The sequence below is a fragment of the Bacillus sp. FJAT-27445 genome (assembly GCF_001510665.1).
Taxonomy (GTDB): Bacteria; Bacillota; Bacilli; order Bacillales; family Cytobacillaceae; genus Bacillus_D.
Genome location: NZ_LMTI01000001.1, coordinates 151,793 through 209,463 on the forward strand (window position 1 = coordinate 151,793; position 57,671 = coordinate 209,463).

At 46.9% G+C, this 57,671-nt stretch carries 50 protein-coding genes (1 of these 50 cut by a window edge); all 50 read left to right on the forward strand.

Annotated features, from left to right (window positions below; genetic code table 11):
* The first annotated feature begins 47 nt into the window (after nt 1-47).
* Nucleotides 48-281 carry an acyl carrier protein gene (locus AR337_RS00785; RefSeq protein WP_043933362.1) on the forward strand — a complete coding sequence of 78 codons (234 nt, stop codon included), beginning with the start codon at nt 48-50 and terminating at the stop codon, nt 279-281.
* A gap of 121 nt (nt 282-402) precedes the next feature.
* Nucleotides 403-1,146 (forward strand): ribonuclease III, encoded by a 744-nt coding sequence (gene rnc, locus AR337_RS00790; RefSeq protein ID WP_059170107.1) that lies wholly within the window; start codon nt 403-405, stop codon nt 1,144-1,146.
* A gap of 46 nt (nt 1,147-1,192) precedes the next feature.
* Nucleotides 1,193-4,759: a chromosome segregation protein SMC gene (gene smc, locus AR337_RS00795; RefSeq protein WP_059170108.1), complete on the forward strand. Its 3,567-nt coding sequence runs from the start codon at nt 1,193-1,195 to the stop codon at nt 4,757-4,759.
* Nucleotides 4,760-4,776: 17 nt separating this feature from the next.
* Nucleotides 4,777-5,763 (forward strand): signal recognition particle-docking protein FtsY, encoded by a 987-nt coding sequence (ftsY, locus tag AR337_RS00800; RefSeq protein ID WP_059170109.1) that lies wholly within the window; start codon nt 4,777-4,779, stop codon nt 5,761-5,763.
* Between the two features lie 163 nt (nt 5,764-5,926).
* Nucleotides 5,927-8,302 carry a hypothetical protein gene (locus tag AR337_RS00805; RefSeq protein ID WP_059170110.1) on the forward strand — a complete coding sequence of 792 codons (2,376 nt, stop codon included), beginning with the start codon at nt 5,927-5,929 and terminating at the stop codon, nt 8,300-8,302.
* On the forward strand, nt 8,299-9,234 hold the full coding sequence (locus AR337_RS00810) for an ABC transporter ATP-binding protein (protein ID WP_059170111.1): 936 nt from the start codon (nt 8,299-8,301) through the stop codon (nt 9,232-9,234). The genes AR337_RS00805 and AR337_RS00810 overlap by 4 nt, the downstream gene beginning before the upstream one ends.
* Nucleotides 9,231-10,061, forward strand: coding sequence for an ABC transporter permease (locus AR337_RS00815; RefSeq protein WP_253701429.1), 831 nt, complete (start codon nt 9,231-9,233; stop codon nt 10,059-10,061). The genes AR337_RS00810 and AR337_RS00815 overlap by 4 nt, the downstream gene beginning before the upstream one ends.
* 17 nt (nt 10,062-10,078) lie before the next feature.
* Complete coding sequence (locus AR337_RS00820) at nt 10,079-11,668, forward strand: hypothetical protein (RefSeq protein WP_059170112.1); 1,590 nt, start codon at nt 10,079-10,081, stop codon at nt 11,666-11,668.
* 4 nt (nt 11,669-11,672) lie between these two features.
* Nucleotides 11,673-12,680, forward strand: coding sequence for a MoxR family ATPase (locus AR337_RS00825; protein WP_059170113.1), 1,008 nt, complete (start codon nt 11,673-11,675; stop codon nt 12,678-12,680).
* On the forward strand, nt 12,677-13,546 hold the full coding sequence (locus AR337_RS00830; protein ID WP_059170114.1) for a DUF58 domain-containing protein: 870 nt from the start codon (nt 12,677-12,679) through the stop codon (nt 13,544-13,546). Before AR337_RS00825 ends, AR337_RS00830 begins: the two co-directional genes overlap by 4 nt.
* Before the next feature lie 11 nt (nt 13,547-13,557).
* A complete protein-coding gene (locus tag AR337_RS00835) occupies nt 13,558-15,330 on the forward strand; it encodes a BatA and WFA domain-containing protein (protein WP_059170115.1) in 1,773 nt (590 codons plus the stop codon).
* A complete protein-coding gene (locus AR337_RS00840; RefSeq protein ID WP_059170116.1) occupies nt 15,314-18,121 on the forward strand; it encodes a VWA domain-containing protein in 2,808 nt (935 codons plus the stop codon). The genes AR337_RS00835 and AR337_RS00840 overlap by 17 nt, the downstream gene beginning before the upstream one ends.
* A gap of 128 nt (nt 18,122-18,249) precedes the next feature.
* Complete coding sequence (locus tag AR337_RS00845) at nt 18,250-18,582, forward strand: putative DNA-binding protein (protein WP_059170117.1); 333 nt, start codon at nt 18,250-18,252, stop codon at nt 18,580-18,582.
* An 11-nt stretch (nt 18,583-18,593) separates the two neighbouring features.
* Nucleotides 18,594-19,946, forward strand: coding sequence for a signal recognition particle protein (gene ffh / locus AR337_RS00850; RefSeq protein ID WP_059170118.1), 1,353 nt, complete (start codon nt 18,594-18,596; stop codon nt 19,944-19,946).
* Nucleotides 19,947-20,052: 106 nt separating this feature from the next.
* A complete protein-coding gene (rpsP, locus tag AR337_RS00855; protein WP_059170119.1) occupies nt 20,053-20,325 on the forward strand; it encodes a 30S ribosomal protein S16 in 273 nt (90 codons plus the stop codon).
* A 14-nt stretch (nt 20,326-20,339) separates the two neighbouring features.
* A complete protein-coding gene (locus tag AR337_RS00860; protein WP_059170120.1) occupies nt 20,340-20,570 on the forward strand; it encodes a KH domain-containing protein in 231 nt (76 codons plus the stop codon).
* A gap of 228 nt (nt 20,571-20,798) precedes the next feature.
* Nucleotides 20,799-21,188: a YlqD family protein gene (locus AR337_RS00865; RefSeq protein WP_059170121.1), complete on the forward strand. Its 390-nt coding sequence runs from the start codon at nt 20,799-20,801 to the stop codon at nt 21,186-21,188.
* 5 nt (nt 21,189-21,193) lie between these two features.
* Nucleotides 21,194-21,712 (forward strand): ribosome maturation factor RimM, encoded by a 519-nt coding sequence (rimM, locus tag AR337_RS00870; protein WP_059170122.1) that lies wholly within the window; start codon nt 21,194-21,196, stop codon nt 21,710-21,712.
* Nucleotides 21,712-22,449: a tRNA (guanosine(37)-N1)-methyltransferase TrmD gene (gene trmD / locus AR337_RS00875; RefSeq protein ID WP_156424305.1), complete on the forward strand. Its 738-nt coding sequence runs from the start codon at nt 21,712-21,714 to the stop codon at nt 22,447-22,449. Before rimM ends, trmD begins: the two co-directional genes overlap by 1 nt.
* Nucleotides 22,450-22,585: 136 nt before the next feature.
* On the forward strand, nt 22,586-22,930 hold the full coding sequence (gene rplS, locus AR337_RS00880) for a 50S ribosomal protein L19 (RefSeq protein WP_059170124.1): 345 nt from the start codon (nt 22,586-22,588) through the stop codon (nt 22,928-22,930).
* Between the two features lie 435 nt (nt 22,931-23,365).
* The gene (lepB, locus tag AR337_RS00885) at nt 23,366-23,926 is read left to right on the forward strand and encodes a signal peptidase I (protein WP_059170125.1); all 561 of its coding nucleotides are present in this window, start codon (nt 23,366-23,368) and stop codon (nt 23,924-23,926) included.
* A 29-nt stretch (nt 23,927-23,955) separates the two neighbouring features.
* Entirely contained in the window at nt 23,956-24,834 is an 879-nt protein-coding gene (gene ylqF, locus AR337_RS00890) for a ribosome biogenesis GTPase YlqF (protein ID WP_059170126.1), read from the forward strand.
* Nucleotides 24,835-24,892: 58 nt separating this feature from the next.
* A complete protein-coding gene (locus AR337_RS00895) occupies nt 24,893-25,666 on the forward strand; it encodes a ribonuclease HII (protein WP_059170127.1) in 774 nt (257 codons plus the stop codon).
* Nucleotides 25,667-25,835: 169 nt separating this feature from the next.
* Nucleotides 25,836-26,996, forward strand: coding sequence for an ADP-forming succinate--CoA ligase subunit beta (gene sucC / locus AR337_RS00900; protein WP_059170128.1), 1,161 nt, complete (start codon nt 25,836-25,838; stop codon nt 26,994-26,996).
* A gap of 15 nt (nt 26,997-27,011) precedes the next feature.
* On the forward strand, nt 27,012-27,914 hold the full coding sequence (gene sucD / locus AR337_RS00905; protein WP_059170129.1) for a succinate--CoA ligase subunit alpha: 903 nt from the start codon (nt 27,012-27,014) through the stop codon (nt 27,912-27,914).
* A gap of 104 nt (nt 27,915-28,018) precedes the next feature.
* Nucleotides 28,019-28,891 carry a DNA-processing protein DprA gene (dprA, locus tag AR337_RS00910; RefSeq protein WP_059170810.1) on the forward strand — a complete coding sequence of 291 codons (873 nt, stop codon included), beginning with the start codon at nt 28,019-28,021 and terminating at the stop codon, nt 28,889-28,891.
* A 190-nt stretch (nt 28,892-29,081) separates the two neighbouring features.
* Nucleotides 29,082-31,157 carry a type I DNA topoisomerase gene (gene topA, locus AR337_RS00915; protein ID WP_059170130.1) on the forward strand — a complete coding sequence of 692 codons (2,076 nt, stop codon included), beginning with the start codon at nt 29,082-29,084 and terminating at the stop codon, nt 31,155-31,157.
* 192 nt (nt 31,158-31,349) lie between these two features.
* Nucleotides 31,350-32,657, forward strand: coding sequence for an FADH(2)-oxidizing methylenetetrahydrofolate--tRNA-(uracil(54)-C(5))-methyltransferase TrmFO (trmFO, locus tag AR337_RS00920; RefSeq protein ID WP_059170131.1), 1,308 nt, complete (start codon nt 31,350-31,352; stop codon nt 32,655-32,657).
* Between the two features lie 60 nt (nt 32,658-32,717).
* A complete protein-coding gene (xerC, locus tag AR337_RS00925) occupies nt 32,718-33,617 on the forward strand; it encodes a tyrosine recombinase XerC (RefSeq protein WP_059170132.1) in 900 nt (299 codons plus the stop codon).
* A gap of 37 nt (nt 33,618-33,654) precedes the next feature.
* Nucleotides 33,655-34,197, forward strand: a complete 543-nt coding sequence (gene hslV / locus AR337_RS00930) for an ATP-dependent protease subunit HslV (protein WP_059170133.1) — start codon at nt 33,655-33,657, stop codon at nt 34,195-34,197.
* Nucleotides 34,198-34,216: 19 nt separating this feature from the next.
* Complete coding sequence (hslU, locus tag AR337_RS00935) at nt 34,217-35,623, forward strand: HslU--HslV peptidase ATPase subunit (RefSeq protein ID WP_059170134.1); 1,407 nt, start codon at nt 34,217-34,219, stop codon at nt 35,621-35,623.
* 104 nt (nt 35,624-35,727) lie between these two features.
* Complete coding sequence (gene codY / locus AR337_RS00940) at nt 35,728-36,507, forward strand: GTP-sensing pleiotropic transcriptional regulator CodY (protein WP_059170135.1); 780 nt, start codon at nt 35,728-35,730, stop codon at nt 36,505-36,507.
* A gap of 229 nt (nt 36,508-36,736) precedes the next feature.
* Entirely contained in the window at nt 36,737-37,444 is a 708-nt protein-coding gene (gene rpsB / locus AR337_RS00945; RefSeq protein WP_059170136.1) for a 30S ribosomal protein S2, read from the forward strand.
* 351 nt (nt 37,445-37,795) lie between these two features.
* A complete protein-coding gene (gene tsf, locus AR337_RS00950) occupies nt 37,796-38,680 on the forward strand; it encodes a translation elongation factor Ts (protein WP_059170137.1) in 885 nt (294 codons plus the stop codon).
* A gap of 190 nt (nt 38,681-38,870) precedes the next feature.
* On the forward strand, nt 38,871-39,593 hold the full coding sequence (gene pyrH / locus AR337_RS00955; protein WP_059170138.1) for a UMP kinase: 723 nt from the start codon (nt 38,871-38,873) through the stop codon (nt 39,591-39,593).
* A 2-nt stretch (nt 39,594-39,595) separates the two neighbouring features.
* Nucleotides 39,596-40,153 carry a ribosome recycling factor gene (gene frr, locus AR337_RS00960; protein WP_059170139.1) on the forward strand — a complete coding sequence of 186 codons (558 nt, stop codon included), beginning with the start codon at nt 39,596-39,598 and terminating at the stop codon, nt 40,151-40,153.
* A gap of 483 nt (nt 40,154-40,636) precedes the next feature.
* Nucleotides 40,637-41,422, forward strand: coding sequence for an isoprenyl transferase (locus AR337_RS00970; RefSeq protein WP_059170141.1), 786 nt, complete (start codon nt 40,637-40,639; stop codon nt 41,420-41,422).
* A gap of 138 nt (nt 41,423-41,560) precedes the next feature.
* A complete protein-coding gene (locus AR337_RS00975) occupies nt 41,561-42,352 on the forward strand; it encodes a phosphatidate cytidylyltransferase (protein ID WP_059170142.1) in 792 nt (263 codons plus the stop codon).
* A gap of 59 nt (nt 42,353-42,411) precedes the next feature.
* Complete coding sequence (locus AR337_RS00980; RefSeq protein WP_059170143.1) at nt 42,412-43,557, forward strand: 1-deoxy-D-xylulose-5-phosphate reductoisomerase; 1,146 nt, start codon at nt 42,412-42,414, stop codon at nt 43,555-43,557.
* A gap of 121 nt (nt 43,558-43,678) precedes the next feature.
* Complete coding sequence (gene rseP / locus AR337_RS00985) at nt 43,679-44,938, forward strand: RIP metalloprotease RseP (protein WP_059170144.1); 1,260 nt, start codon at nt 43,679-43,681, stop codon at nt 44,936-44,938.
* Between the two features lie 99 nt (nt 44,939-45,037).
* Nucleotides 45,038-46,735, forward strand: coding sequence for a proline--tRNA ligase (locus AR337_RS00990; protein ID WP_059170811.1), 1,698 nt, complete (start codon nt 45,038-45,040; stop codon nt 46,733-46,735).
* 261 nt (nt 46,736-46,996) lie between these two features.
* Nucleotides 46,997-51,325 carry a PolC-type DNA polymerase III gene (locus AR337_RS00995; protein ID WP_059170145.1) on the forward strand — a complete coding sequence of 1,443 codons (4,329 nt, stop codon included), beginning with the start codon at nt 46,997-46,999 and terminating at the stop codon, nt 51,323-51,325.
* 197 nt (nt 51,326-51,522) lie between these two features.
* A complete protein-coding gene (rimP, locus tag AR337_RS01000) occupies nt 51,523-51,993 on the forward strand; it encodes a ribosome maturation factor RimP (RefSeq protein ID WP_059170146.1) in 471 nt (156 codons plus the stop codon).
* Nucleotides 51,994-52,097: 104 nt separating this feature from the next.
* On the forward strand, nt 52,098-53,231 hold the full coding sequence (gene nusA, locus AR337_RS01005; RefSeq protein ID WP_059170147.1) for a transcription termination factor NusA: 1,134 nt from the start codon (nt 52,098-52,100) through the stop codon (nt 53,229-53,231).
* A gap of 18 nt (nt 53,232-53,249) precedes the next feature.
* The gene (locus tag AR337_RS01010; protein ID WP_059170148.1) at nt 53,250-53,531 is read left to right on the forward strand and encodes a YlxR family protein; all 282 of its coding nucleotides are present in this window, start codon (nt 53,250-53,252) and stop codon (nt 53,529-53,531) included.
* Nucleotides 53,531-53,833, forward strand: coding sequence for a YlxQ family RNA-binding protein (locus tag AR337_RS01015; RefSeq protein ID WP_059170149.1), 303 nt, complete (start codon nt 53,531-53,533; stop codon nt 53,831-53,833). Before AR337_RS01010 ends, AR337_RS01015 begins: the two co-directional genes overlap by 1 nt.
* Before the next feature lie 19 nt (nt 53,834-53,852).
* The gene (gene infB, locus AR337_RS01020; RefSeq protein ID WP_059170150.1) at nt 53,853-56,426 is read left to right on the forward strand and encodes a translation initiation factor IF-2; all 2,574 of its coding nucleotides are present in this window, start codon (nt 53,853-53,855) and stop codon (nt 56,424-56,426) included.
* Nucleotides 56,426-56,704, forward strand: coding sequence for a DUF503 domain-containing protein (locus AR337_RS01025; protein ID WP_053368846.1), 279 nt, complete (start codon nt 56,426-56,428; stop codon nt 56,702-56,704). Before infB ends, AR337_RS01025 begins: the two co-directional genes overlap by 1 nt.
* A gap of 17 nt (nt 56,705-56,721) precedes the next feature.
* Nucleotides 56,722-57,093: a 30S ribosome-binding factor RbfA gene (rbfA, locus tag AR337_RS01030; protein ID WP_059170151.1), complete on the forward strand. Its 372-nt coding sequence runs from the start codon at nt 56,722-56,724 to the stop codon at nt 57,091-57,093.
* Between the two features lie 73 nt (nt 57,094-57,166).
* On the forward strand, nt 57,167-57,671 hold the 5' portion of the coding sequence (gene truB / locus AR337_RS01035) for a tRNA pseudouridine(55) synthase TruB (protein ID WP_059170152.1). The gene runs 419 nt beyond the window's last position; 505 of the gene's 924 nt are visible here — the first part of the coding sequence; its start codon is at nt 57,167-57,169; its stop codon lies beyond the right edge, outside the window.

Sequence of the window (57,671 nt, forward strand, 5' to 3'; positions counted from 1 at the left end):
TTCCTGCGGGGAAATACTCTATAATAGCTTGAGGGGAGGTGACAAGCATGGCAGAAGTATTAGAACGCGTTACAAAGATTATCGTGGATCGCCTTGGTGTTGACGAATCACAGGTTACACTTGAAGCTTCCTTTAAAGATGATCTTGGCGCTGATTCCCTTGATGTAGTTGAACTTGTTATGGAATTGGAAGATGAGTTCGATATGGAGATTTCTGACGATGATGCTGAGAAGATCGGCACAGTAGGAGATGCTGTTAATTACATAAATAGCAAAAATTAATCGCAGGTTTCTCGGGCTCCGTTTTCAAACGGAGCTTTCTTCTGTATTATAGAACTATTGAGGTTTTCCATTTAGGATTAGGATGGCCCAAGACAAGAATTTAGGAGCAAGGTGGAGACTTATGCGCAAGAACAATAAAGAAAGAGAATCTGCGGTGAATCGCGCAAAAGAAAATCTATTTAAAGAGTTTCAGACGAGGATTGGCATCCAGTTTACCAATGAAAAATTGCTGAAACAAGCCTTTACCCATTCATCCTATGTGAATGAACATCGCAGGAAGCCATTCGAGGACAATGAAAGGCTTGAATTCCTGGGTGATGCCGTGCTTGAATTGACCGTGTCAAAGTTCCTTTTTAAAAAATATCCAATGATGAGTGAAGGGGAGCTGACAAAGCTTCGCGCAGCCATTGTCTGTGAGCCATCCTTGGTGTCTTTTGCAAATGAACTTTCATTCGGCAAGCTGATTTTGCTAGGAAAAGGCGAGGAAATGACAGGAGGACGGACCCGGCCCGCATTGCTGGCTGATGTTTTCGAAGCGTTCATCGGCGCCCTTTATCTTGACAATGGTTTAGAGCCCGTTATTGAATTCCTTGAAAAAACGGTATTCCCAAAAATCAATTCCGGGGCTTTTTCCCATCTAATGGATTTTAAAAGCCAGCTTCAGGAGTATGTTCAACGGGACGGGGCCGGAGCAATCGAGTATAAAGTCCTCCTCGAAAAGGGGCCTGCCCATAACAGGGAGTTTGTGTCCCGTGTCTCCTTAAACGGGGAGGAACTTGGCGTAGGAACCGGCCGTTCGAAAAAAGAAGCAGAGCAGCTTGCTGCACAAATGGCTCTTTCAAAGCTTAAGCCGGAACAAATGTAAAAAAAGAAATGAGAAAACCGGCACTCGCTAGAGGAGGAAGTAGGCAATGTATTTAAAACGGCTCGATGTTGTAGGTTTCAAATCCTTTGCCGAACGGATAGGCATCGATTTTGTTCCAGGTGTCACCGCTGTAGTCGGGCCAAATGGAAGTGGAAAAAGCAACGTAATTGATGCAATCAGATGGGTACTGGGCGAACAATCAGCGAAATCGTTAAGGGGCACGAAGATGGAAGACATCATTTTTGCGGGAAGTGATTCCCGCAAATCCCTGAACTTTGCCGAGGTAACGCTGACTCTCGATAATGAAGATCAGCGGCTCGCCATTGATTATAATGAGGTCAGCGTAACGCGACGCGTGTTTCGGTCTGGGGAAAGTGAATTCCTTATTAACAAGCAGGCCTGCAGGCTTAAAGATATTGTTGACCTTTTCATGGATTCAGGGCTTGGGCGTGAGGCATTTTCAATAATTAGCCAGGGTAAAGTAGAGGAAATCCTCAATAGCAAGGCCGAGGAACGAAGGAGCATTTTTGAGGAAGCTGCGGGCGTCCTTAAATATAAACAGCGAAAGAAGAAGGCAGTAACAAAGCTTGCCGAGACCCAGGACAATCTGAATAGGGTACAGGATATTCTCCATGAGCTCGAAAGCCAAGTGGAGCCCCTGAAAATCCAGGCATCAATTGCCCGTGATTACCAGGAGAAAAAGGAAGAACTTGAGAAAATAGAGGTTGCATTGACTGTCTACGAAATTGAGGAACTTCACAGCAAATGGGAGGAGCTTTCAAGTCTTCTGGAGGTACATAAGGGTGAGGAAGGTAAACTATCTGCCTCTCTGCAAAAAAAAGAGGCTGAGATTGAGCATGCCCGGGACCGGATAGCCGCAGTTGATGAATCCATCAGCGACCTGCAAACTGTCCTTCTCCATGCAAGTGAGGAGCTTGAAAAGCTTGAGGGCAGAAAGGAAGTACTGAAGGAGCGGAAAAAAAATGCCGCCCAAAACAGAAAGCAGATTGAAGCAAGTATTGAGGAGCTTTCCGTAAAAAAGGAATTCCTTGAAAAGGAACAGGCAAAGCTATTGGCTCAAGCGAAATCGCTTGGTAAAGATGCTTCAAGCCTCCAGGAAAAGCTAAAATCAAAGCAAAGCGACCTTCTCCTTTTCAGTGAGAATACAGATGACAAAATAGAGTCATTGAAAAGTGAATATATTGAAGAGTTGAATGCCCAGGCTGGCGCGCGGAATGAAACAAAGCTGGTAGCGCAGCAGCTTGAGCAGCTAGAAAGGAAAAGCGCCAGGCTTGATGAAGAGAATGGGCGGTTCTTGGAAGATAGAGCGAATGCCGAACAAAAAGTAGAATCCATTAAAAACGAACTCGAAAAGCTAACCAAAGAGCTCGAAATTCAAGTACAGGATTATTTTACGAATAAGCGGCATCTTGAGAAAGTTTCAGAACAGTATCAAAAACAGGAAAAAATACTGTACCAGGCATACCAGTTCCTTCAACAGGCGAAATCAAGGAAAGATATGCTTGCGGAGATGGAAGAAGGCTACAACGGCTTTTTCCAGGGAGTAAAAGAAGTTTTAAAAGCCCGCGGCAGCCGCCTGAATGGAATTGAAGGTGCTGTTGCCGAGGTAGTCCAGGTTCCAAAGGAGTACCAGTCCGCTATTGAGACAGCCCTTGGGGGAGCGCTCCAAAACGTAATTGTCGATACGGAACAGAGTGCCCGTGAGGCAATTCAATTTCTGAAAAAAACCTCCGCGGGCCGGGCAACCTTCCTGCCTTTAAGCGTCATGAAAAGTAAAATGCCTGTTCCGGCACAGCTGGAATTGGCAAGGCAGCACCCGTCCTTTATCGGAACGGCATCAAGTCTTGTGGCCTTCGAGGAGAAATATCGGAACGTCATAGAAAATCTGCTAGGCAATGTGCTCATAGCCGAAGATTTAAAGGGTGCGAATGAAATTGCCCGTTCCCTCCAATACAGGATGAGGGTGGTTACCCTTGAGGGAGACGTTGTCAACGCGGGTGGTTCCATGTCTGGAGGCGCGGCGAAACAGAATTCAACAAACCTGCTGAGCCGGAAAACGGAACTTGATGAGATCAAGGGAAAGATTGCCGGCATGGAAGAAAAGACGGCCCAGCTTGAAGAAGAAGTAAAATCCCTTAAAATCGGCGTTAAGCAAACAGAAGAACGGCTTGAGGAGCTTAGAAAAACAGGTGAAGAAAAACGCCTGGACGAACAGCGGTTAAAGGGTACGCTAAGGGAAGCAGAGCTGGAATTAAAGAATATAAGTGAGCGCCTTGCCATTTATGATATGGAGAAAGGCCAAATTGAGGATGACAGGGAAAAGCTGCTTTTTAGAAAGGCAGAACTTGAATCTGACCTGGAAAAAACAAAACTTAAGATAGAATCGCTCGATGGCGAAATTACAAGGCTTTCGGAACAAAAGGCAAAATCCCTAACATCGAGGGAAGCTATTTCTGAAGAAATCAGCAGTTTGAAAGTTGAATTTGCCGCGAAAAATGAACAATATTTGAATGCCAGGGAACAGGTTAATCGAGTAAGCGAAGAGCGTGAAAGCATTACGAGTAAGCTTAATATTCAGAAAGAAGACCTTGGCCTCCTCGTTTCCGAAATGGATGGCAGCTTGTCAGGCGAAGAACTCCTGATGGCAGCGGCGGCTGAAAAGCAGAGGGACAAGGAGAGCACCTTGAAACTGATTTCGGTCAGAAGGGAAGAAAGGCTTCAACTATCTACAGAGCTTGAACAATCCGAGGCTGTTGCAAAAGAGTTAAGGCGGCAGCATAAGGGTATGGCCGAAGCGCTCAGGGATGAGGAGGTCAAGCTGAATCGGCTTGATGTAGAGCTGGAGAACAAGCTTGCCCATCTCCGTGAAGAATATTTGCTGACATTCGAAGGTGCGAAGGAAAACCACCCGCTCTTTCTTCCGCCTGATGAAGCCAGGAGAAAGGTTAAGCTGATAAAGCGTGGTATTGATGAATTAGGTAATGTAAACCTTGGAGCCATCGAGGAATATGAGCGTGTCTCGGAACGGTATGAATTTTTGCTAGAGCAAAAAAATGACCTTCAGGAAGCAAAAGACACCCTTTATCTCGTAATCGGCGAAATGGATGAAGAGATGGTAAAGAGGTTTGAGGAAACATTTTCTGCCATTCGAATGCATTTCGAGCCTGTCTTCAAAGCGCTATTTGGAGGAGGGCGCGCCGATTTGCGGCTAACAAACCCTGACGATCTTTTAAATACAGGGGTAGATATTGTCGCCCAGCCGCCAGGAAAAAAACTGCAAAACCTCGGCCTTCTTTCAGGTGGCGAAAGGGCATTGACAGCAATCGCCCTGCTGTTTTCAATCCTGAAGGTCCGCCCAGTGCCATTCTGTATCCTGGATGAGGTAGAAGCGGCGCTGGATGAAGCGAATGTGTACCGCTTCAGCCAATATTTGAAGCGGTACAGCGCGGGTACCCAGTTTATCGTTATCACCCACAGGAAAGGGACGATGGAGGAAGCGGATGTCCTTTATGGCGTCACGATGCAGGAATCGGGAGTTTCCAAGCTGGTTTCAGTAAGGCTGGAGGAAACGAAAGAGCTGGTTGAAACATAAAACAAGGACGTGTTGAAATGAGTTTTTTCAAAAAATTAAAAGAAACATTTACAAAGCAGACCGACAGCGTTACCGACAAATTCAGGGATGGGCTTTCGAAAACGCGAAACAGCTTTTCCGGAAAGGTGAATGACCTCGTCGCCAGGTACCGCAAAGTAGATGAGGACTTTTTTGAAGAGCTGGAAGAAATTCTGATACAGGCGGATGTTGGCTTTGATACAGTAATGGAATTGATCGACCAGTTGAAGCTGGAAGTAAAGCGCAGGAATATAAGCGATCCTGCAGAGGTCCAGAACGTTATTTCCGAGAAGCTTGTTGATATTTACAATGCTGGAGGGAACCAATCAGCCAGCTTGAATATCCAGGATTCCGAGCTGACGGTCATTCTTTTTGTAGGCGTCAATGGGGTTGGCAAGACCACGACAATTGGAAAGCTTGCCCATAAATTCATTTCAGAAGGAAAGACGGTTCTAATGGCGGCGGGCGATACATTCCGCGCTGGGGCAATCGACCAGCTTGAAGTATGGGGTGACCGTGTTGGGGCCACTGTCATCAAGCAGGCGGAGGGTTCTGATCCGGCTGCGGTCATGTTCGATGCCATCCAGGCTGCGAAGTCAAGGAAAGTGGATATCCTTCTCTGTGATACGGCCGGACGGCTGCAGAATAAAGTGAATTTAATGAAAGAGCTTGAAAAGGTGAAACGGGTCATCGAAAGGGAAATTCCCGGCGCGCCCCATGAAGTGCTGCTCGTCCTTGATGCGACGACAGGGCAAAACGCCTTGATTCAGGCAAAAACATTCAAGGAAGCAACGGATGTGAGCGGAATCGTCCTATCGAAACTGGATGGGACCGCAAAGGGAGGCATTGTCCTCGCAATCCGCAATGAATTGAACATCCCGGTAAAGTTTGTCGGTCTTGGTGAGAAGATGGATGACCTACAGGAATTTGATCCCGAAAAATATGTGTATGGCCTGTTTGCCGATCAGGTTGACAGAACTGAATAAATTGTTTTTCGAACAGTATCGCAAAAATGCGGTACTGTTTTTTTACATATTGCTCTTTATTTTCGAAAAGTGTAAAATTACACCAAGTTAGTTAATTAAAAGTGGAGCAAAAAGTGAAGAATATACGTCTAATCTAGTAAGCATTCATTGGGGGGAATTTAGTTTGGCTTTGAACAGAAGAAAATTCGCGCTATTTTTTGCATTCATCCTTTTATTATCATTTTATCCTTTCCCTGTTTCAGCCGCTGGCGAAGGGATTAAGATCTCAACAAAAACAGGTTTTCAAGGTTATGTTAAACAAGGCAGGGGATTCCCTGTTCTCGTCACGGTTGAGAACAGCGGTGCTGATTTTAAAGGCGACCTGCTTATCAATTTTTACCCTTCGTACAGTTCATCCGGCTCAAAGGCGATCCATATCGATGTGCCGAAAGGGAGCAAAAAAACGTACAGCGTTTCCCTTCCAGGCATTTCCGATGAAGGCAAGTATGCACACCCGGGGAGCCAGAACATTTTGCTTTTCGAGGGCAGCTGGAAAAAAGGCAAGGAAGTCACCTTTCAGGGCTCAAAGACACTGGCTTTGAAATATAGTGACCAATCCTGGAAAACGCTAGGTCTCCTGAGCGAGGAACCAGACCGGCTTAAGGAGCTGAAGCCGCTGCCCGCCGACAGTAAGATTGAAGCTGTCGTCCTTGAAGGCTCCGCCATTCCCGAGGAACATTACGGGCTGGATTATTTTGACTTCATTTTGGTTGATGGTTTTCCGCTTGCAAGTTTGGAACCCGCCCAGGAAGCAGCGTTGCTAGCATGGGTGAAAAATGGGGGAATTCTTATCGCAGGCGGAGCGCCGAATGCGGCGCAGGCATATGGTAAGCTTTACGGCGAACTTCCAATGGAAACAGTCATCGAATCAAGGGCCGACCTAACAGGATTGGAAAGCTCCATCAATCCGGGAAGCGATTTCAAATCAGTTCCGGTTTACTTCGGATCAGCTGAAAAAGGCGCAGATGTGGTCCTTAAATCCGGAGATACGCCGATTGTCGCCAAAAGGATATTGGGGAATGGGGAGATTTGGCAAACCGCATTCTCGGCCGGTGAAGAACCTTTATCATCATGGAAGGGCTATGGCGAATGGTTCTCCTCGATCCTGTTGAAGGCACGCCCTTTAAAAGCTGGAAATTTAACCGGATTTTCAAATCCATATGATATGTATTTTTCGAGTTTTGCCGAAGTAAATGAGTACTTTCCATCGGTGCATTTTTCACTCGGGCAAATTGTCATGATGTTGGCATTTTATGTTTTGTTTGCGGGACCTGCCCTTTACTTCCTATTAAAGAGAATTGATAGAAGGGAACATGCCTGGTGGATTGTCCCTTCAATCGCGGTTGTATGCTCTGGTGCCATTTTTGGCATTGGCGCGAAAGACCGGATAGGAAGCCCCCAGGTAAGCCAGATGGGTGTTTATAAAGCTTTTGGCGGCCAGCTGACCGGCATGGAAGCCGTTTCACTTTTATCCAATACCGGTGGAGATTATACGTATTCTTTCAAGGGCGGCGAGTTCAATGGCATCCCCGGATCTTCTTTTGGCCCCGCTCCTGACCCGCAGCGTTTCGCGGTTCTCGAGAAGGGGAGGAGAGAGGATTCCGTCACATTCCGGAATGTAGAATATTGGTCAACGAGGACATTATTTGGGAATGCTTCAATTGAAAAGGCTGGCGGTTTCAAAACAGATCTTCACTATTCAGGAAGGAATATCACCGGAACCATTGAAAACCATTTTCCTTATGATTTCGAAAATATTTATATTTGGTCTGGTTCAAAAAAGGTAAAGCTTGGCGGCCTGAAAAAGGGGGAAACTCTTAAACTGGACCAGGATTTCGGCCAAAAGTATATGACAAGTCCAAGTTTCGCGGGAAATGGCTACCCAGGTCCCGGCAATTTTGGCCAGGAGATAGAGAAAATGAAGAAAAACAAACTTGAAAATGAGGGAATTAGCTTACTGTACAATCAAACCAGAGCCCAAAACAAACCGATTGTTTATGGAATTACAAAAGACCAAATTATGAAAGCCGACCTGGTGAATAAATCAGAAAAAAGAACCAGTATCTCGCTCATCTACCAGGATGCAGAAATTGTTGGGGATTTCAGCGGCACATTCTCAATTAACGAGGATTCACTTTCAATCGAACTGATTCCTGTCAAGGGCGGTAACATTGATTACCAGCCTGGGGGAAAGGCGGCATTCCTTGAAGAAGGTATGTATGATTACATTCTTCACCTTCCCTCGCAGCTTGCCAATGGAACGGGAAAGTATGAGGAAATAACAATTACCCTCCAGCCAGGCCAAGCTGCCTATTCCATTAAAGATGCCCTGGGCGGCGAATTTACGGAACTTAAAAATTCAGTGACCAGTTTTACGGACCGTCCGGAGAGATTTATATCGGCTGATGGAGAAATAACGATACGGCTTGATAAAACAGGACAAGGCGACCCAAGCGTGCATTTGCCATCGGTTACAATCAAGGGGGCAGCGGGAAAATGATCGAAATAATCGAATTGACAAAAAAATATGGCAGGTTTACTGCTCTTGACTCCCTTACGCTCAAAATAGAAAAAGGGACCGTGTTTGGCTTTGTCGGCCAAAACGGCGCGGGCAAATCAACCACCTTCTCAATATTGGCCACGCTCTTGACTCCGACTTCAGGTACAGCTTTTATAAATGGCTGCAGCATTTCCGCAGAACCCGCAGCGGTCAGGAGGCAAATAGGCTATATGCCGGATTTCTTTGGAGTCTATGACCAGCTGAAGGCCGTTGAGTATCTGGATTTTTACGGAGCAAGCTATGGTATCCCATCAGGAGAAAGGGCAAAGCTTATTCCGCAGCTACTTGAACTTGTCAATCTGTCCCATAAGGCAGATTCGTATGTGGATGTTCTCTCTCGCGGGATGAAACAGAGGCTTTGCCTTGCCCGGTCGCTCATCCATGATCCTGAGGTGTTAATCCTCGATGAGCCTGCATCCGGGCTCGATCCGCGAGCTAGGGTTGAAATGAGGGAAATCCTGAAAGAATTGAAGAATATGGGGAAAACGATTCTAATTTCTTCACATATATTGCCCGAGCTTGCCGAGATGTGCGACACCATCGGGATCATAGACCAGGGTAGGCTCGTCGCGCAAGGTTCGGTAGCTGAAATTCAAAGGCGCCTGCAGGGCGAGAAACTGATTACGGCAAAAGTGTGTGGAGACGTGGATAGGGCTGCAACATTCTTCGAGGACCAACATCTTGTCAGCCGCCTCGAAAAGAGCAGCGATGGTGATAGAATCCAATTTGTTTTCAGCGGGACGGATGAGGAACAATTTCTTCTTTTAAAGCAGGCGGTCGGAGCAGATATAAAGATCATCAGCTTTTCGGAGGCCGAGTCCAATCTTGAAGATGTGTTCATGGAAATTACGAAAGGAGTGGAGCTGTCTTGAAGCCATTTTTAAATCCTGTCATGCTCAAGGAATACAAGCTAAGGTTCCGCTCCTTTAAGAGTTTCCTCGGGCTCATGTTTTATTTGCTGGCGGTCTCAATCATCATTGCCGGATTTATGTTCATCAATTCCCAGACGATGGGGGGCTTTTATTTCAGGCCTGATGAGAGCAGGATGATGTTCATGGTCCTTTCCTTTATCCAGCTCGGGCTGATCCTGTTTATTACTCCGGGCTTGACCGCTGGCGTCATCAGCGGGGAAAGGGAGAAGCAGACGCTCAGTATCCTGCTGACAACGACCCAAAGTTCGGCGGCCATTATTACCGGCAAGCTTGTATCTTCAGTCTCGTTCTTGTTGCTGATGATTTTTGCGAGCTTGCCAATCTATAGTATCGTCTTCCTGTTTGGAGGCATTTCACCGCTGCAGCTTTTAACTGTTTTCGGATACTATATTTTTATCATTTTTGTGTTCGGCAGTTTTGGCGTTCTTTATTCTACCTTGATTCGAAAAACGATTGTTTCAATGATTTCAACATATGGAACAGCGCTGTTTTTTACGGCTGGAACAGCTTTCCTGCTACTGGTGTCAATGGAGTTTGGGAATGGCGCCCAGGGATCCAATCCTGTACCCTACTTCCTCGCGATGTTGAATCCCTTCGCCATTTTGCTCGGCATATTTGAGCCTAGTGCGCTGGAGGATCTCGGCAGGCATACAGGAATCGGTTTTCCTTTATGGGGTGCGCAGCTGATTTCGTACACGATCCTCTTTACGGCCGCTATCTTAATCAGCATTCGTAAGCTTCGTCCGAAAACAGCTACAAAACGTTAAAAAAAGGGTGTGCGGAAATGGATGATAAAAAGCAGTTCCTCAAGCTTCTGTCTCCGGTAAGGCGGCAGCTGAGGCTAGCCCGGGTTTTTACTGCGATCCAGTACGGGTTTGCATCAGCTGCGGCTGCCTGTGTGGCTGTGTTTCTAATTGCGAGGATAGTTGTTTTTCCGTACTATAACCAGGCTGCGGCAGTTTGTTCCTTGCTGGCACTCTCTCTCGTGTTTCTATTTTTTATGCGGCGTTTGCCGGGTTGGAAAGATGCGGCAGAGATATATAACGGCTATGTTCCGGAAGACCGCGTTCTTTCCGCTCATTCCTTTCATCACGAGGATGGGGTAATCCAAAAGCTGCTCATTAAGGAAACGGTTTCCTACATGAAAAGGGAACAGGAGCACGTCCTGTCCCGGAAAAAGAAATACCGAATCACAAAATGGTTTGCAGCCGGCATTCTTCTTGCTGCCGCGGCCATGGCATTGGATCAAGTTCCGAATAAAAAAATTGAGCTTGCCGAAAAGAGGCAAACCGAGCTGGCTGTTCTTAAGAAAGCAGAGAAAGAACTTGCCGGGCAAATAAAAAAGGAGAAAAATCCCCTTACCAAAAAAGAGCTTGAAGAATTGAAAAAGGAGCTTGCTATGGCACGCACTCCCGACGAGGCTCTGAAAGCAATTGATCGAAAAAGAAAAGAGCTTGCCCTGAAAGAGCTGAAGGAAAAAGAAAAAACCTCCGGACTTGAATCGCTGGTTACTGAGCTGGAGGAGGCGGGGCTTGAAAAACTCGCTTCGTCCATTGACGAAAAGGACGTTGATAAGGCATTGGAGGAAATCCGGCTACTTTCCAAGAATGGAGAAAAACGATCGCCTGCCCAATCGGCTGCCATGAAAAAACTTACCGGTACGGCAGGCTCAGCCTCGGAAGAAAAGCTCGACAGCCTCCAAAAAAAGCTTGAGGAAACATTCCAGGCAGAAAGCGATTTGAAAGAGCTGGCCGCCGTTCAGGAAGCGATATCAAAACAAGGGGAAAAACTGCAAAACGAAATGTCTTCAAACGGGCTTTCGCCAGGTAGGTTGGCGATGGGGCCTCAGCAGAATTCACCAAATGGCCAGACGCAATCCGGAAACAACCAAGGGAAAACCGCTCCGATAAATAACGGTGCTGCCGGTTCACAGCCCGGAAGTAAACCGCAGAACGGTACATCGCCTGGCACTGGCCTTGGAAAAGACAACGGAAATGGCATCGGCCAAGGGAATGGCACTGGGCAAGGTACTGGCACTGGCCAAGGGAGTGGAACCGGCAGCGGCCTTGGGCAAGGGGGCAGTACTGGCATGGGTGCCGGATTGGGGAATGGAGCGCGTGAGTTCCTTACCGTTCCGGATAAAATTGGCGGAAACGAAGTGGTCGAATCGGATTATGGGAAGCTTGGTGGAGGAAGCCCATCCCAATTCGAAAGCGACGGACCCGTCCAGCGAGGAACGATAAGGGCATATGAAGATGTTTATGGTGAATATGCCGCCTCCTACCGCAACAGCCTTGACAGAATGAAGCTGCCTGGCAGCCTTGAGCATATCGTTAAAAATTACTTTTCCGATATGGACCCCGAGAAGGAGTGATTCCATGGAATTTATGAAAGATAAGGAAAATCAATTTATCAGTGCTGCCGAAAAACTTCAGTCTGCCAGGGAGGAGATTAATAAGTTCATTGTCGGGCAGGACGAAGCTCTCGAACAGGTTCTCTGGAGCATACTATCCGGTGGGCATAGCCTTCTTGAAGGGCTTCCGGGTCTCGGAAAAACAATGCTGATCCGGACGTTTGCGGACTGTATGGACCTTTCCTTCAACCGGATCCAATTTACACCGGATTTGATGCCGTCCGACATAACCGGGACGATGCTCCTCCAGCCTGGCGACAATGGAAGGCAGGAATTCACTTTTCATGAAGGGCCGATTTTCGCAAATATTGTCCTTGCCGATGAAATCAACCGGGCAACCCCTAAAACACAGAGCGCCTTGCTTGAAGCGATGGCGGAACAGACGGTTACCGTGATGGGGAACACAAAAATATTGGCAAGGCCGTTTTTCGTCCTTGCTACCCAGAATCCGATTGATATGGAGGGCACTTACCCTCTGCCCGAGGCTCAAATGGACCGGTTCATTTGCAAAATCCTCGTGGGCTATCCCTCAAAGGATGAGCTGAAGGAAATTGCCCGCAGGACGACAGGGACGGAAACTGCACTACTTAAAAAAGTCGTTTCCGCGGATGAAGTCATTCGGCTCCAGCAGCTCGCGAAGGAAATTCTTGTCTCGGAAGACATCCTGGAATTTGCTGTTTCAATCGTAACTGGCTCCCATCCCGGGCAAGAAGGATCCCCGGAATCGGTCAACAGGTACATCCAGTATGGAATTGGCCCGAGGGGACTCCAAAGCCTTTTGATGCTGGCCAAAGCAAGGGCATTGTGTTCAGGCAGGTATCATGTATCAACCGGAGATTTGAAAAAGGCTGCCCTCCCGGCGCTTCGCCATAGGCTGCTAATGAATTTTGAGGGTGAAGCCTGCGGGCTGGCAACGGATGAAATAATCCTTGATATCCTCGAAAGCGTATCAAAGGAGGCCGCAGCCAAATGAGCGCTGGCCAGGGCGGACTGCTGGCCAGGCTGCAAAGGAAACGGCTTTCCGTCAAGTCCCGCAGGAGGGGTGCCCATAAAGGGGGGCGCCGTTCAGGAAGGCCGGGCCAATCACTTGAGTTTTCCGATTTTCGGGCCTACCAGCCTGGGGATGATATCCGCTTGATAGACTGGAATCTATATGGGAGGACCGGCAAGCACTATATTAAAAGATTCCTTGATGAACAGGAAATTCATGCGGCTATTTTTCTTGATGCTTCACCATCAATGAGGATTATAGAATCGAAATGGCACAGAGCCAAGGATATTGCCGCGGCATTGGCCTATATTGCCTTGATTGGGGAAGACCGCCTGTCCTTCATTCCGGCATCCGCTTCAGCTGAAGGGAAAATCACCCGGAAAGGCGCGGTCTATGCCAAAAGCGTCTACAAAAGCATCCTGGCAACAGACGTAAAGGCAATGACCGGAACGTTTACGGAGACTGCGCTGCTAGAAGGATTGAAAAGTACCCAGGCTGCAATTTTGATAAGCGATGGCCTTGAGGAGCTTGAGGAATTTGACATTCTGTTCAGGAAGCTTGCCGCATCGAAAATCGATGTGAAGTTTATACAAGTACTGGCGAAGGAAGAATTAGATCCTGCTATTACGGGTGATCTGCGGCTGATTGACAGCGAAACAGGAACATCGGTCGATGTCAGCATGCGGGAGCCTGTAATAAAAATGTACCAAAGAAGGCTGGAAACCCATAATGCCTCGCTCGAACAGTTGTGCAAAAACTATGGTTTTTCCTACTTATCCGTGTCCGACGGGCATGATTTTCATGATTTTATCTTTCACATGTGCACCGCCAAAAAAGTGCTGGAATGAGGTGAACCTGAATGCACTTTGCCAACCCTTCCTATTTCTTGCTGGCTGGCTTGATCGGATTTGTCATCCTCCTCTATTTTTTCCGAAAGCAATATAAATCTGTCATCAATCCTTCCAACCTGCTCTGGGCACAGGCAATGAATGAATGGCAGGCATCCCCCTGGCTGAAAAAACTGCAGAACAGCCTGCTTTTGTGGCTTCAGGTTTTCGCGCTGGCCCTGTTGATGATCGCGCTTGCAAAACCAGCCTGGCAAAGCGGAGGCGTATCAGGTAACCATCTGATTGTAATTTTCGACCCTTCCTCGTCCATGTCCGCGGGGGCTGGAGATGAAACAAGGATGGACGTTGCGAAAAAGAAAATGCTTGAGCTTGCGGAAAAACTCGGGAATGAGGAAGTCACAATCATCACTGCGGGGCAAAGGCCCGAAGTGATCCTGAACAGGGAAGCGGGAAAAAAGGCCGCTATTGATGCGATTCAGTCTATTTCCTTGACATACGAACATGAGAATATTGAAGAAGCAACAAATCTTGCTGTATCGATGTCTTTGAATGAAGGTAACGAGATACATATTTTTTCCGATTCCGTCCATAAAGACGAGATAGAACCAATTGCGCGAAACCAATTTGTCCAGGTTCATAACATTGGAGGCAGGATTCAGAATCTGTCGCTGCTATCCTTTGGCGCTGCGAGGGCGGGGAGTGCAATTGTCGCCGCTGCCGTTATTGAAAACCAGGGAGGCGAGGATCGGGATGTCCTCTTTAGGGTGAAGGGGGAAAAAGAGATTCTGTTTGAAAAGAACTTGAAAATCAGCTCTGAAAGCCAGGAAATTGTTGATATCCCTGATTTGCCAGAGCATCCTTATTATCTTGCGGAAATTGTGGCAAAGGATGGCTATCAGGCAGACAATCAATCCGCGGCAGTTCTATCTCCTGCCAATCCGCCAATTTATGCTATCGGGGATGTAAATCCCTTTTTGCTAAAAGGGTTAAAGTCGCTTGGGATCGACAGCATCCAGCCGGATAAAGGAGCTTTAGCATCAATCAAAGAAGGAATCCTGCTTGTTGAGGGGGAGGAGCCGGATAATTTGCCTGATCTACCAGTGTTGCTGATTAATAAGGAGAAGGGGCAAAGGTTGGAATTGAAAGAAAAAATAAAAACCGCCGATTCTCCTGTACTCCAATTCACTGAATTCGGTAAAACCTATGTAAAATATGTGTCACAGCCTTATAGCGGCTCATTCAAAACAATCGCGGAATCGGGCGGCCGCCCCTTGATTCAAACAGGATACCGAAAAGGGCAGCCGGCGATAGCGGTAAATTTTGCGATTGAAGATTCTGATTGGCCGCTTCACCCCGGCTTTCCGATCTTCCTGTACAACAGCTACCAATGGCTGTCGCACCAATCCAAATTTCTTGGGTATTTCCAGCCTGGAGAAGAAAAATGGCTTGCTTTGGATACCCCGGACCGGCAGCTTGCCGTATTTGACCGGAATGGAAAAAACCTGGCAGAGTATGACTTATCAACAGAAAATTTCAAGGCGCCTTTTAAACCGGGCGTATACCAGGCATCTTCCGGGAGCCAAATTCACTATTTTTCTGTGCTTCTTGACGACAGGGAAAAGAAAGCAGCTATTTCAGATTCTTTTATCCTGAATAAAAAGGCGGTTGAACCACGCAAAAAGGACAACCGCGAAAACGAAACAGCCTGGCTTGTGCTTGGCGTACTTGCCTTATTTGCCTTATTGATTGAATGGGAGGTGTACAGGCGTGGGCTTGGACGTTAAATATCCCCTCATGTTTGCCCTCGCACTCCCGGCCGCTTTTCTTCTGTACAGGTTTTTCAGGCGGACAGGTACGTTGGAGCAAAAAATCATCGGCTCGATCCGGGCTGTTGTTTTTTTCACGATTATACTCGCATTGGCTGTTCCCCAGATTGTTTTTCCGGCCAAAACAGAAACCGTTATCTTCCTAGTGGACCGGTCGAAAAGTGTTGAATCCCTTGGTGATGAAGCACTCGACTGGATTCATGAAGCCGTTTCCAAAAAAGGGCCAGGGAAGCAGTTTGCGATTGCTTCTTTTGCAAAAAATCCGCAATCCGAATCATCCATGGCATTCGGCTCGGACATTCCTTCCCAATTTAGCGGGGATCCTGATAAAACCGAAACAGACATCGGCTCTGGCATCCGATTTGCTTCATCGCTCATTCCCGGGGCACAGGCAGGGAGGATTGTCCTTCTTACAGATGGAAACAATACTGCCGGCGAGGCTGCCTCTGCCGCAGGCATGCTAAAGGATAGGAAGATTGAACTCGATTATGTTGCATTTAGGCAGGCCGAGAGAAGTGATGCCGCTGTTACTTCATTTACAGTACCGCCAACACTTTATGAAGGTGAAAATACATCGATCTCGATTAACGTTTCAAGTAATGCGGAAATGGCTGCTACCTTAAGGCTGACTGTTAATAACAGGGAGATTTTAAAAAAGGGAGTGGGGTTGAAGGAAGGGAACAATGCCTTTACATTCACTCACCGCTCCTCAGGTACTGGCCTTGCCGTTTACAAGGCTGAATTGATCAATGTCGGGGATGCGCATATAGAAAATAATTCCCTTTTTGCAGTCGCGGATGTGAAAGGTGTGCCAAAAGTACTTGTTGTTGAAGGAACACCCGGCGGTAATCTGCCCGCGATTTTGAGAGGCTCCGGCCTGGATGTAGACGCCATCATGCCGGAAAGGCTCCCAACGGCGCTTGGCGGGTATCTCCAATACCAAACCATTGTTTTCGAAAATGTCCCCGGCCACAGGGTGTCCCAGGGCCAAATGAACCTGATTGAGAAAGCAGTCCGGGAATTTGGGTCCGGATTCGTCATGACAGGCGGCGAGGACAGCTTTGGGCTGGGAGGATATTTTAAAACACCGATTGAAAAGCTGCTTCCCGTCGACATGGATATTAAAGGAAAGAAGGAAATGCCGTCACTCGGGCTTGTCATTGTGATTGACCGATCGGGTAGCATGGATGGCACAAAGTTTGCCCTTGCGAAAGAAGCGGCGGCAAGGTCGGCCGAATTGCTTCGGGAGGATGATACCCTTGGTTTCATCGCGTTCGATGATAGCCCTTGGGTGGTCGTCGAAACGGCCCCCTTAAAAAATAAACAAGAAGCAATTGATAAAATCCGTTCCGTTGCCATAGGCGGCGGAACGAACATCTATCCTGCCCTGGCAAAAGCATATGGCGAACTTCGTGATTTAAAACTTCAGCGCAAGCATATTATTTTGCTGACGGATGGGCAATCCGCGGCGGACGGAGATTACGCCGCATTGATTGCGGAAGGGAAAAAGCGGAACATTACCCTTTCAACGCTTGCCCTTGGCAGCGACGCGGATAGGCTGCTCCTGGAGGAACTTGCGAAGATGGGGAACGGACGGTTCTATGATGTATCGGATGCTTCGGTCATTCCCAGCGTGTTATCACGGGAAACTGTTATGACAACGAGGACATATATCGAAGACGAACCGTTTTACCCGGTAATAGAGTCATACCCGGAGTGGACCGCGATGTTTGAAAATGGGGTTCCGCAAATGAATGCCTATATCGCTGTCACCCCGAAGCCGCGGGCGCGAGTTCCCGTATTAAGCGAAAAAGATGACCCTGTCCTTTCCCAGTGGCAATATGGGTTGGGTTCAACCCTTGCGTTCACGTCGGGCCTTTCAGGAAAATGGTCCGGAGATTGGGCAAGGTGGCCTGGTTGGCCGGGTTTCCTTAACCAGATGGTCACTGAATCCCTTCCAAAATATGAAAGTGAACCGTTTTCGGTTTCGGTGGATAGTGATAAAGGGAATGCGGTTATTTCGTTGAGCAGCGAGAACCCCGAACCAATACCTGTTGAAGCGACCGTTTTGACACAGGATGGAGAAGCAGTTGATGCGAATACGAAACTTGTTTCGCCCGGGAAGTATGAGCTTGTTATCCCGGGCCGGCCTGGAATGTATTATCTTTCTATCAAGAAAAAGAAAAAAGATGGAACCATCGATGTGTACCGTACCGGCTTCTCCGTTCCCTATTCAGAAGAATTTTTGCTGACGGGGACGAATAAAGCGCTTCTGAATGAACTTGTTTCCATAAGCGGAGGAAGGGAGCTTTCCTCTCCAAAGGATGCATTCAGGCCTTTGGCATCAAAGCCGCTCAGGAAACAGCCTATCAGCGAGTATCTTCTCCTAGCCGCTTTTTTGCTGCTTGTTGCGGAAATCTTTCTTCGCAGATTTGGAATCGGTGTGCTCGGCAGGATAAGCTCGAAACGCAAACCTCCCAAGGAAACAGGAATAAATACCGAAAATGCTGTTTTAGGGAGACTTGCGAAAGCAAAGGGGCTTGCCGGGAATAAAACAGGTCCGAAAAAGCCAGTGACTTCTGCTCAGAAAGGGCATGATCCGATTTTTTATAAAAAGGAGGAGCCGGATATCCAGCCACCTGAATCAGTGGATGCCGCCGGGAAAAAGCCTGCCTCCAAAGAACCCGCTCAGATGGGGAACGAGGATAGGATGAAACGCCTCCTTGATGCAAAAAAAAGGCGTGGATAGGTGGAAAAACACCGCCGCAACTCGCGGTGTTTTTGTTTATTCGCGCCTCTGCCCAGGACCTTGACACAGTCGCGTTCGGGCTGTAAACTAACGATGTAAAGGTTTTTCACTTAACAAGGAGGGATAGCATGCTTGAGAAAACAACGCGAATGAATTATCTTTATGATTTCTACCAGTCGTTGTTAACGGAAAAACAGCAAAGCTATATGTCTCTCTATTACCTGGATGACTATTCGCTCGGGGAGATTGCCGAAGAGTATGATGTGAGCCGCCAGGCGGTTTATGATAATATTAAACGGACCGAGGCAATGCTTGAGGAATATGAAGGGAAACTGCTTCTGCTGCAGAAGTTCCAGGAGCGCAGCGTAATTTTTGGGAAAATGAGAGAATTGATCAATTCCGATCCACTCCCGAAGCAGGTCATGCTAGACGCGGTGGCCGAGCTTGAGAAACTAGATTAGGAGGCGGCACAATGGCATTTGAAGGTTTAGCCGACCGACTGCAGAGTACACTACAGAGAATCCGCGGCAAAGGAAAAGTGAATGAAGCGGATGTCAAGGAAATGATGAGGGAAGTCCGGCTTGCGCTGCTTGAGGCAGACGTAAACTTTAAAGTAGTCAAAGAGTTCGTCAAAAAAGTCAGCGAACGGGCTGTTGGGCAGGAAGTGCTGAAAAGCCTGACGCCTGGGCAACAAGTTATCAAGGTTGTCAAAGAGGAACTGACCGATCTGATGGGCGGCGAACAAAGCAAGATTGCAGTCTCGAACCGTCCGCCGACCGTCATTATGATGGTTGGTTTGCAAGGGGCCGGTAAAACGACCACAACCGGGAAACTGGCCAATCTTTTAAGGAAGAAGTACAATCGCAAACCGCTCCTCGTTGCTGCGGATATTTACAGGCCAGCCGCCATCAAGCAGCTTGAAACGCTTGGGAAGCAGTTGGATATGCCTGTTTTTTCGCTTGGCGACCAAGTCAGCCCCGTTGAAATCGCGAAGCAGGCAATTGCAAAAGCGCGGGAAGACCATAATGACTATGTTCTGATCGATACCGCGGGCCGCCTTCATGTCGATGAAACGCTTATGGATGAATTAAAGGACATTAAGGAATTAGCCAAGCCAAATGAAATTTTCCTCGTTGTCGATGCTATGACGGGGCAGGATGCTGTAAATGTGGCCCAAAGCTTCAATGAACAGCTTGGCCTTACGGGAGTTGTATTGACAAAGCTGGACGGCGATACAAGGGGCGGCGCGGCGCTTTCTATTAGGTCTGTCACGAATACCCCAATCAAGTTTGTCGGCCTTGGAGAAAAGATGGATGCGCTTGAGGCCTTCCACCCGGAACGGATGGCGTCAAGGATTCTCGGCATGGGTGATGTGATGACCCTAATTGAGAAAGCCCAGGCCAACGTGGACGAAGATAAGGCAAAAGAGCTTGAGAAGAAAATGCGGACAGCTACTTTCACCCTTGATGATTTTCTGGACCAGCTTGGCCAGGTGAGAAAGATGGGGCCTCTTGAGGATATTTTGAAAATGCTTCCTGGCGCCAATAAAATCAAAGGCCTGGACAGCGTTTCAATTGATGAAAAGCAAATTGGCCATGTCGAGGCAATCATCCGTTCGATGACAATCAAGGAAAAGCAAAATCCGGAAATCATCAACTCGAAGCGCAAGCAAAGAATTGCCAAAGGAAGCGGCAGGACCGTTCCAGAGGTGAACAGGCTGCTAAAGCAGTTCGAGGACATGAAAAAGATGATGAAGCAAATGGCAGGCATGCAGCAAAAAGGGAAAAAGAAAGGCGGATTCAAGCTTCCGTTCAATCCTTTCTAAGCAAAAAATTACCTGTTTTTAGGTGTTAAGAAAAAAGACTTTACAAACGATTTAACAATTGGTATTATACTATCTTGTGTGAAACTATTCGGAGGTGCAAGTTAAAATGGCAGTAAAAATTCGTTTAAAACGCATGGGAGCAAAAAGATCTCCCTTCTATCGTATTGTTGTAGCAGATTCCCGTTCACCACGTGATGGACGCTTCATTGAGTCAGTAGGCACTTACAATCCAGTTACAGCGCCTGCAGTTGTCGACATCAACGAAGAATTGGTTCTAAAGTGGCTTCAAAATGGCGCAAAGCCATCCGACACTGTCCGCAACCTATTCTCTCAAGCCGGCATCATGGAGAAATACCATAATGCCAAGCTTGGCAAATAAAGCGCGAGATAGCCATGAAACAGTTAATCGAAACGATTGTTAAGCCCCTTGTTGATTTTCCTGAGGATGTTCATGTGAACGTTGTGGAAGAAGATCAACGCGTAACCTATCACCTTTCTGTCAACAAGACCGACATGGGAAAAGTAATCGGAAAGCAGGGGCGCGTTGCGAAAGCAATACGTACCGTCGTTTATGCGGCAGGTGCATCGGAACAGAAGAAACTGTTTTTAGAAATAAGCGAATAAGAAAAGCGAAAGCGGCTGTTCAGAGCCGTATGGGCTGGAGGGCCGCGACATGAGATAAAGGAAACACGAAGAGCCTTAAGCGATTCGATGTTGACTTATCGTAGTGAGTGGACCGAAGTCCACTAGGCTCTAGCCGCTGCAGCTGGACAATCAGTGTTATTTTTTCGAAACTAAAAGGAGGGAGAAATCCCTCCTTTTTTGGTATTTTTACATACGGGAGGTTTTTTCATGAAAATTCTCCGAAATGTTGCTGTCAAGCAAATCCTGACGGAAAGCAGCCGCCAGAAATTGCTTGACGGATATGGCAAAAGGAAGCTTCAGCTTGAAAAAGAGTGCGGACAGCTTAAGTTTGAGCGAAAAAAGCTTGAAAAGGCTGGCAGGCTTCCCGTGGCTGACATAAAAAAGCAATTTGAAAACGAACTTCGCTCACGAAAGGAAAGGATTGCACAGCTTGAGTTTCAAATTAGGCAGTTGCATATGCTACCATTAGGGAGTGAGCTGAAGGAAACAGAAGTTCAGGCAGTTATTGATATAAAACCAGGCGACTCCTGGGATGGCGGCCTTTTCCAGGAGATTATCATTCGCGATGGGATAATTGAAGAGATACGCAAGAGGTGAAAAAAATGGATAAATGGTTCAATGTAGGAAAAATCGTCAATACCCACGGAATTAGGGGCGAGGTCAGGGTAATTTCGAGGACCGATTTCGCAGATGAAAGGTACAAGCCGGGAAGCAGGCTCCACTTATTTTTGCCAAAAGAAAAAGAGCCGATTGAATTGGTTGTATCGGCCCATCGACAGCATAAGAACTTTGACTTGCTGCAGTTTGAAGGCTACGAGAATATCAATGAAGTCGAAAAATTGAGGGATGGTATCCTTAAGGTCCACGAATCACAGCTTGGGGAACTTGAAGATGATGAATACTATTTCCATGAAATTATTGGCTGCACGGTTGTAACAACTGAAGGGGAAGAAATCGGAATGATAACCGAAATCCTTACCCCTGGCGCTAATGACGTATGGGTAGTAAAAGGGAAGGGCGGCAAGGAACAGCTTATTCCTTATATTGCCCAGGTCGTCCTGAAGGTGGACATTAAAGAAAAGACGGTTGTCATCGACCCAATGGAAGGCCTCCTGTCATGATGAAGATCGATGTATTGACTTTATTCCCCGAAATGTTCGAGGGGGTATTCGGAAGTTCGATCTTAAAAAAGGCGGAGGAAAAAGGGGCAGTCAGCTATAATGTTGTAAACTTCCGCGAGTACTCCGATAATAAACATAAAACCGTCGACGATTACCCGTATGGCGGCGGGGCCGGGATGGTACTGAAGCCGCAGCCGATTTTTGACGCTGTCACAGCCCTCTCGGAAAATGGCTCAACTAGGCCGAAGGTAATCCTTCTCTGCCCACAGGGAAAGAGTCATACCCAGCAGAAAGCGGAGGAACTAGCAAGCGAAGAACACTTGATTTTCATTTGCGGCCATTATGAAGGCTATGATGAGAGAATTAGGGAACACATCGTGACGGAAGAGATTTCAATCGGCGACTTTATATTAACTGGCGGTGAGCTTGGGGCGATGGTCGTGATAGACAGCGTCGTCAGGCTTCTTCCGGAGGTGCTTGGGAATGAGGAGTCGCACAGGAAAGATTCCTTCAGCACAGGCCTGCTTGAGCATCCTCACTACACGAGGCCGGCGGATTTCCGCGGCATGAAGGTTCCCGATGTGCTCATATCTGGTAACCATAAGCTTGTGGATGAGTGGAGGACTAAGGAATCGCTAAGGCGGACTTGGAATCGGCGGCCTGACCTTTTCAATGAAATCGAGCTTGACCCCATCCAGCAAAAATGGCTTGAAGAGATTAAAAAAGAAGGTCGGTAGTTATTGCGCTCCGCACCTGTTTATGGTAAGATACATCTTGTGACTTGAGCCGGATATCCGGACAGGTTCTTTAAAACGATGTTCCGCTGCACAGGCAAGTGGTTTGCAAGAGCATCTGTGGGAGGAGTTGAAAACGATGCAACAATTAATCAATGAAATCACAAAAGCACAGCTTCGCACGGATCTTCCTTCGTTCCGTCCTGGTGACACTGTACGTATCCACGTTAAGGTTGTCGAGGGCACACGCGAGCGTATCCAGTTGTTCGAAGGTGTTGTGATCAAGCGTCGTGGTGGTGGAATCAGCGAAACTTTTACTGTTCGTAAAATTTCCTATGGAGTAGGCGTAGAGCGTACTTTCCCTGTCCACACACCGAAAATTGCGAAATTGGAAGTACTCCGCCGCGGTAAAGTCCGCCGTGCGAAGCTTTACTACCTGCGCAAACTTCGTGGCAAAAAAGCCCGTATCAAAGAAATTCGATAATAAGGAAAGCAACAGTGCCCGCTTTAGGGACGCTCGAGCTGGACAAGAAACAAGGAAGCGCCTTCGCCAGGTCCCCGCAGCCATTATCGGCCGGTGCCCGCGATGGCGCTTTGTTTGTTTTACTAGGCTTGCACACCAGGCCTTTTTTTTGTAAAAATAAAGTGAACCTTCCATCAGTAGGGGTTGTTCATCCCCACTGATGTTTATGTGAACCAAAAGGACCTTTACGGGCAGTTGATCCTTCGAAATATCTTATTCTTGTGGTGGGGACCTTGCTGCCCGATTGGGGATAATTATCCGGCTGCAAAATTGTTTCATTTTTTTTACAATCATCATTTTCGCTCCTGAAAATTGCATTCCTTTTGTGTTTAAGTGTGCCGGGTTATGTAAAATAGAGTATGGAATCAACTTTAAGGAAATGGGTGGGAACAGATTATGACTAAAAAGAAAAATGAAGTATGGGAATGGACTAAAGCGCTTCTTGTCGCTGTTGCGCTTGCTGCAGCCATCCGCTATTTCCTTTTTGCACCGATTGTTGTTGACGGACAGTCGATGATGCCAACCCTGAAGCACCAAGACAGGATGATTGTGAATAAATTCAGCTACCGGATTGGGGAGCCGGAACGGTTTGACATTATCGTTTTCCATGCACCCGAGCAGAAGGACTATATTAAGCGTGTAATCGGCCTGCCGGGAGACCACGTTGAATATAAGGACGATACCCTTTATGTGAATGGAAAGGCGTATGAAGAGCCTTATTTGGATGCCTATAAGAAAATGGTTGTGGATGGGCCGCTGACGGATCCCTTCACACTTGAAGAAAAGACTGGCAGTAAAACCGTACCAGAGGGAGAATTGTTCGTCATGGGCGACAATCGAAGATACTCAAAGGACAGCCGGCACATCGGGACGGTCCCGATGGAAAAAGTGCTTGGAAAAACAAACGTTGTGTATTGGCCGGTCAAAGATATGCGCATAGTAAAATTAGATGAATAGATGTCAATAAGCAGTAGGAGGTGGCCGCTTTGACCATACAATGGTTTCCGGGCCACATGGCAAAAGCACGCAGAGAAGTAACTGAAAAGCTGAAGCTCGTCGATATCATTTTTGAACTTATCGATGCGAGGATCCCCTATTCTTCGAGGAATCCGATGATTGATGAAATCATTCAGCACAAACCAAGGCTGGTCCTGCTGAACAAAGCGGATATGGCCGATAAGGATGCGACAAGGGCCTGGATCCGCCATTTTGCGGAGAAGGGAATTAAGGCGCTTGCAATCAACGCCCAGGCGGGAGAAGGAATGAAGGAAATAACCGCCGCTTCCCATGAAATTTTAAAGGAAAAGTTTGATCGGCTCAGGGCAAAGGGCGTTAAGCCGCGAGCCATCCGGGCTATGATTGTCGGAATCCCGAACGCCGGGAAATCGACCCTGATCAACAGGCTCGCCAAAAAGAATATTGCTAAAACAGGAAACACCCCGGGCGTGACAAAGGCGCAGCAATGGATTAAGGTGGGCAAGGAGCTTGAACTCCTCGATACCCCAGGCATTCTTTGGCCGAAGTTTGAGGATCAGGAAGTCGGCAAAAAACTTGCGATTACCGGCGCCATTAAAGACACTCTTCTTAACCTTCATGAAATGGCGCTTTTCGGACTGAGGTTTTTGGAAAAGAACTATCCAGGCCGCTTGTCGGAACGATATAAAATGGAAACAGTTCCGGAAGATCCGGTCGAGCTTTTTGAACATATCGGCAAGCTGAGGGGAGCCCTTGGCGCGGGAGGGACAGTCGATTATGACAAAGTTGCCGAACTCGTTGTCAGGGAAATCAGGATGGAAAAGTTCGGTCCGCTGACCTTTGAGCGGCCGGAAGACATTACTGATACAAGCGAACAAGAAACGAAATAGGCTCTCTCAACGAGGGCCTTCTTTCGTTTAATCAATAATACATAGGGGCAAATGCGGAATGAAGAATTTAAGTATAAGGGAAATCGAGCAAAAGCTGTCGTCCATCATGGATGACAAAGATCCTTTTCTGCAAGAGGCAGGAAAGGATAGCCGGAAAGGCGTACAGGAATTAATAAGGAAATGGAACCAGGCCCGCAGCGAAGAAGTGAAATTGCGGGAAAGGTTTTACGAAATGACCTATTTTGAGAGGGAAGCAAGGGCACAGGGCTTCAAGCTGATTGCTGGTATCGACGAAGCGGGGAGAGGCCCGCTCGCTGGTCCAGTTGCAGCAGCAGCTGTTATTTTGCCTGAGGATTTTTTCCTGCCTGGTCTCGATGATTCAAAAAAACTATCTGCCAAAAGGCGGGAGGAATATGAGCAAAAGATTAAGCGGGAGGCCATCGCATTTAATGTCTGCCTTATCGGCCCTGAGGAAATTGATGAGCTGAATATTTACCAGGCATCAATAAAGGCAATGAAAAACGCCGCCGCCTCCCTCTCGCCTCTCCCGGACTATGTGCTTGTAGATGCAATAAAGCTGGAAATGCCTTTTCCGTCCGAGCCAATCATCAAAGGGGATGCACGAAGCATTTCAATTGCCGCAGCTTCTATATTGGCAAAAAATGAACGGGACAGGTTCATGAAAAACATTGCCAGCCAATTCCCTGTTTACGGGTTTGATAGACATATGGGCTATGGCACAAAAGAACATCTGGAAGCCATTAAAAAATACGGGATTACACCCCATCACAGAAAGTCCTTCGCACCGGTTAAAGCCGCCGCGGAAAGCTGAAAAAGAGGGGAAAAATAACTTTTCACTGTAGAAAAGATGGATGTGTGGGAAACTATTTCAAACATTCGGATGAAAGGCAATGTTTAGCCTAAAGGGTAGACAACCTTCGAGGCTTTATATAAAATGAAAGCGCAGTGCAATTTTTGACAGCTTGTAAGGAGGATGGGAAATGAATATCCACGAGTATCAGGGGAAAGAAATACTCAGGAAATATGGAGTGGCGGTCCCAAATGGAAAAGTGGCATTCACGGTAGAAGAAGCCGTAGATGCCGCCCGTGAACTTGGAACGAAGGTTTGTGTCGTAAAAGCGCAAATCCATGCTGGCGGCAGGGGGAAAGCCGGCGGTGTAAAAGTTGCCAAAAATTTAGATGAAGTGCGTACATATGCTAGTGAAATACTTGGCAAAACGCTGGTCACCCATCAAACCGGCCCCGATGGCAAAGAGGTCAAGCGCCTTTTAATCGAAGAAGGCTGTGATATTAAAAAGGAATATTACATCGGCCTTGTCCTTGACAGGGCTACATCCCGTGTTGTCCTGATGGCTTCCGAGGAAGGCGGAACGGAAATCGAAGAGGTTGCCGAAAAAACGCCTGAAAAGATTTTTAAGGAAGAAATCGACCCTGTAATCGGACTGCAGCCATTCCAGGCGCGCCGTGTTGCTTTTAACATTAACATCCCGAAGGAACTGGTTGGCCAGGCGGTCAAATTCATGACAAGCCTCTACCAGGCCTATATTGAAAAAGATTGCTCGATTGCAGAAATCAACCCTCTAGTTGTAACCGGTGACGGAAAAGTTATGGCGCTTGATGCCAAGCTGAATTTTGATTCCAATGCCCTTTATCGCCAAAAGGATATCCTGGAATACCGTGATCTTGAAGAAGAGGATCCAAAAGAAATCGAAGCTTCCAAATATGACCTGAGCTATATTGCCCTTGATGGAAACATTGGCTGCATGGTAAATGGAGCCGGCCTGGCAATGGCGACAATGGACATTGTCAAGCATTACGGCGGCGACCCCGCCAACTTCCTTGATGTTGGGGGCGGTGCTACAGCCGAAAAGGTTACCGAGGCATTCAAAATCATCCTTTCCGATTCGAAAGTAAAAGGCATTTTCGTCAATATTTTCGGCGGGATCATGAAGTGCGATGTCATTGCAACGGGTGTCGTTGAGGCAGCAAAACAGGTAGGGCTTGAAGTTCCACTTGTTGTCCGCCTTGAAGGAACAAACGTTGAACTAGGCAAGCAGATTCTGAACGAATCCGGGCTGAATATCGTTGCGGCAGAATCAATGGCCGACGGTGCCCAGAAAATCGTTTCTTTGGTGAAATAAAAGGGGGTAATTGTTGTGAGCGTTTTTATCAATAAAGACACAAAAGTCATCGTCCAGGGAATCACTGGATCAACTGCACTTTTTCATACAAAGCAAATGCTTGAATACGGCACGAAAATTGTCGGCGGAACAACTCCGGGCAAGGGCGGCCAGGAAGTTGAAGGCGTGCCTGTTTTCAATACAGTAAGAGAAGCTGTCGAAGCAACAGGTGCAAACGCTTCCGTCATCTATGTTCCAGCTCCATTCGCGGCTGATGCGATCATTGAGGCGGTAGATGCTGAACTTGACCTTGCCATCTGCATTACCGAGCATATTCCTGTTCTTGACATGGTTAAAGTAAAACGCTACATGGAAGGCAAAAAGACACGTCTGGTCGGTCCGAACTGCCCGGGAGTCATTACAGCTGACGAGTGTAAAATCGGGATCATGCCTGGTTATATCCATACAAAAGGCCACGTTGGAGTGGTTTCCCGGTCCGGAACGCTTACATATGAGGCTGTGCACCAGCTTACACAGGCGGGAATTGGACAGACAACAGCTGTTGGAATCGGCGGGGACCCTGTCAACGGCACAAACTTCATCGATTGCCTGAAGGCGTTCAATGAAGACCCTGAGACCTATGCGGTCATCATGATTGGTGAAATCGGCGGAACTGCCGAAGAGGAAGCAGCCGAGTGGGTAAAAGCCAACATGACAAAACCAGTCGTCGGCTTTATCGGCGGCCGTACCGCACCTCCTGGAAAGAGAATGGGCCATGCAGGCGCAATCATTTCCGGCGGCAAGGGAACAGCTGATGAAAAAATCCGAGTTATGAACGAATGCGGAATTAAAGTAGCAGACACTCCTGCCGTAATGGGTGAAACGCTGATTGAAGTTTTAAAAGAAAAAGGACTTTACGAAAAGTGTAAGACACATTAATCGAACAATTTTATTGGGAAAAAAGCCCTTCGCAATTAAGGAGGGCTTATTCCCTCATCGCTTTGAAAATTCCAAAACCAAATAAAAACCTGGAGGTCTTTTCAATGGAAAGTCTAAAAAGAAAACTGATCGGACTCCTTCACCAGCCCGATGCGACATGGAACTCCGTTGGGCGGATGCTGAAAATGGAAACGCTGCCTGAATCAGTTGCCAATCTGCCTGCCATAAAATTATTGCCTCCCGCAAAAAACTCCGAAATTCCTCATCAGAAAAATCCACTTTACGAAGACGAAACACTGTCTGACCTTCTCCAACACTATCAAGCCAACAAAATTTCCATTATTACAATCCTTGACCCTGAATACCCTGAATTGCTAAAACAAATCTATCAGCCTCCCTGGGCACTGTTTGCCAGCGGGGATACAACCCTTCTTACACATTTCCTAAAACTGGCAGTGGTGGGTTCGCGGCAGGCGACTGACTATGGTAAGAACGCAATCAGGCTTTTGTTTCCTGGTTTGATAGAAAAAGACATTCTCATCGTCAGCGGACTCGCAAAAGGGATTGATACGCTGGCCCATGAATGCACCATCCGCAATGGAGGCAAAACAATTGCCGTAATCGCCGGAGGGCTGTATCATGTATACCCGGAGGAAAACAGGAAGCTGGCTGCCGAAATGATGAGAAGCCAGCTGGTCATTTCCGAACATCCGCCAGCGACCAAACCCTCCCGTTGGCATTTTCCGATGAGAAACAGGATTATCAGTGGGCTATGCAGGGGAACATTCATTGTAGAGGCCAAGCAAAAGAGCGGATCGCTGATCACAGCCAATTATGCAGTCAATGAAGGGCGTGATGTGTTTTCTCTCCCCGGGCACATATTCAGCCCATTTTCAGCAGGAACGAATGAATTGATCCAGCAAGGGGCAAAACTGGTTGCGAGTACAGAGGATATCCTGGAGGAACTCCGGTATTGACATCGATGAATAAGAAAGGTAAGGTAATTTGCTGGGGCGTGCATTCCTTTTACCCCGTCGATTTGCGCCTTTCAAACAGCTAAATTGGAAGATTTTACGTAAAAGTTACGAAAAAGGTTGAAATTATCAGGAAACTGGTATACATTTTGCAACAGGTATTAGAATAATCCCTCGCAAGGAGGATGATTGAATGGCAGAGTTTCTTGTCATCGTAGAATCGCCGGCAAAGGCGAAAACCATCGAGCGTTATCTTGGAAAAAAATATAAAGTAAAAGCGTCCATGGGCCATGTGCGCGATTTGCCGAAAAGCCAAATGGGCGTTGATACAAAAAATGAATTCGACCCCAAATATATTACAATCCGCGGCAAGGGGCCAGTCCTGAAAGAATTAAAGGCCGCTGCGAAAAAAGCCAAAAAAGTATATCTCGCAGCCGACCCCGACAGGGAAGGGGAAGCAATTGCCTGGCACCTCGCACATAGCCTTGATGTAGACGTAAATTCAGACTGCCGGGTTGTGTTCAATGAAATTACAAAGGATGCAATCAAGGATTCTTTTAAGCATCCAAGGCCCATCAATATGGACCTTGTTGACGCACAGCAGGCCAGAAGGATTCTTGACAGGCTTGTTGGTTACAATATCAGCCCGCTCCTTTGGAAAAAAGTAAAGAAGGGGCTTTCCGCTGGAAGGGTACAATCTGTTGCTGTCAGGCTGATCATTGACCGGGAAAAGGAAATAAAGGCATTTGTTCCAGAAGAGTACTGGACGATTGGCGGCAAGTTTTCCAAAGGAAGGGAAGCTTTTGAAGCATCCTTCTACGGATTCGGCGGAGTAAAAAGAGAGCTCCATTCCGAACAGGATGTAAAAGAAGTTTTGAAGGGAATGAGCGGGGATCGTTTTACTGTGGCCTCGGTGACGAAAAAGGAGCGGAGAAGAAATCCAGCGCCTCCTTTTACAACATCGTCACTCCAGCAGGAAGCCGCTAGGAAGCTCAATTTCCGAGCCAAGAAGACAATGATGCTGGCACAGCAGCTGTATGAGGGGATTGACCTCGGCAAAGAGGGGACAGTCGGCCTTATCACCTACATGAGGACGGATTCCACCCGGATTTCGGAAGTCGCCCAGACAGAAGCGAAAGAGTATATCTCATCTGCTTTTGGCGACAAATTTTTAAAGGGCGAAGCTGGAAAAGAGAAGAAACAATCGAAAGCGCAGGATGCCCACGAAGCAGTCCGCCCGACAAGCGCGTTCCGGGACCCCGCTACCGTCAAGGAGTTTCTTTCAAGAGATCAATTAAGGCTGTACAAGCTTATATGGGATCGTTTCCTAGCAAGCCAGATGGCGCAGGCGGTCATGGATACAATGAGTGTTGACCTTGTCAACGGGAAGGTTACTTTCCGGGCGACGGGCTCGAAAATCCGCTTTCCTGGATTTATGAAGCTATATGTTGAAGGAACCGATGATCAGGTCGAAGAAACCGACCGAATGCTTCCAGATTTAAAGGAAGGAGATGAAGTGCTGAAAACAGATATTGAACCAAAGCAGCACTTCACTCAGCCGCCGCCAAGGTATACCGAAGCAAGGCTTGTAAAAACATTGGAGGAACGGGGGATCGGAAGGCCTTCCACCTATGCCCCAACACTTGATACAATCCAAAAAAGGGGCTATGTCGGCTTGGATAATAAGCGTTTCATCCCGACAGAACTTGGAGAAATCGTCCATGAGCTAACCTTTGAATTTTTCCCAGAAATCCTTAACGTGGAATTTACCGCAAAAATGGAACAAAACCTTGATGACGTAGAAGATGGCAAGGTTGCCTGGGTAAAGGTAATTAATGAGTTTTACGAGGACTTTGAGAAAAGGCTTGAAATTGCCGAAAAGGAAATGCAGGAAGTTGAAATAAAGGATGAGCCTGCAGGCGAGGATTGTGAAAACTGCGGAAGCCCGATGGTCTTTAAGATGGGCAGGTTCGGTAAGTTCATGGCATGCAGCAACTTTCCCGATTGCCGGAATACGAAGGCGATTGTCAAAGATATCGGCGTCACTTGCCCTAAATGCGAAAAGGGCCAGGTCATTGAACGCAAAAGCAAGAAAAAGCGGATTTTTTACGGCTGTAACCGTTTTCCGGAGTGTGATTTCCTTTCCTGGGATAAGCCTCTTCCACGGAATTGCCCAAAATGTGAGCACATCTTGGTCGAGAAGAAGCTCAAAAAAGGTGTTCAGGTTCAATGCTCCAAATGCGATTACAAGGAAGAACAGCAAGGCTAGGAGTGGGCTGATGCCCGCTCCTTTCCATTTGGTCCGGGAACTCAGAAGGTATATCCAGCATTAGATTGGGTTCTACTGAAACTTTTTGCTTGCCTATACGTATTGTTAAACGCAATATGGAGATGAATGTGGATAGACCGATCCTTTAACAATAAGTGATATTGAAATAATTGATATCCTGGAGGTTTGAAAATGAACGAAAAAACTGTAAATGTAGTGGGGGCTGGCCTTGCCGGCAGTGAAGCAGCTTGGCAGCTTGCCCAAAGGGGAGTAAAGGTGCGCCTCTATGAAATGAGGCCCGTCAGGCAGACTCCAGCCCACCATACCGATAAATTCGCGGAGCTTGTGTGCAGTAATTCACTAAGGGCGAATACGCTGACAAACGCTGTCGGAGTATTAAAGGAAGAAATGAGGCTGCTCGATTCCGTCATTATTTCCTCTGCCGACCAATGCGCGGTGCCTGCTGGGGGCGCATTGGCCGTTGACAGGCATGAATTTGCGGACAGGGTTACACATCTTGTGAAAAACCATGAGAATGTAACAGTGATAAATGAAGAAGTAAATGAAATTCCTGAGGGGATTACCATTATTGCGACTGGCCCGCTGACAAGCCCGGCGCTGTCGGCAAGCCTGAAAGAACTGACAGGAGAAGAATATCTCTATTTTTATGATGCAGCGGCGCCTATCATCGAGAAAGATAGCATAAATATGGATAAGGTTTACTTGAAGTCCCGTTATGACAAAGGGGAAGCAGCCTATCTGAATTGCCCAATGAACGAGGAAGAATTCGACCGTTTTTATGAAGCGCTCGTGTCTGCTGAAACAGTTCCTCTAAAGGAATTTGAAAAGGAAGTATTTTTTGAAGGATGCATGCCGATTGAAGTCATGGCTACAAGAGGGAAGAAGACCATGCTGTTTGGGCCAATGAAGCCGGTCGGCCTTGAGGATCCCAAGACAGGCAAGCGTCCCTTCGCCGTTGTCCAGCTCCGCCAAGACGATGCTGCGGGAACACTTTTCAATATTGTCGGATTTCAGACACATCTTAAATGGGGTCCGCAAAAAGAAGTAATCCAGCTTATTCCAGGCCTGGAAAATGCAGAAATTGTCCGATACGGCGTTATGCACAGGAACACGTTCATCAATTCACCCAAGGTTCTTGACTCCACCTATCAATTCCGGTCCCGAAAAGATTTGTTCTTTGCAGGGCAAATGACAGGGGTAGAAGGATATGTCGAGTCGGCGGCAAGCGGCCTTATAGCCGGAATCAACGCGGCAAGGCTCGTATCTGGGCAGGAACCTGTTGAATTTCCAGCTGAAACGGCAATTGGAAGCATGGCCCATTATATTACCCATGCCAACCCAAAGAATTTCCAGCCCATGAACGCGAATTTTGGTCTTTTCCCTGATTTGCCTCAACGAATTAAGGGGAAGCAGGAACGCAATCTTCAGCATGCAAACCGGGCGATTGAAACAATTCAGAAATTTGTGAAAAATTTGTAAAGTTCCTTGCAAGTGGATTTCTTGTATGTTACTATTTAAAAGGCTTGTGAGGTGGAAGATATGGGAAATGTGAACGTTTATTTAAAGTTATTTCTTGAATATTTACAAATCGAAAAAAATTCATCACAATATACAATTGAACATTATCATCGTGCAATCAGTGAATTTTTCGACGTTATGGCTGAACAGGGGATAACAGATGTTAAAGACGTCCAATACCACGACGCCCGCCTCTTTTTAACAAGGCTTTTTGGCCAAAAGCAGGCTAGGAAAACGATTTCGCGGAAAATTTCTACTCTGCGGAGTTTTTACAAGTTTCTTTTGAGGGAAAATATCGTAGCGGATAATCCCTTTGCCCTTGTGATTTTGCCAAAAAGAGAAAAAAGGCTGCCTGAATTTTTTTATGAGGATGAGCTTGAAATCCTCTTTGAGGCTTGCAGCGCAGATACTCCGCTTGGCCAAAGAAATCTCGCATTGCTGGAACTTCTTTATGCAACCGGCATTCGGGTAAGTGAATGCTGCACCATCTCCATAAGGGATATCGATTTTTTCCTTTCCACGGTACTAGTTATGGGAAAGGGGAGCAAGGAAAGATACGTTCCGTTCGGTTCAAAGGCAGCTGCAGCTTTAAAATTGTATATCGGCGATGGCAGGAAAAAGCTGCTCGAAGGCAAGCCAAACCAGGATGCGCTGTTCGTGAATCATCGGGGCGGCCCTCTGACGGCCAGGGGAGTAAGGACGATCCTGAATGGGATGATCGAAAAATCTTCGCTTACTGGGAAAATCCATCCACATAAGCTTAGGCATTCCTTTGCCACCCATCTTCTGAACAATGGTGCTGATATGAGGACAGTCCAGGAATTGCTTGGGCATGCATTTTTGTCTTCAACCCAAATTTATACCCATGTGACGAATGAAAAGCTGAAGAAAACATATATGGCCCATCATCCAAGGGCATAAAAGCACGATTTTGCCCAATTTTCAAAGGGGGTACAAAATGTCTCAATTCCATGCGACAACCATCTTCGCTATCAGGCATAAAGGGAATTGCGCCATGGCTGGGGACGGCCAGGTGACATTCGGCAACGCGGTTGTGATGAAACACACAGCCAAAAAAGTTAGGAAGATATTTAATGGTAAGGTAATAGCGGGTTTTGCGGGCTCAGTTGCAGACGCCTTCACGCTATTCGAACTGTTTGAAACGAAGCTCGAAGAATACAACGGTAATTTGCAGCGTGCAGCTGTTGAACTTGCCAAGGAATGGCGAAGTGATAAGGTACTAAGAAGGCTTGAAGCAATGCTTATCGTTATGAACGAGGATTATCTCCTGTTGGTAAGCGGAACCGGTGAAGTCATCGAGCCGGATGACGGAATCCTCGCGATTGGTTCTGGAGGCAATTATGCCTTGGCCGCCGGTAGATCATTGAAAAATTTTGCCGGTGAGCACCTGTCCGCAAAAGAAATCGCGAAAGCCTCGCTTGAAGTGGCAGCCGATATATGCGTTTATACAAACACCAACATCATAGTCGAAGAGCTGTAACGGGAAGGAGAATGCGAAAATGGCAAAGTCAGCCAATTTAACCCCCCGCCAAATTGTGGAAAAACTTGACCAGTACATAATTGGCCAGAAAGATGCCAAAAAGGCGGTTGCAGTAGCCCTGAGGAACAGGTATCGCAGGGAGATGCTGGACGAAAGCATTCGAGATGAAATCATTCCAAAAAATATATTGATGATTGGGCCTACAGGCGTCGGGAAAACCGAAATCGCGAGAAGGATTGCTAAATTGACAGGGGCGCCGTTCATCAAGGTCGAGGCCACTAAATTTACCGAGGTCGGCTATGTGGGCAGGGATGTTGAGTCGATGGTCCGCGATCTTGTCGAAACGGCAGTCCGGCTTGTTAAATCGGAAAAAATGCAGAAGGTAAAGGGAAGGGCTGAGGAAAGCGCCAACCGCCGCCTGATTGACCTGCTGGTTCCTTCCGTAAAAAAACAGGCGAATTACAAAAATCCGCTAGAAATGCTGTTTGGCGGCTCAAATGCCCAACCGGAACCGGAGACGGACGCCGCTGAGGATCATTCCGCCCAGCAAAAGCGTGCTGACATTAAGGAAAGGCTCGAAAAGGGCGAATTGGAAAACGAGATTGTCACGGTTGAAGTTGAAGAACAGGCACCATCCATGTTTGATATGCTCCAGGGCTCAGGCATGGAGCAAATGGGCATGAACATGCAGGATGCATTTAGCAGCCTGATGCCTAAAAAACGCAAAAAAAGAAAGCTCACCGTCAGGGAGGCAAGAACTGTTTTAACCAATGAAGAAGCGGCCAAAATGGTCGATATGGATGAGGTTACTTCGGAGGCTGTTTTCCGGGCAGAACAGGCAGGAATCATTTTTATTGATGAAATCGACAAAATCGCCAGCAGGAATACGGGCGGAGCGTCCGCCGATGTTTCCCGTGAAGGCGTCCAAAGGGATATTCTCCCGATTGTTGAAGGCTCAACGGTTGTCACAAAGTATGGCCCAGTGAAAACAGACCATGTCCTGTTTATCTCAGCAGGCGCATTCCACATGGCAAAACCGTCTGACCTCATTCCTGAACTGCAGGGAAGGTTCCCAATCCGGGTTGAGCTCGGAAAATTGACCGTCGATGATTTTTATAGAATACTTGTTGAGCCCGACAACGCGTTAATTAAACAATACAATGCGCTTTTGCTTACTGAAGGTATAGAAATTGAATTTTCTGACGAAGCTATTCACAGAATTGCGCAGGTTGCCTTCGAGGTTAACCAGAATACGGATAACATAGGGGCGAGAAGGCTTCATACAATCCTTGAAAAGCTTTTGGAGGATTTATCGTTCGAAGCCCCGGATATCAATCTTGAAAAAATCGTGATTACCCCGGAGTACGTAGAGGAAAAGCTGGGAGCGATTTCAAGGAACAAGGATTTAAGCCAATTCATCCTTTAGGCCATCGTTTTACCGCGGGGCCAAAGGGGTAAATTTAGAGGTAGTCATTCCAATAGAGACAGTTTAATCTAAGCAATGGATGCAGCAAATAGGAGGAATAGAAAATGGATTTGTTATCTAAAACTAGGAAGATTAATGCGCTTTTACAAAAAGCAGCAGGGAAGCCAGTAAACTTTAAGGAAATGTCCGAAACATTAAGCGAAGTAATCGAGGCTAATATTTTTGTTGTCAGCCGCAGGGGAAAATTGTTGGGCTTTGCGATTAACCAGCAAATTGAAAATGAGCGGATGAAGAAAATGCTTGAAGATCGCCAATTCCCAGAGGAATATACAAATGGGCTCTTCAATATTCAGGAAACATCCTCAAATCTCGATGTCGAAAGTGAATATACTGCATTTCCTGTTGAAAACAAGGATTTGTTTCGTGCCGGCTTGACGACGATTGTCCCAATTATCGGAGGAGGGGAACGCCTTGGAACGCTGATTTTGGCTAGGCTGCATGAAAAGTTTCATGATGATGATCTTATCCTTGCCGAATATGGCGCGACTGTCGTAGGCATGGAAATCCTCCGTGAAAAGGCAGAGGAAATCGAGGATGAGGCAAGAAGCAAAGCTGTAGTCCAAATGGCGATCAGCTCCCTGTCTTACAGTGAGCTGGAAGCGATAGAGCATATTTTCGAAGAATTGAACGGCAACGAAGGCCTTCTAGTTGCTTCGAAAATCGCCGACCGTGTTGGCATTACGCGTTCCGTTATCGTCAACGCGCTCAGGAAGCTTGAAAGTGCGGGTGTCATCGAGTCCCGTTCACTTGGCATGAAAGGTACTTACATTAAAGTTTTAAATGACAAGTTCCTTGTCGAGCTTGATAAGCTTCGTTCAAATTAGTCAACACTCGCCTGCCGGAAATGAATCCGGCAGGCGTTCTATTTTTATTATCTGAATTAAAACCATTAAATTTCAAACGAAATTCTTGATTGTGGGATTGTGGTGTGCTATATTACTACATGGTGTTAATCACACACGCCTGCTGATTCAAGCGGATGGTGCTGGCTAGCCAGTTCCCGCATGAAAATGATACGGGCGGAGGAAAACAAACCATTAGGAGGAAACACACATGTCAGTAATTTCTATGAAGCAACTGCTTGAAGCTGGTGTACACTTTGGCCACCAGACACGCCGTTGGAACCCTAAGATGAAGAAGTATATCTTCACTGAAAGGAACGGCATCTACATCATCGACCTTCAAAAGACAGTTAAGAAGGTAGAAGAAGCTTATAACTTTGTTAAGGAGCTTGCTGGACAGGGCGGCACAATGCTGTTCGTTGGTACAAAGAAACAAGCTCAGGATTCTGTTAGAGAAGAAGCAATCCGTTCCGGAATGTACTTTGTTAACCAACGCTGGTTGGGTGGAACACTTACAAACTTCGAAACAATCCAAAAGCGTATTGCACGCCTTAAAAATATCGAAAGAATGTCTGAAGACGGCACTTTCGAAGTGCTTCCTAAGAAAGAAGTCGTTCAACTGAAAAAAGAACAAGATCGTCTTGAGAAATTCCTTGGCGGTATCAAGGACATGAAGACTCTTCCAGATGCATTGTTCATCATCGACCCTCGCAAAGAGCGTATCGCTGTTGCTGAAGCTCGCAAATTGAACATTCCTATCGTTGGTATCGTTGATACGAACTGTGATCCGGATGAAATCGATGTTGTTATCCCTGCAAACGATGACGCTATCCGCGCTGTCAAGCTTTTGACAGGCAAAATGGCTGATGCGATTCTTGAAGCAAAACAAGGTGAAGAAACAGCTGTACCTGCAGAGTAATCCACAATCGTTCATGCATGGCAAATAAAAAGGTGATAAGAGGGAACACCCTTTATCACCTTTTTTTAAAGGAAAAGCGGAAGTAGCCGTTTAGCGGCGTATGGCCTGGAGGGCCTCGACATGAGATAAAGGAAACACGAAGAGCGAATGCGATTCGATGTTGACTTATCGTAGTGAGGGGACCGAAGGACACTAGACGCTGGCTACTGGAGCTAGACAGATTACCGAACAATGTAACCTAAACAGGTTTACAAAGTCCAAGGCTGGCTAAGATAATACAGTAGCGATTTGCACCGGGGACTGCAGAAACTTACCGAACATTTGTACATAGATTAAAAGGAGGAAATTCTCATGGCAATTACTGCTCAAATGGTTAAAGAACTTCGTGAAAAAACAGGTGCAGGCATGCTGGACTGCAAAAAGGCCCTTCAGGAAACTGATGGTGATATGGAAAAAGCAATTGACTTCCTTCGCGAAAAAGGAATTGCGAAGGCTGCCAAAAAAGGCGACCGGATTGCTGCTGAAGGCCTTGCAGCTATCAAAGTTGAAGGAAATGAAGCGGTCATTCTTGAAGTAAACTCAGAAACAGACTTCGTTGCTAAAAACGAAGGATTCCAGACTCTTGTCCAGGAGCTTGCTGGCCATCTTCTTAAAAACAAGCCTGCTTCCATCGAGGAAACGGTAGCACAAAAAATGGACAATGGCGCAACGGTTGAAGAGCACATTAATGCTGCAATCGCAAAAATTGGTGAAAAGCTTTCCCTTCGCCGCTTTGAAATCAAAACTAAGTCTGACAATGATGCGTTCGGCGCTTATCTCCACATGGGCGGCCGCATTGCGGTTCTAAGCGTTCTAGAAGGAACTACTGATGAAAGTGTTGCGAAGGATGTTTCCATGCACATCGCTGCCCTTAACCCTAAATATGTTTCCCGTGACGAGGTATCCGCTGAAGAAATCGAGCGCGAGCGCCAGGTTCTCACTCAGCAGGCCCTAAATGAAGGCAAGCCTGAAAGCATTGTCTCAAAAATGGTTGAAGGCCGCCTTGGAAAATACTTTGAGGATGTTTGCCTTCTTGACCAAACATTCGTTAAAAACCCTGACCAAAAAGTTCGCCAGTATGTTGAGTCTAAAGGCGCGACAGTACGCGAATTCGTCCGTTACGGAGTAGGGGAAGGCATCGAGAAGCGCGAAGACAACTTTGCTGAAGAAGTAATGAGCCAGGTAAATAAAAAATAAGCATTCTTTTGGACTGGCGGATGGCCGCCCTTTAAAGTCCAGCTTCAAATGTTTCAAATGGATAGGGAACACGGGGTGTTCCCTATTTTTAAAGAAAAAACAATTTTTACGGATGCAGCCTTTACGGGTAGGTGTCCATGATTCTTCTGATTAGGCATACAATGGCCTCAAAATTACATAGGAGGTTTTTATGAGCAATCCCAAATATAAACGTGTTGTCTTAAAATTAAGCGGAGAAGCCCTTGCTGGCGACGCTGGCTTCGGAATCAACCCTGCCTTTATTAAATCCATTGCCGAACAGGTGAAGGAAGTTGCCGAACTGGGCGTCGAAGTTGCAGTCGTCGTTGGGGGAGGAAACATTTGGCGGGGAAAAATTGGCGAGGAAATGGGCATGGACCGTGCCACTGCCGATTATATGGGAATGCTCGCCACTGTCATGAATTCGCTAGCCCTTCAGGATAGCCTTGAGCAGCTCGGAATAGAAACCCGTGTACAGACATCAATAGAAATGCGCCAAGTTGCCGAACCGTATATTCGCCGCCGCGCAATCCGCCATCTTGAAAAGACTCGAGTTGTCATTTTTGCTGCGGGAACAGGTAACCCATACTTCTCCACAGATACAACAGCCGCGCTTCGTGCCGCAGAAATTGAAGCTGACGTCATCTTGATGGCAAAGAACAATGTGGATGGTGTTTATTCCGCAGATCCTCGCCATGATAAAGATGCGACGAAATACGAACAGCTTTCTTACCTTGATGTTTTAAAGGAAGGGCTTGCGGTAATGGATTCCACCGCCTCTTCGCTTTGCATGGATAATGATATCCCGTTGATTGTTTTCTCAATTATGGAAAAAGGCAATATTAAACGTGTAGTAATGGGTGAAAAAATCGGAACTATTGTTAGGGGGAAATAATAATGCCGAAACAAGTCATTAGCAACACAAAGGATAAAATGGCTAAAGCAATTCAAGCGTATACCCGCGAGCTTGCTTCCATCAGGGCAGGCAGGGCGAGTGCATCACTTCTCGACCGGATAACAGTCGACTATTATGGTGCGCCGACCCCAGTAAACCAACTGGCTGGAATCAGTACTCCGGAAGCCCGCCTGCTTGTTATCCAGCCTTATGATAAGAGCATCCTTGGCGATATTGAAAAGGCTATCCAGAAATCGGACCTTGGCTTGAATCCAACGAACGACGGCTCTCTAATCCGGATTGCCATTCCTCAATTAACAGAGGAACGGCGCAAGGAACTGGTTAAGGTAGTCAAGAAGGAATCCGAAGATGCGAAAGTTGCTATCCGGAATATCCGCCGCGATGCCAATGATGATCTGAAGAAGCTTGAAAAGAACGGTGAAATTACTGAGGACGACCTTCGTGGATATTCTGATGATATCCAAAAGCTAACTGATGACAATATCAGCAAAGTGGACCAGATTACAAAGGACAAAGAAAAGGAAATCATGGAGGTCTAACCTTCAATTGGTTTTTGCTGGAAAGAAACCCCTTTAAAGGGGTTTTTTCCGCTTATAGAAGTATTTTTGAAAATTGGCGGCATCCGCCCTTTTATATGAGATATCTGCGTTCTTTTTTGGTATGATAAAAGCATGCCAAAAAAACAAAAGCATATACATAAAAAGCGAAGGGGCCTTGCCCAGGGGCGTAAAGCGCTGGAGGACCGGAAGGGGAAGCCGATTTTTGGCTTCATCTGTAGGGCCGAAGCGACCTCGAGCCCCTAGGCCCCGCAGCTGGACTAATAAAAAGCGAAGGGGCCTTGCCCAGGGGCGTACAGCGCTGGAGGACCGTAAGGGGAAGCCGGTTTTTGGCTTCATCTGTAGGGTCGAAGCGACCTCGAGCCCCTAGGCCCTGCAGCTGGCCATGCCCCGCGGGATTGGATAGGCTATAGCTGTTTCACCCTTTATCGGAGGGAAGTTCGTTTTTACAGGAGGAGCAAGAATATGTTAAATAAACTAAAACGTTGGAAGACGCCAAATGCCCCTTCCTCTCTCCGAGACAGGATTGACTGCATAAAGAGAGCCGGGGTGCCTTCCCATGTAGCCATAATAATGGATGGGAATGGGCGCTGGGCGAAAAAAAGGGCGATGCCGAGGATAGCGGGGCATCATGAAGGAATGAAAGTGGTTAGGAAAATTACCAGGCTTGCAAATGAACTTGGAATAGAGGCATTGACGCTTTACGCTTTTTCAACTGAAAATTGGAAAAGGCCAAAAAATGAGGTCGACTATCTTATGCAGCTCCCAGAAGAGTTTCTTGCTTCATTTCTGCCTGAGCTGGTGGACGAAAATGTTCGTGTAGAAATGATGGGCTATAGGGAGAAACTCCCTCCCCATACTCTGAAGGCGATTAATAAGGCTATAGAGGAAACGAAGGGAAATACAGGGCTCGTCCTTAATTTTGCTTTAAATTACGGAAGCCGTGCTGAAATCCTCGATGCTGTAAAAAATGTCTTAAAAGACTGCCAGAGTGGTATACTGGATGCAAACAGCATTGATGATAAAACGTTCTCCTCCTATTTAATGACTGCCCAGATGTCTGACCCAGACCTTTTAATACGTACAAGCGGTGAGATCCGCTTAAGCAACTTCATGCTTTGGCAGCTCGCTTATTCGGAGTTTTGGTTTACAGATATCCTATGGCCGGATTTTGGCGAGGAGCATTTTATTGAGGCCGTTGAGGCTTACCAAAATCGGCAGCGTAGGTTTGGTGGAATTGAAGGCTCCTGAGAAGGCGTTGAATAATTAATAGCTTTTGGTGGCTTTTGCATTATGCAACTCCACCCATTTTCATAACGAGAAGGAGGAAAGGCATTTCTTCCCGTATTTCCGCAGCATATTTCGGATGCGCTGAGTGCCTGAATTTTAATGAAGCAAAGAATTATTACTGCAGTCATAGCGGCGGCGCTTTTTTTGCCGATTGTTATTGTTGGAGGGTTGCCATTAGTCCTGTTGGCATACCTGCTTGCTAGTGTCGGCCTATATGAGCTGGCCAAAATGAAGAAGTTGAAGCTTTTGTCCTTTCCTGGAATCCTGTCGCTTTTAACGATGTGGATGTTACTCCTTCCGAAAGGGAATATAGGAATCCTTCATTCCATTGGATATGATAAGCAGGATCTTGCCATATTGGCGGTTTTGCTTCTTCTCGTCTATACAGTCGCCACGAAGAACCGTTTCACATTTGACGATGCGTCATTTATGGTGATGGCGGTAGTCTATGTTGGGGCCGGTTTTTATTATTTTATGGAGACACGTGAAGCAGGAGGGCTGAACTGGCTCTTTTATTCCCTCTTCATTATTTGGGCAACGGATTCAGGTGCGTACTTTATTGGCAAGGCAATGGGCAAAAAGAAGCTTTGGCCGGAAATCAGCCCGAATAAGACAGTGGAAGGCTCCGTTGGCGGAGTAGTGTGTGCATTGGTTGTTGCGTTATGCTTCCTTTTCTTCAGTGATATGGATGTATCACCATTAAAATTGATGGGACTCACCGCTTTGCTGTCTGTTTTTGGACAGCTTGGGGATCTCGCTGAATCCGCATTTAAACGCACATACAATGTGAAGGATTCCGGAACGATTCTTCCTGGCCATGGGGGTATTCTTGATAGGTTTGACAGCCTTTTATTTGTATGGCCGTTAATCCATATTTTTCAGCTGATTTGAACTTGGCACTGTAAAATTAGACAGGCTAATAGATGGCAGTTTTTTAGGAGAGGTAATGCATGAAATATATTAGTTTGATGGGAGCTACAGGCTCGATCGGCACCCAGACACTTGATATCATTAGGGAACATCCCGACAGCTTTAGGCTTTCCGCCTTCTCGGCGGGCCGGAATAGTGATTTGGCAAGAAAAATAATTACTGAATTCAAGCCTGTGTTTGTTTCAATGCAGGAAAAGGCAGATGCCGACAAACTGGCGGCGGAGTTTCCAGGAACTGCTTTTTCATCTGGAGAAAGTGGCCTTGCCAGGGTGGCAACACATGAGAGTACTGACATAGTTGTCAATGCCGTTGTTGGAAGTGTGGGTTTAAAACCAACGCTTGAGGCCATTGATAGCGGAAAAACAATTGCCCTGGCCAACAAAGAAACCCTTGTAACGGCGGGCCATTTAGTAATGGATGCAGCCAGTAAAAAAGGGGTCAGCCTTCTTCCTGTTGACAGTGAGCACTCCGCCATTTTTCAGGCTTTACAAGGTGAAGATGCAAAAAATATTGAACGGCTAATCATCACTGCCTCGGGAGGAAGCTTTAGAGACCGAAGCCGTGCTGACCTAAAGGATGTAACTGTAGAAGAAGCCTTAAACCATCCTAATTGGTCAATGGGGGCGAAAATCACAATCGATTCGGCAACGATGATGAATAAAGGGCTCGAAGTAATTGAAGCCCATTGGCTTTTTTCCCTGCCGTATGAAAAAATTGACGTTCTCCTCCATCGAGAGAGCATTATCCATTCAATGATTGAATTCCATGACTCAAGCATCATTGCACAACTAGGAAGCCCAGATATGAGAGTGCCAATCCAATACGCACTTTCCTATCCAGACAGGTTCCCGCTAAAGGCAGCAAAAAGGCTGAACCTTGCTGAAGTGGGTAAACTTCATTTCCAGGAAATGGACTTTGAACGATTCCGCTGCCTGCGCTTCGCTTATGAAGCCGGAAAGTCGGGAGGTTCGCTGCCAACCGTGCTGAATGCCGCAAATGAGGCCGCGGTTGCCGCTTTCCTTGAAGGCAGAATCCGCTTCCTTGAAATCGAAGAATTAATCGAAAGGGCGCTAAATGCACACGATCGTATTGGGAACCCGGGGCTTGAAGACATCCTTCATGCCGATTGGGAAACACGCAGGTACATCACTTCCTTCCTTTCATAAGGGAAAGGTATGATAGCTTGAGGCTGGTCACTAGAAATTCCGGGTTTTCACAGTTTGGGAAGCCGGGCAATTCCGAAGTCCAGAAGTTTTAACGGAACTCTTTTAAAAGGTGGTTTTTTTATTGAATACAGTCATAGCGTTTATTGTCATTTTCGGGGCGATCGTATTCTTCCACGAATTGGGGCATTTCATTTTTGCAAAAAGAGCCGGGATACTCTGCAGGGAATTTGCCATTGGCATGGGTCCTAAGGTTTTCACGCATAAAAGAGGAGAAACCGTGTACACAATCCGCCTTCTTCCCATTGGAGGATATGTCAGGATGGCCGGTGACGACCCGGAAGCGGTCGAACTTAAGCCCGGTTATCGAATCGGCCTTTTATTCGGCGGGGATGGAAAGGTTAATAAAATTATCCTTAACAACAAGGACAAGTTTCCTGATGCCAGAATCATTGAAGTGGAAAAAGCAGACCTCGACAGGGAGCTTTTACTGAAAGGATACCCGGAGGACGAGGATGAGGCACTTCAAACATTTTCAGTTCACCCCGAAGCTGTAACAGTTGAGAATGGGGTGGAAACACAAATAGCCCCATATAACCGCCAGTTCGCTTCCAAGACACTCGGCCAAAGGGCAATGGCGATTTTCGCAGGGCCAATGATGAACTTTATCCTTGCTTTCCTCATTTTTCTCACGCTCGCATTTATCCAGGGCGTTCCATCGGATGAACCAAAGCTTGGGAAGCTCGCCAGTGATGGTGCGGCCATTTCGGCGGGTTTGAAGGAAGGGGACATTGTCCAAAGCATTGGCGGCTCGGAAATATCCAGCTGGACGGATGTCGTTGAAATCATACGAAAAAATCCCAACAATGAGCTAGACTTTGTGATTGAGCGTGACGGGAAAGAACAAGTCGTTTCCGTTACCCCGAAAGCCCAGGAAGTGGAAAAGACAAAAATCGGGATAATCGGCGTCTACAGCCCGGTTGAAAAATCCCCAATGCTCGCAGTGTCATACGGGTTCAATGAGACTGTATTTTGGTCTAAGAAAATTTTTGAGATGCTTGGCCTGCTTGTAACAGGACAGTTTGCCATCGATATGCTAAGCGGCCCGCTCGGAATTTACGCCACAACAGATACTGTTGTAAAATCAGGTATTTTCGTCCTAATGAAATGGACAGCGATGCTAAGCGTCAATCTTGGGATTATGAACCTGCTGCCTATTCCCGCTTTGGACGGCGGCCGCCTGTTATTTTTCGCGGTGGAAGCGGTCAGAGGGAAACCAGTTGATCGGCAAAAAGAAGGGCTCGTCCATTTCATCGGATTTGCCCTGCTGATGTTATTGATGCTTGTTGTGACATGGAACGATATTCAAAGGTTCTTTTTGTAGTAACATGAAGCCGGCTTGGAAAACTTCCCAGCCGGCATACATATGCCTTCAAAGCTGAAGGCGAAAAAATGCAAATGCAGAGTGTTGGAGGCGGAAAAAGTGAGACAAAGCATGACCTTAATCCCTACGTTAAGAGAAGTACCTGCTGATGCGGATGTAAAGAGCCATCAGCTTTTATTAAGAGCCGGTTTCATCCGGCAGAATGCAAGCGGGGTTTACAGTTATTTGCCGCTTGCTAAAAGGGTTTTGGTGAAAATTGAAGCGATTGTAAGAGAAGAGATGGATAAGGCAGGAGCCGTCGAATTGCTAATGCCGGCGCTGCAGCAAGCTGAGCTTTGGCAGGAATCGGGCAGATGGTATTCATACGGTCCGGAACTGATGCGCCTGAAGGATCGCCACGAGCGAGAGTTCGCCCTCGGCGCAACCCATGAAGAAGTCATTACAAGCCTTGTCCGAGATGAAGTGAAATCCTATAAAAGGTTGCCTTTGACCCTCTATCAAATCCAGACAAAATTCCGTGATGAAAAGCGGCCGCGGTTCGGGCTGCTGCGCGGCAGGGAATTCATCATGAAGGATGCCTATTCTTTCCATTCATCTCCTGAAAGCCTTGCTGATGTTTATGAGCGGATTTTTACAGCGTATTCCAATATTTTTGCTCGCTGCGGTTTGAACTATCGTGCGGTAATTGCCGATTCAGGGGCAATGGGCGGAAAGGATACACTCGAGTTCATGGTGCTGTCCGATATTGGCGAGGATACAATCGCCTACTCCGATACATCCAGTTATGCGGCCAACATCGAAATGGCTCCGGTAGTGGCAGCATATGAAAAAAGCGATGAGGCTCCGCGTAACCTGGAAAAAGTGAAGACGGAAAACCAGAAAACGATTGCAGAGGTTTCGAGCTTCCTTCAAGTGAATGAAATGCAATGCATCAAGTCGCTTTTGTTCAAAATCGATGGCCGGCCTGTCCTTGTATTGGTAAGGGGAGACCACGAAGTCAATGACATTAAACTGAAAAACCTATTCGAAGCCACCACTGTCGAGCTTGCTGAAGCCGGGGAAACGAAGGAAATCCTTGGCTGTGAGGTAGGCTCAGTCGGCCCGATTGGTGTAAAGGATGTTGAGATTATCGCAGACGATGCAGTCAAATCGATTGTAAATGGCGTATGCGGGGCAAATGAAGAGCATTATCACTACGTGAATGTGAACCCGGAGAAAGATTTTGAAGCAGGTCGCTATGCCGATGTAAGATTCATCCAGGAAGGCGATCCTTCTCCGGATGGGCAGGGGAATATCCTTTTTGCCAAGGGGATTGAAGTAGGCCACGTTTTCAAGCTGGGAACACGCTACAGCGAAGCGATGGATGCTGTCTACCTAGATGAAAACGGCAAATCCCAGCCGATGATTATGGGCTGCTATGGAATTGGTGTTTCCAGGACATTGGCGGCTGTTGCCGAGCAGTTCAATGATGATAAAGGCTTTGTATGGCCTGCAGCGGTAGCGCCATACAAGGTTCATCTCATTGCAGTCAATCCGAAAGACGAAGCACAATCCAGCCTTTCTGAGGAACTTTATGAGGCGCTTGGCAAAAACTATGAAATCCTTTTTGACGACCGCCACGAGCGGGCTGGAGTTAAATTTGCCGATGCGGATTTAATCGGTATTCCTGTCAGGGTTACTGTCGGGAAAAAAGCTGCTGACGGAATTGTCGAAGTGAAGAACAGAAAAACTGGGGAAGTCCTGGAAGTTCAAACGAACAGTCTTGCCGATACGATAAAGTCCTTACTTGGAAGCTAGGAATGAGAGGGTGCCGCCCGCAAAGCGGCACCTGTTTTTTTCCTTGCCTAGAGTTTTGAGCCCATTGTTTTTTTTGTAGTTTTGTGCCGATTGGCGCCTGTATCTATGGTATAATTGACATTTGATAAAGTGAAACTTCCAACAGTGGGGGGGTTGTTCATCCCCCACTGGGCTTCTTTGATTCCTCTGAATCTTGAGGTGGGGTCTTACTGCCCGTTAAGAGTGGGATAAATAGAATCACAGAGATGGGGAGAGTGTCCAATGAACACCCATTTAGAAGACAAGGCTGAACGCTTTCAAGTATTGCTCCAACAGCTTGAATTGACAGAAGATGCCCTTGTTCCGCATTTTCGAAATGCAAGAATAGAAAAAGTGCAAATTAGCCAAAAATCCAGAAAGATGCACTTTCTGCTGGCTGTCGAAAGAATTCTTCCGTACCCTGTTTTCAGCATGTTGGAAGCAAGGCTTAAACAAAAGTTTTCTGAATTAGCCAAAGAGGTTTCCTTCGAGGTAAATGTATCCGACCAATCAATCTCAGACGAATTGATCCATGGCTACTGGCAAAAATGCATTCAGGAAATAGACGGCATAGCTCCACCGCTCCTAAAGCTTATGCATGAACAAGCCCCAAAAATCCACGGTTCGAGGCTGATCCTGTCTGTAAGGAACGAGGCAGAGGGTGGAGCCATCAAAAATAAATACAGCGGCATGATTTCATCCATCTACCAATCTTTTGGATTTCCATACCTCTCACTTGATATTGAAATGCTTACCGATGAAAAAAATGACGAATACTGGAAATTCATGGAGGCAAAGCAAAAAGAGGACCAGGAACGTGCGTTGCTTGCAGTCGCCGAGCTTCAAAAGCGTGAATCCGAAAAAGACCAGAATGGCGCCGGGGCTTCCGAAGGACCGCTAGTGATTGGCCTGACGATTAAAGCTGATGCTGAATTCCGCAATTTGATTGAAATTGTTGACGAGGAAAGAAGGATTGCGGTAGAGGGCTATATTTTTGATGCCGAAACGAGGGACCTGCGTAGCGGAAGGACGCTATTAACCTTTAAAATAACCGATTATACAAGTTCGATCATGGTGAAAATGTTTTCCCGGGACAAAGAAGACGCCGCCCAATACCAGCGGGTGAAAAAAGGTATGTGGGCAAGGGTGCGAGGAAGCATCCAAAACGACACATTTGTCCGCGACCTTGTCATGATTGGCAACGATATTAATGAAATTAGGCCTGTTAGCAGGCAGGATAAGGCACCCGAAGGCGAAAAAAGGGTTGAGCTTCACCTTCATACCCCGATGAGCCAGATGGATGCCGTTACGTCAGTCGCAGCACTTGTTGCACAAGCGAAGAAGTGGGGCCATAAAGCTGTGGCCATCACGGATCATGCTGTGGCGCAGTCATTTCCTGAAGCTTTTTCAGCCGGGAAGAAAAATGACATTAAGATCCTCTATGGGATCGAGGCAAACCTTGTCGATGACGGTGTCCCAATCGCATATAATGATTCACACCGCCTTCTTGCAGAAGATACTTATGTTGTTTTCGACGTAGAAACAACGGGTTTGTCCGCATTTTATGACACGATTATTGAGCTTGCAGCAGTAAAAATAAGAGACGGGGAAATTATCGACCGTTTCGAATCGTTTGCCAATCCGCACCACCGCCTATCTGCGACAACCATCAATCTTACTGGGATCACCGATGATATGGTTCAGAATGCTCCTGAGGTCGGCGAGGTGCTGGAACGATTCAAAACATGGACGGAAGATTCCATTCTGGTTGCTCATAATGCTTCCTTTGATATGGGCTTCCTGAATACAGGCTATAAAAAACTTGGATATGGAAAGTCGCCGAATCCTGTCATCGATACACTTGAATTGGCGCGTTTCCTGTATCCGGAGATGAAAAACCACAGGCTGAATACATTGGCAAAGAAATTCGATGTCGAACTGACCCAGCATCACCGGGCAATTTACGATGCAGAGGCAACTGGCTACCTACTGATGAAAATGCTGAAGGACTCCCTGGAAAAAGGCATTGAATTCCATGACCAGTTTAACGAAAACATGGGCAAAGGGAATGCCTTCCAGCGAGCACGTCCTTATCACTGCACACTTCTCGCGCAAAATGAGGCTGGCCTTAAAAACCTGTTCAAGCTTATTTCGATTTCGCATCTTAACTATTTTTACCGGGTTCCAAGAATTCCAAGGTCGGTTTTGCAAAAATACAGGGAAGGCATCCTGGTCGGATCCGGCTGTGACCGGGGAGAAGTCTTTGAAACTATGATGCAAAAGTCTCCCGAAGAAGCTGAGGAATTGGCGGGCTTTTACGATTATATCGAAGTAATGCCAAAGCCGGTATATGCCCATCTGATTGAAATGGAGCTAGTCAGGAATGAAAAAGCGCTCGAGGAAATCATCGGCAACATTGTCAAGGTTGGCGAAAAGCTTGGACTCCCTGTCGTGGCAACCGGCAATGTCCACTATTTAAACGAAAACGACAAAATTTACCGTAAAATACTGATCAACTCCCAGGGTGGGGCAAACCCGCTAAATCGGCATAATCTTCCTGATGTCCATTTCAGGACAACGGATGAAATGATAAAGGAATTCAGCTTTCTCGGCCTTGAAAAGGCAACGGAGCTTGTGGTTGCAAACACGAACCGGGTTGCGGATATGATTGAATCCATCAAGCCGATCAAGGACGACTTGTATACGCCGAAAATTGAAGGCGCAGACGATGAGATGAGAGAAATGAGCTACGCGATGGCCAAGAGGATTTACGGCGAGCCCCTTCCGGAAATTGTTGAAGCCAGGCTCGAGAAAGAACTTAAGAGCATCATTGGCCACGGCTTCGCGGTTATTTATCTGATTTCCCATAAGCTTGTAAAAAAATCGCTTGATGATGGGTATCTAGTTGGTTCACGGGGTTCAGTCGGTTCATCGTTCGTTGCAACGATGACCGAGATTACAGAGGTCAATCCGCTCCCGCCTCATTATGTATGCCCGAAGTGCAAGCATTCAGAGTTTTTTAATGATGGTTCGGTTGGGTCAGGATTCGACCTTCCCGATAAAAACTGCCAGCAATGCGGGGCCAAGTACAGGAAAGATGGCCATGACATACCGTTTGAAACCTTCCTTGGCTTCAAAGGGGACAAGGTGCCCGATATTGATTTGAACTTCTCTGGGGAATACCAGCCAAGGGCGCACAATTATACGAAAGTCCTGTTCGGGGAAGACAATGTATACCGTGCGGGTACGATTGGCACAGTTGCCGATAAGACGGCTTTCGGCTATGTGAAGGCTTATCAGCAGGAAAATAACCTCCAGCTTAGAGGAGCGGAAATCGATCGGCTGGCGTCCGGCTGTACGGGAGTCAAACGGACAACCGGCCAGCACCCTGGCGGGATCATCGTCGTTCCGGACTATATGGAGATTTATGATTTTTCGCCAATCCAGTTCCCTGCCGATTCGGCAACCTCGGAATGGAAGACAACCCATTTCGACTTCCATTCAATCCATGATAATTTGCTAAAGCTGGATATACTTGGCCACGATGATCCGACAGTAATCCGGATGCTCCAGGATTTAAGCGGCATTGATCCAAAAACGATTCCAACGGACGATCCTGAGGTCATGAAAATATTCAGCGGAACCGAATCGCTTGGAGTGACGGAAGAGCAAATCATGTGTAAAACCGGTACGCTCGGAATTCCGGAATTCGGGACAAGGTTCGTCCGCCAGATGCTCGAGGATACGAAGCCTACAACATTCTCGGAGCTGGTCCAAATTTCAGGCCTTTCCCATGGTACCGATGTATGGCTTGGAAACGCTCAGGAATTGATCCACAATAAAACGTGCACCCTTAGCGAAGTCATCGGCTGCCGTGACGACATTATGGTCTATTTGATTTATCAGGGGCTAGACCCGGCATTCGCTTTTAAAATCATGGAATCCGTCCGAAAAGGCAAAGGGCTGACGGACGAAATGGAAGCGGAAATGCGGAAAAATCAAGTTCCGGAATGGTATATCGACTCGTGCAAAAAGATAAAGTACATGTTCCCCAAGGCTCACGCGGCTGCTTATGTCCTTATGGCTGTTAGGATTGCCTATTTCAAAGTGCATCTGCCTCTTCTGTATTACGCGGCATACTTCACGGTAAGGGCTGAGGATTTCGATATCGAAGCAATGGCGAGGGGCTCGGAGGCTATCAGGGCGAAAATTGAAGAAATCAATGTGAAAGGCCTTGATGCATCGCCAAAGGAAAAGAACCTGCTGACAGTTCTCGAACTTGCGCTTGAGATGTGTGAGCGGGGTTTCTCATTCCAAAAAATTGACTTGTACAAGTCATCTGCGGCTGAATTCATTATCGAAGGCGATTCCCTGATTCCGCCATTCAACTCCATACCTGGCTTAGGTACAAATGCGGCTGAAAACATTGTCCGAGCGAGGGAAAAGGGAGAATTCCTCTCAAAGGAAGACCTCCAGCAGCGCGGGAAGGTTTCAAAAACCATACTGGAATACATGGACAAACAAGGATGTCTCGATGCGCTTCCTGAACAGAACCAGCTATCTCTTTTTTAGTTCAAGAGAAGCGGGCAGGCAATTTGCATTAAAGTAATGTGTATGATATAGTTTTATTGGAAATACTAAGCAAACTGTCGCGGAAGAGTGGGGAAACCCACTCTTTCGTTGTTGTCAAGGGCAATTTGCAGGGTAAATGATAAAAGTCTCCGCAAAAAGCACAAAATATGTGCAATGAGCAGTAAAGGAGGTTAGCGATGAGCAAGGTAATTGAAGTGGTGGAACAACTGGCCACTCCGATTGTGACTGATCTTGGCCTTGAATTGGTTGATGTTGAATATGTTAAAGAAGGCCGGGATTGGTTTTTGCGGCTTTATATCGATAAGGAAAATGGCGTCGATATTGAGGAGTGCGGAACGGTCAGCGAACGCTTGAGCGAAAAGCTCGATGAACTTGACCCGATTCCCCATAACTATTTCCTAGAGGTTTCATCTCCAGGTGCCGAAAGGCCATTGAAAAAGGAAAAAGATTTCGTTAACTCAATTGGCAAGAATGTTTTTATTAAGACATATGAGCCAATAGGCGAGGAAAAGTCGTTTGAAGGCACTTTGCTGGAATTTGACGGCGAGACAGTCAAAATTGAAATCAAAGTGAAAACGCGCAAAAAGACAATAGACATTCCTTATGAAAAAGTAGCTAGCGCCAGGTTGGCGGTTACGTTTAGCTGAAGCTAGCCCATGCTGCTGGCAGGTGGGCTGAAGTTCCCGAGCGGGGAACGTTTTGCCCGCCCGGCCAGGCTACTCAAAAAAATGCAAAAGGGGGAAACAAACCCATGAGCAGCGAACTTTTGGATGCTCTCATTATACTGGAAAGAGACAAGGGAATTTCCAGGGATGTACTTATTGAAGCGATTGAAGCAGCCCTTATATCGGCATATCGCCGGAACTTTAACCAGGCGCAGAATGTAAGAATCGATATTAACATGGAAAATGGGCTGATGCGCGTTTTCGCTAGGAAAGAAGTAGTTGATGAGGTTTTCGACCCGCGTTTGGAAATTTCTATTGATGAGGCCAGGGAAATCAATCCGAATTACCATGTCGAGGATATTGTTGAAATGGAAGTGACTCCAAAGAATTTCGGGAGGATTGCTGCCCAGACCGCCAAGCAGGTCGTGACCCAGCGAGTCCGTGAGGCTGAACGAGGAATCATTTATTCCGAATTCATTGACCGTGAAGAAGATATCATGACAGGGATTGTCCAAAGGATCGACTCCAAATTTATTTACGTGAGCCTTGGTAAAATAGAAGCTCTTTTGCCTGTTAACGAGCAAATGCCTAATGAGAACTACAAGCCGCACGATAGGATTAAAGTTTTTATCACAAAAGTTGAAAAGACAACAAAAGGGCCGCAGATTTTTGTTTCAAGGACACATCCGGGCCTTTTGAAGAGGCTTTTTGAAATTGAAGTACCGGAAATCTATGACGGCACAGTCGAAATTAAATCTGTTGCGCGCGAGGCGGGCGACAGGTCAAAAATATCCGTCCATTCCGAAAATGCGGAAGTAGATCCGGTTGGTTCATGCGTCGGCCCGAAAGGAACTAGGGTACAGGCGGTTGTGAATGAGCTGAAGGGCGAAAAAATTGATATCGTAAAGTGGTCCGATGATCCGGTTATCTTCGTCGCAAACTCACTAAGCCCATCAAAGGTGCTTGATGTCATTGTCAATGAGGCTGAAAAAGCGACAACAGTCATTGTGCCGGACTACCAGCTTTCGCTCGCAATTGGCAAACGTGGCCAAAACGCCCGCCTTGCCGCAAAATTGACCGGCTGGAAGATTGATATCAAGGCGGAAACCGATGCGAGGGAAATAGGTATTTTCCCGCGTGAGGAAACGATTAGGCTTTTTGATGAAGAGGAAGAGTTTTACGAGGAAGATGATTATGGCTTTGAAGAGGACACGGATTAAAGAGCGGAGGGAATTGGCGTGAACAAAATGAAAAAGGTTCCGATGCGTAAATGTGTCGCAACAGGGGAAATGAAGCCCAAAAAAGAACTTGTTCGCATCGTCCGCTCAAAAGAAGGAGAGGTTTCAATTGATCCAACAGGTAAAAAGTCGGGCCGCGGAGCCTATCTTTCCCTGGATCGTGAAGCCATCCTTTTGGCAAAAAAGAAGAATGTACTATCAAACCATTTGCAAACTGACATAGATTCTACTTTATATGACGAGCTCCTTGGGCTCATTGAAAAGGAGAAACGGCAATCCTGATGAAACCAAATCAATGGATGTCATTGCTTGGCTTGGCAAATCGGGCACGCAAAATCATTTCAGGGGAAGAACTTTCCATAAAGGAAATCCGGAGCGGAAAGGCAAAATTGATCCTGCTATCCGCGGATGCATCAGCCAATACAACCAAAAAAATAACCGATAAGTGTAAAACCTACCAGGTGCCATGCAAGACTGTTGATAACCGATTCGACCTTGGATTGGCAATTGGAAAGGAAGCGCGCGTCGTTGTGGCTGTACTGGATGATGGATTTGCCGCGAAATTGATGACACTGCTCGATTAATACTAGCGGGGGTGAAAGAATGAGTAAAACACGTGTATATGAATACGCAAAGAAATACAATGTTTCAAGTAAAGATATTATTGCTAAATTGAAAGATATGAATGTCGAAGTCTCAAACCATATGGCTACGATTGAAAAGGATGCTTTCAGTAAACTGGAAGCCATTTACAATAAAAAGGATGAGAGACAGCCGGCAAGGCAGCAGCAAGGGGACCAAAACAGCCGTCCTCAACAAGCAAGCCGCGATAGCCGTCCAGAGGGCAGCCAGCAGTCGCAAAACAGGGATAGCCGCCCACAAGGAAATCGCGATAGCCGCCCACAAGGCAGCCAAACTTCGCGTCCACAGGGGAGCCAAGCTTCCCGTCCACAGGGCAGCCAAGCTTCGCGTCCGCAAGGCAGCCAGGCTTCGCGTCCACAGGGCAGTCAAGCTTCGCGTCCGCAAGGCGGCCAAGCTTCGCGTCCACAGGGCAGCCAAGCTTCGCGTCCACAGGGGAGCCAAGCTTCACGTCCACAGGGGAGCCAAGCTTCACGTCCACAAGGAAATCGTGATGGCCGCCCGCAAGGCAGCCAAGCTTCGCGTCCACAGGGCGGACAGCAAAGCCGTCCACAGTCTGGGCAGCAAGGACGGCCGCAACAGGCGGGAGCTGGAAGCCAGCAAAGGCCGGCATCAAAACCAGCCGGACAAAAGCCTCCTGAAAACAGGTCAAAAGATAATAAAGGGTTCAATAAAGGGAAAACTCCAAATAGGCCTAACCAGAACCAGGGGCAAAACAGGAATAAGCCTGGTAAAAAGCCACAACAGCATCAGGCTGCTCCTCCTGTAAAAAAGGAAAGGGAGCTGCCTGAAAAAATTACCTTCAGTGAATCCCTGACGGTTGCGGAGCTTGCCAAGAAGCTTTATCGGGAACCATCCGAAATCATTAAAAAGCTGTTCCTTCTTGGAGTGATGGCAACCATCAACCAGGAACTTGACAAGGATGCGATCGAACTGATTGCGGGTGAGTACGGCGTTGAAGTGGAAGAGGAAATTAAAATCGATACAACGGACCTAGAGGTTTATTTCACCGAGGATGAGCAAGGAGAGCTCGTTGAAAGGCCATCTGTTGTAACAATTATGGGCCACGTTGACCACGGTAAAACAACCTTGCTCGATTCAATCCGAAATACGAAGGTCACCGCTGGAGAAGCTGGGGGAATAACACAGCATATTGGCGCATACCAGGTAGAAGAAAACGGCAAAAAGATCACTTTCCTTGATACACCTGGACACGCTGCGTTCACAACTATGCGTGCGCGTGGTGCTAAGATCACCGATATCACCATCCTTGTTGTTGCAGCCGATGATGGCGTGATGCCTCAGACGGTCGAGGCGATCAATCATGCAAAAGCTGCAGAAGTACCAATTATTGTCGCCATCAACAAGATGGATAAGCCTACTGCCAATCCGGATAAAGTTATGCAGGAATTGACAGAGCATGGCCTTGTGTCAGAAGCATGGGGCGGAGATACGATTTTTGTTCCCCTTTCAGCGAAGACAGGAGAAGGTATCGATAATCTTCTGGAAATGATCCTACTTGTTGGTGAAGTTGAAGAATACAAAGCAAATCCTAACCGGAAAGCGGTTGGAACTGTGATTGAGGCCCAGCTTGATAAAGGCCGCGGCTCTGTCGCGACATTGCTTGTACAAAACGGAACACTGAAAATCGGCGATCCAATTGTTGTCGGCGGTACGTTTGGCCGCGTCCGCGCGATGGTTAACGACAAAGGGCGCCGAGTGAAAGAAGCCGGCCCTTCAACCCCGGTTGAAATTACAGGATTGAACGATGTACCTCAGGCTGGCGACCGTTTTGTCGTCTTTGAAGATGAGAAAACTGCAAGGCAGGTAGGGGAATCCCGTGCCTCACAGGCATTGGTTGCATCCCGAGGCGAAAAATCCCGCGTAAGCCTAGATAACTTGTTTGAACAGTTAAAACTAGGGGAAATGAAAGACTTGAACATCATAATAAAAGCCGATGCTCAAGGTTCTGCAGAAGCAATGGCTGGATCACTTATGAAAATTGAAGTTCCAGGAATCAATATCCGAATCATCCATACTGGAGTCGGTGCTATTAATGAATCCGACATCACTCTAGCAGCTGCTTCAAATGCTATCGTCATTGGATTTAATGTCCGTCCTGATGCGAATGCTAAGCGTGCAGCTGAGGCTGAAAAAGTGGATATGCGTCTGCACAGGATTATTTACAAGGTTATTGAAGAGATTGAAGCAGCTATGAAAGGAATGCTTGATCCTGAATTCCAGGAGAAAGTTATCGGGCAGGCTGAAGTCCGCCAGACATTCAAAGTATCCAAAATTGGTACAATTGCCGGTTCATATGTAACAGATGGCAAGATTACCCGAGATAGCGGTATCCGTGTCATTCGTGACGGCATCGTCATTTTTGAAGGAACAATTGACGCCTTGAAGCGTTTCAAGGATGATGCCAAGGAAGTCGCACAAGGATATGAATGCGGTATAACCATTAAAAACTTCAATGATGTCAAGGAAGGCGATATCTTCGAAGCGTTCATCATGGAAGAGATCGAAAGAAAATGATTGTAGGCATTGCAAGGTGCGAATGCATGATTTACAATGCTGGATCCCTTAAAGATAAACGGGCGGTCCTCCAAAGGATCATCACGCGCATTAGGCAAAAATACAATGTTTCGGTTTCGGAAGTGGATTATCAGGATGCGTGGCAAAGAACCGCAATTGCGGTCGCTGCCATTGCATCTTCGAAGGTACCCGCTGAGAGGGAAATTCAAAACGCAATTAAGCTTATTGATTCCTTTCCAGAAATAGAAAGGACCCTTACCGATATAGAATGGCTTTAAAATACGAGGTGACTGACATGAGCCATAGAGCAAACCGTGTTGGAGAACAGATGAAAAAAGAGCTAAGTGAAATCATCGGCCGAAAAATAAAAGATCCCCGTATCGGATTTGTAACTGTAACGGATGTCCAGGTAACTGGCGACCTTCAGCAGGCGACTGTATACATTTCCGTCCTCGGCGATGAGGAACAGAGGGAAAACACCCTAAAAGGCCTTGCTACTGCGAAAGGGTTCATCCGGTCGGAAATTGGCAGCCGCATCCGTTTGCGGAAGACTCCTGAAATCGTTTTTGAATTTGATGAGTCGATTGATTACGGAAACAGGATTCAAAGCCTCCTCACCCAAATTCATAATGAAGATAAAAAAGGTGAAAACGGGGATGAGGAGTAGACTGGATGGGTAGACGTATGTCTATCCATCTTTTTTCTGATTAAAATAATATTGGGAAGGGAGCTGTACCCAAATGGAAGGGATTTTGCCGTTATACAAACCGGCCGGACTAACCTCTCATGACTGTGTTTTTAAGCTGAGAAAAATATTAAGGACAAAGAAGATTGGACATACGGGCACCCTTGACCCTGATGTCACAGGCGTTTTGCCGATCTGCGTAGGGCGGGCGACCAAGGTAGCGGAATACATAACAGATGCCGGAAAAGCATATGAGGGTGAAGTGACGCTGGGCATATCCACCGAAACAGAGGACGCTTCAGGCGAAGTCGTCGATCAGGTGGCCATAACCCGAACAGTCAGCAGAGATGAAATCCTCTCGGTTCTTGAATCGCTGACAGGTGAGATTGTCCAAATTCCGCCAATGTATTCAGCAGTTAAAGTGAATGGAAAAAGGCTATATGAATACGCCCGCAAAGGGATTGAAGTAGAAAGGCCAGCAAGGAAGGTGTCAATTTTTCGTCTTGAATTGCTGGATGATCGAGTCGAATTTACTGGTGAAAAAATTACTTTCAGGTTCA

What these genes read in the sequence shown, in the direction of transcription:
- rpsP (WP_059170119.1), top strand. Translation starts at nt 20,053, where the DNA reads ATGGCAGTAAAAATTCGTTTAAAACGCATGGGAGCAAAAAGATCTCCC.
- AR337_RS00860 (WP_059170120.1), top strand. Translation starts at nt 20,340, where the DNA reads ATGAAACAGTTAATCGAAACGATTGTTAAGCCCCTTGTTGATTTTCCT.
- AR337_RS00895 (WP_059170127.1), top strand. Translation starts at nt 24,893, where the DNA reads ATGAAGAATTTAAGTATAAGGGAAATCGAGCAAAAGCTGTCGTCCATC.
- rimP (WP_059170146.1), top strand. Translation starts at nt 51,523, where the DNA reads ATGAGCAAGGTAATTGAAGTGGTGGAACAACTGGCCACTCCGATTGTG.
- ftsY (WP_059170109.1), top strand. Translation starts at nt 4,777, where the DNA reads ATGAGTTTTTTCAAAAAATTAAAAGAAACATTTACAAAGCAGACCGAC.
- pyrH (WP_059170138.1), top strand. Translation starts at nt 38,871, where the DNA reads ATGAGCAATCCCAAATATAAACGTGTTGTCTTAAAATTAAGCGGAGAA.
- AR337_RS00825 (WP_059170113.1), top strand. Translation starts at nt 11,673, where the DNA reads ATGGAATTTATGAAAGATAAGGAAAATCAATTTATCAGTGCTGCCGAA.
- lepB (WP_059170125.1), top strand. Translation starts at nt 23,366, where the DNA reads ATGACTAAAAAGAAAAATGAAGTATGGGAATGGACTAAAGCGCTTCTT.
- rnc (WP_059170107.1), top strand. Translation starts at nt 403, where the DNA reads ATGCGCAAGAACAATAAAGAAAGAGAATCTGCGGTGAATCGCGCAAAA.
- topA (WP_059170130.1), top strand. Translation starts at nt 29,082, where the DNA reads ATGGCAGAGTTTCTTGTCATCGTAGAATCGCCGGCAAAGGCGAAAACC.
- AR337_RS00830 (WP_059170114.1), top strand. Translation starts at nt 12,677, where the DNA reads ATGAGCGCTGGCCAGGGCGGACTGCTGGCCAGGCTGCAAAGGAAACGG.
- hslU (WP_059170134.1), top strand. Translation starts at nt 34,217, where the DNA reads ATGGCAAAGTCAGCCAATTTAACCCCCCGCCAAATTGTGGAAAAACTT.
- hslV (WP_059170133.1), top strand. Translation starts at nt 33,655, where the DNA reads ATGTCTCAATTCCATGCGACAACCATCTTCGCTATCAGGCATAAAGGG.
- smc (WP_059170108.1), top strand. Translation starts at nt 1,193, where the DNA reads ATGTATTTAAAACGGCTCGATGTTGTAGGTTTCAAATCCTTTGCCGAA.
- rbfA (WP_059170151.1), top strand. Translation starts at nt 56,722, where the DNA reads ATGAGCCATAGAGCAAACCGTGTTGGAGAACAGATGAAAAAAGAGCTA.
- AR337_RS00865 (WP_059170121.1), top strand. Translation starts at nt 20,799, where the DNA reads ATGAAAATTCTCCGAAATGTTGCTGTCAAGCAAATCCTGACGGAAAGC.
- rpsB (WP_059170136.1), top strand. Translation starts at nt 36,737, where the DNA reads ATGTCAGTAATTTCTATGAAGCAACTGCTTGAAGCTGGTGTACACTTT.
- AR337_RS00820 (WP_059170112.1), top strand. Translation starts at nt 10,079, where the DNA reads ATGGATGATAAAAAGCAGTTCCTCAAGCTTCTGTCTCCGGTAAGGCGG.
- AR337_RS00980 (WP_059170143.1), top strand. Translation starts at nt 42,412, where the DNA reads ATGAAATATATTAGTTTGATGGGAGCTACAGGCTCGATCGGCACCCAG.
- dprA (WP_059170810.1), top strand. Translation starts at nt 28,019, where the DNA reads ATGGAAAGTCTAAAAAGAAAACTGATCGGACTCCTTCACCAGCCCGAT.
- nusA (WP_059170147.1), top strand. Translation starts at nt 52,098, where the DNA reads ATGAGCAGCGAACTTTTGGATGCTCTCATTATACTGGAAAGAGACAAG.
- frr (WP_059170139.1), top strand. Translation starts at nt 39,596, where the DNA reads ATGCCGAAACAAGTCATTAGCAACACAAAGGATAAAATGGCTAAAGCA.
- AR337_RS00975 (WP_059170142.1), top strand. Translation starts at nt 41,561, where the DNA reads ATGAAGCAAAGAATTATTACTGCAGTCATAGCGGCGGCGCTTTTTTTG.
- codY (WP_059170135.1), top strand. Translation starts at nt 35,728, where the DNA reads ATGGATTTGTTATCTAAAACTAGGAAGATTAATGCGCTTTTACAAAAA.
- sucC (WP_059170128.1), top strand. Translation starts at nt 25,836, where the DNA reads ATGAATATCCACGAGTATCAGGGGAAAGAAATACTCAGGAAATATGGA.
- AR337_RS00810 (WP_059170111.1), top strand. Translation starts at nt 8,299, where the DNA reads ATGATCGAAATAATCGAATTGACAAAAAAATATGGCAGGTTTACTGCT.
- rimM (WP_059170122.1), top strand. Translation starts at nt 21,194, where the DNA reads ATGGATAAATGGTTCAATGTAGGAAAAATCGTCAATACCCACGGAATT.
- AR337_RS01015 (WP_059170149.1), top strand. Translation starts at nt 53,531, where the DNA reads ATGAAACCAAATCAATGGATGTCATTGCTTGGCTTGGCAAATCGGGCA.
- trmFO (WP_059170131.1), top strand. Translation starts at nt 31,350, where the DNA reads ATGAACGAAAAAACTGTAAATGTAGTGGGGGCTGGCCTTGCCGGCAGT.
- AR337_RS00785 (WP_043933362.1), top strand. Translation starts at nt 48, where the DNA reads ATGGCAGAAGTATTAGAACGCGTTACAAAGATTATCGTGGATCGCCTT.
- infB (WP_059170150.1), top strand. Translation starts at nt 53,853, where the DNA reads ATGAGTAAAACACGTGTATATGAATACGCAAAGAAATACAATGTTTCA.
- rplS (WP_059170124.1), top strand. Translation starts at nt 22,586, where the DNA reads ATGCAACAATTAATCAATGAAATCACAAAAGCACAGCTTCGCACGGAT.
- xerC (WP_059170132.1), top strand. Translation starts at nt 32,718, where the DNA reads ATGGGAAATGTGAACGTTTATTTAAAGTTATTTCTTGAATATTTACAA.
- AR337_RS00970 (WP_059170141.1), top strand. Translation starts at nt 40,637, where the DNA reads ATGTTAAATAAACTAAAACGTTGGAAGACGCCAAATGCCCCTTCCTCT.
- AR337_RS00845 (WP_059170117.1), top strand. Translation starts at nt 18,250, where the DNA reads ATGCTTGAGAAAACAACGCGAATGAATTATCTTTATGATTTCTACCAG.
- AR337_RS00835 (WP_059170115.1), top strand. Translation starts at nt 13,558, where the DNA reads ATGCACTTTGCCAACCCTTCCTATTTCTTGCTGGCTGGCTTGATCGGA.
- tsf (WP_059170137.1), top strand. Translation starts at nt 37,796, where the DNA reads ATGGCAATTACTGCTCAAATGGTTAAAGAACTTCGTGAAAAAACAGGT.
- AR337_RS00995 (WP_059170145.1), top strand. Translation starts at nt 46,997, where the DNA reads ATGAACACCCATTTAGAAGACAAGGCTGAACGCTTTCAAGTATTGCTC.
- trmD (WP_156424305.1), top strand. Translation starts at nt 21,712, where the DNA reads ATGAAGATCGATGTATTGACTTTATTCCCCGAAATGTTCGAGGGGGTA.
- ffh (WP_059170118.1), top strand. Translation starts at nt 18,594, where the DNA reads ATGGCATTTGAAGGTTTAGCCGACCGACTGCAGAGTACACTACAGAGA.